The organism is uncultured Paenalcaligenes sp., assembly GCF_947630565.1.
GTDB lineage: Bacteria > Pseudomonadota > Gammaproteobacteria > Burkholderiales > Burkholderiaceae_B > Paenalcaligenes > Paenalcaligenes faecalis.
Genome location: NZ_CANRIC010000014.1, coordinates 1 through 43,290, shown reverse-complemented (window position 1 = coordinate 43,290; position 43,290 = coordinate 1). Strand labels below are relative to the sequence as shown.

The 43,290-nt window shown below is 49.4% G+C and carries 39 protein-coding genes; 17 read left to right on the top strand and 22 right to left on the bottom strand.

The window, feature by feature from the left end; genetic code table 11:
* From Q0Z62_RS04660 to Q0Z62_RS04650, 3 genes are all read left to right on the top strand, one after another.
* A partial coding sequence (locus tag Q0Z62_RS04660; RefSeq protein WP_298051435.1) for an ATP-binding protein occupies positions 1-705 on the top strand: 705 nt, incomplete at its 5' end.
* Positions 695-1,690, top strand: a complete 996-nt coding sequence (locus Q0Z62_RS04655; protein ID WP_298051432.1) for a Nudix family hydrolase — start codon at positions 695-697, stop codon at positions 1,688-1,690. The genes Q0Z62_RS04660 and Q0Z62_RS04655, both read left to right, overlap by 11 nt.
* The gene (locus tag Q0Z62_RS04650; RefSeq protein ID WP_298051429.1) at positions 1,683-2,423 is read left to right on the top strand and encodes a methyltransferase domain-containing protein; all 741 of its coding nucleotides are present in this window, start codon (positions 1,683-1,685) and stop codon (positions 2,421-2,423) included. Before Q0Z62_RS04655 ends, Q0Z62_RS04650 begins: the two co-directional genes overlap by 8 nt.
* Before the next feature lie 11 nt (positions 2,424-2,434).
* Here the strand turns inward: Q0Z62_RS04650 and Q0Z62_RS04645 are convergent, their stop codons facing one another.
* From Q0Z62_RS04645 to Q0Z62_RS04615, 7 genes are read right to left on the bottom strand one after another with little or no spacing between them, the layout of a single operon-like run.
* Positions 2,435-3,820: an efflux transporter outer membrane subunit gene (locus Q0Z62_RS04645; RefSeq protein ID WP_298051426.1), complete on the bottom strand. Its 1,386-nt coding sequence runs from the start codon at positions 3,818-3,820 to the stop codon at positions 2,435-2,437.
* Positions 3,817-6,912, bottom strand: coding sequence for an efflux RND transporter permease subunit (locus Q0Z62_RS04640; protein ID WP_298051423.1), 3,096 nt, complete (start codon positions 6,910-6,912; stop codon positions 3,817-3,819). Before Q0Z62_RS04640 ends, Q0Z62_RS04645 begins: the two co-directional genes overlap by 4 nt.
* On the bottom strand, positions 6,909-10,001 hold the full coding sequence (locus Q0Z62_RS04635) for a multidrug efflux RND transporter permease subunit (protein WP_298051419.1): 3,093 nt from the start codon (positions 9,999-10,001) through the stop codon (positions 6,909-6,911). The genes Q0Z62_RS04640 and Q0Z62_RS04635 overlap by 4 nt, the downstream gene beginning before the upstream one ends.
* A 12-nt stretch (positions 10,002-10,013) precedes the next feature.
* The gene (locus tag Q0Z62_RS04630; protein ID WP_298051416.1) at positions 10,014-11,213 is read right to left on the bottom strand and encodes an efflux RND transporter periplasmic adaptor subunit; all 1,200 of its coding nucleotides are present in this window, start codon (positions 11,211-11,213) and stop codon (positions 10,014-10,016) included.
* A 26-nt stretch (positions 11,214-11,239) separates the two neighbouring features.
* Complete coding sequence (gene zapD, locus Q0Z62_RS04625; protein WP_298051413.1) at positions 11,240-11,995, bottom strand: cell division protein ZapD; 756 nt, start codon at positions 11,993-11,995, stop codon at positions 11,240-11,242.
* A 55-nt stretch (positions 11,996-12,050) separates the two neighbouring features.
* Positions 12,051-12,650 (bottom strand): dephospho-CoA kinase, encoded by a 600-nt coding sequence (coaE, locus tag Q0Z62_RS04620; RefSeq protein WP_269901191.1) that lies wholly within the window; start codon positions 12,648-12,650, stop codon positions 12,051-12,053.
* A gap of 6 nt (positions 12,651-12,656) precedes the next feature.
* Positions 12,657-13,337: an A24 family peptidase gene (locus Q0Z62_RS04615; protein WP_298051408.1), complete on the bottom strand. Its 681-nt coding sequence runs from the start codon at positions 13,335-13,337 to the stop codon at positions 12,657-12,659.
* Positions 13,338-13,409: 72 nt separating this feature from the next.
* Here Q0Z62_RS04615 and Q0Z62_RS04610 point away from each other — a divergent pair, with 72 nt between their 5' ends.
* The gene (locus Q0Z62_RS04610; protein WP_298051405.1) at positions 13,410-14,039 is read left to right on the top strand and encodes a hypothetical protein; all 630 of its coding nucleotides are present in this window, start codon (positions 13,410-13,412) and stop codon (positions 14,037-14,039) included.
* On the opposite strand, the gene Q0Z62_RS04605 is transcribed toward Q0Z62_RS04610, so the two are convergent.
* The 4 genes from Q0Z62_RS04605 to Q0Z62_RS04590 form a co-directional block, all read right to left on the bottom strand.
* On the bottom strand, positions 13,976-14,254 hold the full coding sequence (locus Q0Z62_RS04605; protein WP_298051401.1) for a LuxR C-terminal-related transcriptional regulator: 279 nt from the start codon (positions 14,252-14,254) through the stop codon (positions 13,976-13,978). The two genes, Q0Z62_RS04610 and Q0Z62_RS04605, sit on opposite strands and share 64 nt — an antisense overlap.
* A gap of 154 nt (positions 14,255-14,408) precedes the next feature.
* Positions 14,409-15,251 (bottom strand): pantoate--beta-alanine ligase, encoded by an 843-nt coding sequence (gene panC / locus Q0Z62_RS04600; protein WP_269901187.1) that lies wholly within the window; start codon positions 15,249-15,251, stop codon positions 14,409-14,411.
* Between the two features lie 21 nt (positions 15,252-15,272).
* Positions 15,273-16,124, bottom strand: coding sequence for a ScpA family protein (locus Q0Z62_RS04595; RefSeq protein ID WP_298051396.1), 852 nt, complete (start codon positions 16,122-16,124; stop codon positions 15,273-15,275).
* 40 nt (positions 16,125-16,164) lie between these two features.
* Positions 16,165-16,356, bottom strand: coding sequence for a DUF3460 family protein (locus Q0Z62_RS04590; RefSeq protein WP_269901185.1), 192 nt, complete (start codon positions 16,354-16,356; stop codon positions 16,165-16,167).
* Between the two features lie 69 nt (positions 16,357-16,425).
* Between Q0Z62_RS04590 and Q0Z62_RS04585 the strand changes: the two genes are divergently transcribed.
* Complete coding sequence (locus tag Q0Z62_RS04585) at positions 16,426-17,853, top strand: DHA2 family efflux MFS transporter permease subunit (protein ID WP_298051392.1); 1,428 nt, start codon at positions 16,426-16,428, stop codon at positions 17,851-17,853.
* 59 nt (positions 17,854-17,912) lie between these two features.
* Positions 17,913-18,248, top strand: coding sequence for a zinc ribbon domain-containing protein YjdM (locus Q0Z62_RS04580; RefSeq protein WP_269901183.1), 336 nt, complete (start codon positions 17,913-17,915; stop codon positions 18,246-18,248).
* 31 nt (positions 18,249-18,279) lie between these two features.
* Here Q0Z62_RS04580 and Q0Z62_RS04575 read toward each other — a convergent pair whose 3' ends face one another.
* On the bottom strand, positions 18,280-19,833 hold the full coding sequence (locus Q0Z62_RS04575) for a methyl-accepting chemotaxis protein (protein ID WP_298051387.1): 1,554 nt from the start codon (positions 19,831-19,833) through the stop codon (positions 18,280-18,282).
* A 288-nt stretch (positions 19,834-20,121) separates the two neighbouring features.
* On the opposite strand from Q0Z62_RS04575, the gene Q0Z62_RS04570 reads away from it, so the two are divergent.
* Positions 20,122-21,654: a methyl-accepting chemotaxis protein gene (locus Q0Z62_RS04570; protein ID WP_298051384.1), complete on the top strand. Its 1,533-nt coding sequence runs from the start codon at positions 20,122-20,124 to the stop codon at positions 21,652-21,654.
* 48 nt (positions 21,655-21,702) lie between these two features.
* On the opposite strand, the gene Q0Z62_RS04565 is transcribed toward Q0Z62_RS04570, so the two are convergent.
* The 4 genes from Q0Z62_RS04565 to gpmA all read right to left on the bottom strand — a co-directional run bounded on the left by Q0Z62_RS04565 (position 21,703) and on the right by gpmA (position 26,267).
* Positions 21,703-22,461: a molybdopterin-synthase adenylyltransferase MoeB gene (locus tag Q0Z62_RS04565; protein ID WP_298051381.1), complete on the bottom strand. Its 759-nt coding sequence runs from the start codon at positions 22,459-22,461 to the stop codon at positions 21,703-21,705.
* Positions 22,462-23,961 (bottom strand): S41 family peptidase, encoded by a 1,500-nt coding sequence (locus Q0Z62_RS04560; protein ID WP_269901178.1) that lies wholly within the window; start codon positions 23,959-23,961, stop codon positions 22,462-22,464.
* An 83-nt stretch (positions 23,962-24,044) separates the two neighbouring features.
* Positions 24,045-25,496: a peptidoglycan DD-metalloendopeptidase family protein gene (locus tag Q0Z62_RS04555; RefSeq protein ID WP_298051378.1), complete on the bottom strand. Its 1,452-nt coding sequence runs from the start codon at positions 25,494-25,496 to the stop codon at positions 24,045-24,047.
* Between the two features lie 24 nt (positions 25,497-25,520).
* Complete coding sequence (gene gpmA / locus Q0Z62_RS04550; RefSeq protein ID WP_269901176.1) at positions 25,521-26,267, bottom strand: 2,3-diphosphoglycerate-dependent phosphoglycerate mutase; 747 nt, start codon at positions 26,265-26,267, stop codon at positions 25,521-25,523.
* A gap of 102 nt (positions 26,268-26,369) precedes the next feature.
* On the opposite strand from gpmA, the gene Q0Z62_RS04545 reads away from it, so the two are divergent.
* Genes Q0Z62_RS04545 through Q0Z62_RS04525 form a run of 5 tightly spaced genes read left to right on the top strand, consistent with a single transcriptional unit; the run spans position 26,370 to position 29,654 of the window.
* Complete coding sequence (locus Q0Z62_RS04545) at positions 26,370-26,777, top strand: rhodanese-like domain-containing protein (RefSeq protein WP_298051375.1); 408 nt, start codon at positions 26,370-26,372, stop codon at positions 26,775-26,777.
* A gap of 23 nt (positions 26,778-26,800) precedes the next feature.
* A complete protein-coding gene (grxC, locus tag Q0Z62_RS04540; protein ID WP_269901174.1) occupies positions 26,801-27,058 on the top strand; it encodes a glutaredoxin 3 in 258 nt (85 codons plus the stop codon).
* A 41-nt stretch (positions 27,059-27,099) separates the two neighbouring features.
* Entirely contained in the window at positions 27,100-27,597 is a 498-nt protein-coding gene (secB, locus tag Q0Z62_RS04535; protein ID WP_298051440.1) for a protein-export chaperone SecB, read from the top strand.
* Positions 27,597-28,652, top strand: a complete 1,056-nt coding sequence (locus Q0Z62_RS04530; RefSeq protein WP_298051371.1) for an NAD(P)H-dependent glycerol-3-phosphate dehydrogenase — start codon at positions 27,597-27,599, stop codon at positions 28,650-28,652. The genes secB and Q0Z62_RS04530 overlap by 1 nt, the downstream gene beginning before the upstream one ends.
* A 9-nt stretch (positions 28,653-28,661) precedes the next feature.
* On the top strand, positions 28,662-29,654 hold the full coding sequence (locus Q0Z62_RS04525; protein ID WP_298051367.1) for a tripartite tricarboxylate transporter substrate binding protein: 993 nt from the start codon (positions 28,662-28,664) through the stop codon (positions 29,652-29,654).
* On the opposite strand, the gene Q0Z62_RS04520 is transcribed toward Q0Z62_RS04525, so the two are convergent.
* Both Q0Z62_RS04520 and Q0Z62_RS04515 read right to left on the bottom strand, forming a co-directional pair.
* A complete protein-coding gene (locus Q0Z62_RS04520) occupies positions 29,651-30,121 on the bottom strand; it encodes a tRNA (cytidine(34)-2'-O)-methyltransferase (RefSeq protein ID WP_298051364.1) in 471 nt (156 codons plus the stop codon). The genes Q0Z62_RS04525 and Q0Z62_RS04520 overlap by 4 nt on opposite strands.
* A gap of 8 nt (positions 30,122-30,129) precedes the next feature.
* Positions 30,130-30,900 carry a ComF family protein gene (locus Q0Z62_RS04515; protein ID WP_269901169.1) on the bottom strand — a complete coding sequence of 257 codons (771 nt, stop codon included), beginning with the start codon at positions 30,898-30,900 and terminating at the stop codon, positions 30,130-30,132.
* A gap of 46 nt (positions 30,901-30,946) precedes the next feature.
* Between Q0Z62_RS04515 and Q0Z62_RS04510 the strand changes: the two genes are divergently transcribed.
* Positions 30,947-31,834 carry a methyltransferase domain-containing protein gene (locus Q0Z62_RS04510; RefSeq protein WP_298051357.1) on the top strand — a complete coding sequence of 296 codons (888 nt, stop codon included), beginning with the start codon at positions 30,947-30,949 and terminating at the stop codon, positions 31,832-31,834.
* Here Q0Z62_RS04510 and Q0Z62_RS04505 read toward each other — a convergent pair.
* The 4 genes from Q0Z62_RS04505 to rsmB are packed head-to-tail and all read right to left on the bottom strand — an operon-like array spanning position 31,831 to position 36,772.
* Positions 31,831-32,499: a response regulator gene (locus Q0Z62_RS04505; protein ID WP_269901167.1), complete on the bottom strand. Its 669-nt coding sequence runs from the start codon at positions 32,497-32,499 to the stop codon at positions 31,831-31,833. The genes Q0Z62_RS04510 and Q0Z62_RS04505 overlap by 4 nt on opposite strands.
* Before the next feature lie 20 nt (positions 32,500-32,519).
* A complete protein-coding gene (locus Q0Z62_RS04500) occupies positions 32,520-34,811 on the bottom strand; it encodes an ATP-binding protein (RefSeq protein WP_298051437.1) in 2,292 nt (763 codons plus the stop codon).
* Positions 34,811-35,404 carry a DUF4390 domain-containing protein gene (locus Q0Z62_RS04495; RefSeq protein ID WP_298051349.1) on the bottom strand — a complete coding sequence of 198 codons (594 nt, stop codon included), beginning with the start codon at positions 35,402-35,404 and terminating at the stop codon, positions 34,811-34,813. The genes Q0Z62_RS04500 and Q0Z62_RS04495 overlap by 1 nt, the downstream gene beginning before the upstream one ends.
* A gap of 24 nt (positions 35,405-35,428) precedes the next feature.
* Positions 35,429-36,772: a 16S rRNA (cytosine(967)-C(5))-methyltransferase RsmB gene (gene rsmB / locus Q0Z62_RS04490; RefSeq protein WP_298051346.1), complete on the bottom strand. Its 1,344-nt coding sequence runs from the start codon at positions 36,770-36,772 to the stop codon at positions 35,429-35,431.
* Between the two features lie 116 nt (positions 36,773-36,888).
* Between rsmB and Q0Z62_RS04485 the strand changes: the two genes are divergently transcribed.
* From Q0Z62_RS04485 to Q0Z62_RS04470, 4 genes are all read left to right on the top strand, one after another.
* Positions 36,889-37,803 carry a LysR substrate-binding domain-containing protein gene (locus Q0Z62_RS04485; protein WP_298051342.1) on the top strand — a complete coding sequence of 305 codons (915 nt, stop codon included), beginning with the start codon at positions 36,889-36,891 and terminating at the stop codon, positions 37,801-37,803.
* 103 nt (positions 37,804-37,906) lie between these two features.
* Positions 37,907-39,157, top strand: a complete 1,251-nt coding sequence (locus tag Q0Z62_RS04480) for an aspartate aminotransferase family protein (protein ID WP_298051337.1) — start codon at positions 37,907-37,909, stop codon at positions 39,155-39,157.
* Positions 39,158-39,164: 7 nt separating this feature from the next.
* A complete protein-coding gene (locus Q0Z62_RS04475; RefSeq protein WP_298051332.1) occupies positions 39,165-42,266 on the top strand; it encodes an FAD-binding and (Fe-S)-binding domain-containing protein in 3,102 nt (1,033 codons plus the stop codon).
* A partial coding sequence (locus Q0Z62_RS04470) for a VOC family protein (protein ID WP_298051328.1) occupies positions 42,263-43,290 on the top strand: 1,028 nt, incomplete at its 3' end. The genes Q0Z62_RS04475 and Q0Z62_RS04470, both read left to right, overlap by 4 nt.

Genomic DNA, 43,290 nt, shown 5'->3' with positions numbered 1-43,290 from the left:
GCTACTATTAGCCCAGACGATCTGCAACATATTGAGCAGCAAAAAGAAACCATTACCCGTAATACCGCTAATTTTGTGGCTGGAAAACCCGCAAATAACGTGCTGATGACTGGGGCTAGAGGCACAGGAAAAAGCTCCTTAGTCAAAGCCATGCTCAATCAGTTTGCAGATCAAGGCTTACGTTTAATCGAAATAGACAAAAACGACATGGGTGACTTACCCGACATTATTGAGCTAATTTCGTCTCGTTCAGAGCGGTTTATTATCTTTAGTGATGATCTCTCTTTTGAGGATGGTGAAGGCGGATACAAAGCCCTGAAATCCGTTCTGGACGGCTCCATTGCCGCCCCCAGTGATAACGTCTTGATTTATGCCACCTCTAATCGCCGTCACTTGATGCCGGAATACGCAGCAGACAACTTAGCCACCACGACGCCTGCTACAGGTGAACTCCATTACGGCGAGGCCGTCGAAGAAAAAGTATCTCTGTCTGAGCGGTTTGGGATTTGGTTATCCTTTTATCAATTCAAACAAGATGACTACTTAAACATTGTGTATTACTGGCTACAACAGTTAGGTTGTCCTGCAGATCAAGTTGAAAATGCCAGACGGGAAGCCTTGCAGTGGGCGCTACATCGAGGCTCCAGATCAGGTCGAGTCGCACAACAATTTGCACGTGATTGGGCTGCCACTCATGTCGGATAAGCTCTACATAAGAGTCGCCGTAGGGGTCATCCTACGACCCGATGGTGCCGTATTACTTGGCAGTCGCCCAGCAGATAAACCGTGGCCTCATTGGTGGGAGTTACCCGGTGGAAAAATTGAAGCTGGTGAAAGCGTTGAGCAAGCCTTAATCCGTGAACTTAAAGAAGAAATTGCGATTGAGGCCACCACCGTATTACCGTGGGTACGATACCTTCATCATTACCCCCGCAGTACCGTTGAATTAAACTTCTGCAAAGTCACCGATTGGCAGGGTGATCCTACCCCACTGGAATCCCAGAAACTGGCTTGGTGTCCCCAACAGCAGCCCATTGATGTGGCGATAGGCCCCATTTTGCCTGCTACCTTTCCGGTATTGAACTGGTTAGCTCTGCCCTCTCGGTATCTGATTAGCTCAATTGGCGATGCAAACGGCGTAGAGATCTGGTTACAAAAACTACAGCAAGCCCTTATCAATGGGGTGCGCCTTGTGCAGTTTAGAGAACCTAGCTGGGCTATGCAGCACAACGCCGAATCCGATTTGCACAATGCCCTGCAAAAAACAACCGAATTGTGTCACCAATACGGCGCTAAGTGCCTAATCAATAGTGTGCATCCGTGGGACTGGGTAGGCGATACCGATGGCATGCATCTGCGCAGCCAAGATGCCGCGCAATTGGTAAAACAACACCAACCCGCCCCTATTGCGGAACATCAATTATTGGGCCTATCCGCTCACCATGCACAGGACTTGGCGCATGCCGCTACCTTAGCGAGTGACTTTGTCGTCATTGGGCATGTTTTAGATACCCCCTCGCACCCGGATGAGCCAGCGTTAGGCTGGTCAGGTTTTGCAAAGCTCGCCGCCCAAGCAGGCCGCCCGGTCTATGCCATTGGTGGTCAATCTGCTCACACCCTTCACACGGCCTATCGTTACGGCGCACATGGCATTGCCGGTATCCGCCAACTTGTAGAAAACCATGAGTAATCCAGCCCCTATAGACCCCGTTACCATCTCAGAGCACGAAGGCGTGCGCTATTTACATCTAGGCTCTCCTTGGGTACAAGGCGCAATGCGTCTAGATCAACCCGACCAGCTTGAGCTGCAATACATACAACAAATGATGATGTGGCAACTCTTTATGGATCAGCCCGATCACATCATGCAATTAGGTCTGGGGGCCGCCTCCCTGACTAAGTTTTGCTACCAGCACTACCCAGAGGCGCAAGTGACAGCCGTAGAGTTAAACCCAGATGTGATTCGTGCTTGCCACCATCTGTTTGAGTTACCACCCAATGATGCGCGACTCTGTGTTCTGGAAAAAGACGCCTTACAGCACCTGCAGCAGACCCAACCAAGCAGCGTAGATATTTTACAAGTGGATCTGTACAGTGCTGAAGCCGATAATCCCTCTATAGAATCTCTTGATTTTTATCAAGAATGCGCGCGTGTACTGCACGAAGATGGCTTATTAACCGTCAATATTTTGGGCAATGAGTATGTGCATGCACGCAACCTGAATCATCTGCAGCAATGCTTTGCCGCCGTAGCCTGGCTACCTGAGTCACACGATGGCAACATCGTCGCGATCGCCTTTAAAAACCCGCCATCGGTGGATTTTGATGAGCTATATGCTCGGGCCACCCAAATTACGATGGCCTACGGGTTGGCGGCCTCAGAGTGGGTAGAGGGCCTAGAACAATGGATGCAAGGCGATTAAGACACCACGGCTTACCAACGCCCACCTAAAGAACTAATCAATTTAGCGGCGCTAATAAACAGATCACTTTGTAGACTAAGCATGGCTCTTTCGGCTGATAAGGCGCTTGTCTCGACTTGTACTACAGATAGGTAGTCAATTAAGCCAGCATCATATTGATTACGAGTCAGCTGCAATGACTGGCGTGCAGCATCTAACGCCCGCTGCTGACTCGTTAGCTCGTTATGTAAACCATGCCATTGGACTAAATTATCCTCGACCTCGCGCAGCGCCTCTAGGGCCGTTTGTTTATACGCTGCGGCCTGAGCATCGTAAGTGGCAATGGCCTCATTTACACGGGCCGTGCGTGCGCCCCCATCAAACAGGGTCAAGGCCAACGCAGGCCCTAAAGACCAGAAACGGGCGGGGGCGCTAATCCAATCAGACCACGAACCACTGCGGTAGCCGCCTTGTGCTGATAAGGTTAAATTAGGCAACCAAGCCGTCTTTGCCACCCCAATTTGCGCATTCGCTGCCGCAACGCGGCGCTCTGCTGCAGCCACATCAGGACGACGTGCTAATAACTGAGCTGGCAAACCCGTTGGAACAGCCGGTAAAGCCCCCCACCCCTGATCCACCGTTAAATCAAAGGCCACCGGTGGTTGCCCCAATAGCACCGCCATCGCATTGCGCAATTGCCCCCATTGCCTATCCAAGGCCAAACGCTGAGTGCGGGCATTTTCGAGTTGCGATTGCGCTGAGGCCACATCCGCCGGAGAAACCATGCCCACGCCCAAACGGTCTTGATTCATGACCACACTGCGCTCATAGGCCACAATGGTCTGATCGTATAGATGCTGTGCTGCCCGCACCTGCTTAGCTTGAAAATAGCTCTGTACAAACGTGGTTTCTAAACTCAATCGGGTCGCAAGCAAATCAGCGGCGCTGGCGGCCACATTCGCATCGCTAGATTCAACACTACGGCGTACTCGCCCCCATACATCGACCTCCCAGCTGGCAGAGGCATTCAAATTATATTGATTGGTAGGGCTGCCTTGCCCTGAACCAGAACGTTGACCGGAAGCATTGGAACCGAGGGTGGGGAAAAATCCAGATTGGGCTTGGCCCAAGGCAGCTTGAGCTTGCCTGTAACGGGCTTCGGCTTGGGCTAAATTCGCATTCGCCTGATGCAACTGACCTATCCATTGATTCAGCTGTGGGTCATTGAATAATAACCACCACTGCCCCGCCCCTTGCTCATCCAGCGGCACTACAGGCAACCAAGCGGATTGATCTAAGGCCGTAGCAGCGGCAAAGTGATCACCTACATACACCTCTGTAGGTTCATAGTCTGGGCCAACCGCACACCCAGCGATTAGACCTAATCCACACAACCCTATCCATAGCTTTTGCATCATGCCGCCTTTACTGATCTCAATTTTTGTGCGATTTTTTCTAAATAGATATACACCACCGGCGTGGTGTAGAGCGTTAGGATTTGACTAAGAATTAGCCCCCCTACAATCGTTAAGCCTAAAGGTTGACGCATTTCTACCCCTGGCCCCGTTGCAATAATCAATGGCACCGCACCTAAAATCGCCGACACCGTTGTCATCATAATGGGTCTAAACCGAATCATACAGGCCTCAAACACCGCGTCTGCCGTGCTTAATCCATGATTACGCTGGGCATCTAGGGCATAGTCCACCATCATAATGGCATTTTTTTTCACAATACCAATCAGTAAAAACACCCCGATCAATGCAATCACAGAAAACTCTTGATCGACCAATAGCAACGCCAATAACGCACCTATACCGGCCGAGGGCAAAGTCGATAAAATGGTGAGTGGGTGCATATAGCTTTCATAGAGCATGCCCAACACAATGTACATCACAGCTAAGGCAGCCAGTATTAACCACGGTTGCTGGGCCAAGGCATTTTGCATCATTCGCGCCGACCCTTCATACCCAGCCTGAATTTGATGAGTAGGCAAACTAATCTGTGCCATCGCCGCATCAATGGCGGCGACGGCCTGATCTAATGACACCCCATCGGCTAAACCAAAAGACACACTTTCGGCAATGAATAAGCCCTGATGACTGACGCTAAGTGGTGCATTACCGTGCTCAAAATACGTAAAAGCTGCCAAAGGAACACGTCGCCCGTCACGCGTTACGACCTCTAGCCTACGTAATGAGTCAATATCCTGAGCAAACTGCGGGGCCACACCCATCACAATATAATATTGATTCAAACGCCCATACACCACCGAAACCTGTCGCTGACTAAAGGCATTATTTAAGGTAGAGGCAACTAGGGCCATATCAATGCCTAACGAGGTGGCTTTTTCTCGATCAATGCGCAGCTCTATACGGCTTCCTTTATCGTCCGCATCGGTATCCACATCAGTGAGTTCCGGCAAGGCCGCCATCGCACGCTGCACTTTGGGTTGCCATTCTTTTAGCAAGGCCAAATCGCTGGCTAATAAACTATAGCTATACGACCCAGATCGCCCTAGCCCGCCCCCGACAAAAATATCTTGTTGTGGGGTCAAAAACATACGGGCTCCCGGTTCTGATTGCAGCTTATTGCGCAATCGTGACACCACATCAAAGGCACTAACATCGCGTTCATCCATCGGCAGAAGCTCAACTAAAATCATGGATGAATTGCTGCCGCCTCGCCCGCCAGCAAACACAGCCACACTACGTACTGCTGGGTCAGCTAATAAAATCTGGCGAAAATGATCTAACTTAGGCTTAACGGCCTCAAAGGACATGCCTCTATCAGCCCTAAAAAAACCCATTAATTGACCCGTATCCTGCTGTGGAAACAGCCCTTTAGGCACAACCGTATACAAATAGCCATTTAACACAATGGTCGCCACCAAAGAGAGCAGCGTTAAAAACTTATAGCGCAAGGCAAAACGCAAGGTTGCGCTGTAGCCTGTCATGACCCCTTGGCCTAATCGCTGAAAACCCTGAGCCACTCTCCCGACGGCCTGATCGACCAATCGCGGTTGATGGCGAACACGCAATAACTTAGACGCCATCATCGGGGTCAAAATCAAAGAGATAAGCCAAGAGATCATCACCGCCACCGATAAAGTCACCGCAAACTCTTTAAACAACCCACCAACTAAGCCACCGACTAACCACATAGGAATAAACACGGCTACTAATGACAGGCTCATCGCCGTTACCGTAAAACCCACGTCCCGTACGCCTCGAGCCGCCGCACGCAACGGGCTGTAGCCACGCTCTATGTAGCGCATGATGCTCTCTAGCACCACAATCGCATCATCGACCACAAAGCCCGTAGCAACGATCAACGCCATGAGCGAAATGGTATTTAAGGTAAAACCAAATAAATGCATAAGGGCAAAGGTGCTGATTAATGACGCAGGAACGGCAACAGCCGGTATCAAGGCTGCACGCCAATCACGTAAAAACACCAACACCACTAGCACCACTAAGATCACAGCAATAAACAAGGTCTTTTGCGCCTCCTCCATGGAGGCGCGTATGCTGGGGGTGCGATCCTGAGCCACTTGCAAACGCACATCGGCAGGCATCATGGCCTCGAACAAAGGGATGCGCTCACGAATGGATTCCACCGTCTCAATGATGTTCGCATCGGCCTGTCGCCGAACAATAATCAGTACGCCGGGCTCGTCGTTGATATAGCCCATGTTATTTAAGTCTTCAACCGAATCCTCTACCAGCGCCACGTCGCGTAATCGAATAGGACTGTCGTTATCCCAACCAATAATTAAGGAAGATAGCTGTTCAGCCTGATTCATTTGCTTGCCAGAACTCAGCCACCATTGTTCGTCTGCATTTTCCACATAGCCGGTAGGACGTAACTGATTCTCAGTTGAAATCGCATTACGCACCGTATCTAGAGCCAAACCTGACACCGCTAAGGCCTCTGGGTTTAAGCTAATACGCACGGCAGGTAATGAGCCACCACCTACGCTGACCTCGCCCACGCCTTTTACCTGAGCCAGCTTTTGCGCCACGATGGTGGTCGCCAAATCAAACAGCTGCCCTTGGCTCGCAATAGGCGATGTCATCGCAAGCACCATAATGGGAGAGGACGAAGGGTTAACCTTATGGTACGAAGGCACACCACGCATTCCAGAAGGCAACATCGGTCGTGCCTGATTGATGGCGGCTTGTACGTCTCTCGCGGCCTCGTTAATATCGCGTTCTAATTCAAATAATAAGGTAATACGGGTCGAGCCCTCGGAGCTACGCGAGGTCATTTCACTTAAACCTGAGATCGCCCCTAAGGACTGTTCTAGGGGGGTTGCCACACTGGAGGCCATCGTCTCTGGACTTGCCCCCGGCAGACTTGCCGACACGGAAATCATCGGGAAATCCATCTGCGGCAAGGGGGCAACCGGTAGTTGCCACAAGGCTAATAGCCCCGTACAAACCATCGCCACACAAAGTAGCGTAGTGGCAACAGGGCGCATAATAAAGGCCGTTAGCCAACGCCTCATGCTGCCCTCTGTTTATGTTGCTGCCAGCGTTGTGACCAATGATCAAAAAATAAATAAATGACCGGCGTAGTGAACAGGGTTAACAACTGGCTGCACACTAGGCCACCCACCATCACCAGACCCAGCGGCTGACGCATTTCAGCCCCTGAGCCTGTCGCTAACATCAATGGCACAGCACTGAACAACGCCGCAAAAGTGGTCATTAAAATCGGTCTAAAACGCAATAACGCCGCCTGATGAATCGCATCACGCGCAGAGAGCTTGTCTTGGCGTTGAGCCACCAAGGCAAAATCAATCATCATGATGGCATTTTTCTTTACGATTCCGATCAGCAAAATAATACCAATAATGCCCACCATATCTAGCTCGCGCCCTGTCAACAATAAGGCGGCTAATGCACCAATCGTCGCCGAAGGCAGCGTAGATAAAATGGTGACCGGATGAATGTAGCTTTCGTAGAGAATCCCCAAAACGATGTACATCGTCACGACGGCAGCCAACAGCAACCATAAACTACTGGACAACGAGGACTCAAACGCCTGCGCTGCCCCTAAAAATCGTAGTTCAGTTGATTCCGGCAACCCTTCTGCGCTGGCACTGTGTTGAATCGCCAGCACCGCATCGGACAAGGAATAGCCTGACGCCACATTAAAGGACAGCTGGGTCGCAGGAAACTGATCTAAACGATCAATAGATAGCTCAATTTGCCCCATCTTTAAGGTAGCAATGGCTAATAGTGGGATCACTTGACCACTGCGGGTAGGAATATAGATAGAGCGTAAACTATCTGGAGATAAGCGGAACGCGGGCGCGACCTCTAGCACAACCCGATATTGAGCAGATTGTGTATAAATCGTAGAGATCAAACGCTGACCAAAGGCATCATAAAGCACATCATCAATCGTGGATTTGCTGACTCCTAAACGAGCCGCCGCATCCCGATCCACATCGACCATCACCTGTAGACCACGCTGCTGTAGGTCAGTGGCTACCTCGGCCAGTTCGGGTAACTGCTGCAAGGTTTCTAACCACGTGGGTACCCAATCATGCAATAACAACGGATCGGGGTCTGATAAGGCTAACTGATACGCAGTACGGCTGATTTGATCGTCTACCGTCAACTCTTGGACGGGTTGCAGATAAAGACGAAAATCTGGGTCTTGGCCAAAGTCTTGCGCAATATCGTCGATAATCTGCTGTGCGGTTTTGCTGCGTTCCTTATGGGGTAATAAGGCAATCTGCATGCGGCCCGTATTCAAGGTGGGATTACTGCCATCCACCCCAATAAATGACGTCACCGCCACCACATCTGGATGGGTCAATATTTTGTCGGCAGCCTGTGTTTGTAAGGTAGACATGGCACGAAACGACGCGGCCTGTGGCCCCTCTGTGATGGCCTGAATCATGCCTGTGTCTTGTTGTGGGAAAAACCCCTTTGGGACAGCCCAATAAAGACCTGCAGTCAGCACTAATGTGGCGACAGCAACCAAAAGGGTCAAAGTCTGACGGCCCAATACCCAGTCCAAGCCTTGTTCGTAGCGGGCAGTTAAGCGCTGCATGCCCCGATCTGCCATCTGAATAAATCGGCTTTGTTTTTCTGGCTCGGCATCAGGGGCGCGTAATAGTCGAGCGCACATCATGGGGGTGAGGCTCAGTGAAATAAACAATGACAAGCCAATCGCCACTGCCAAGGTAATAGCAAACTCTTGGAATAGACGCCCAATCACATCACTCATGAAAAGCAAGGGAATCAACACCGCTACCAGCGAAATCGTCAATGAAATCAAGGTAAAGGTAATTTGCTGAGCGCCCTTTAGTGCCGCCTGCATAGGCTGCATCCCTTCTTCGATATAGCGGGCAATGTTTTCAATCATCACAATGGCATCATCGACCACAAAACCAGTTGCAATGGTAAGCGCCATCAAGGTCAAATTGTTGATACTGAAGCCAAACATAAACATAATGGCAAACGTACCAGCGATGGATAAGGGAACCACCACGGAGGGAATGAACGTGGCTGTCCACGTGCGCAAAAATACAAAGGTGACTAAAACCACCAACGCAATCGCCATCAGCATTTCGGTTTGCACCTGCTTCACTGAGTCTCGAATCGTTAAGGTACGATCTGTTGCCACGCTAATATCAATACCAGTTGGTAATGATCGTTGCAAACTATCAAGTTGGGCCTTGATGCTGTCGGCCACCTCGATGACGTTCGCGCCGGGCTGACGCTGCACATTCAATAAGATCGCCGGTTGACTACCTACCCATGCAGCCTGACGTAAATCCTCGGCATCTTGCACCACCGTCGCTATATCACCTAAGCGCAACGGGGCATCATTCACATACTGAATAATTAAGTTCTCGTAATCCTCTACCGATCGCAGTTGCTCATTAGCACTAATGGTCGTAGAACGCTGAGGGCCATCTAGATTCCCTTTAGGCTGGTTGACGTTTGCCCCCACAATCGCTTGTCGTACCGTTGCCATGGTTAGATTGCGTGCTGCGATGGCCTCTGGATTGACTTGAATACGAACGGCTGGGCGCTGCCCCCCCGCAATACTCACTAAACCCACCCCCGTCACCTGCGACAGTTTTTGGGCAACCCGTAAATCAATCAGATCTCTGACTTGGGGCAGCGGAATCGTCGGTGACGTAACAGCCAAACTAATGACGGGCTGGTCAGCCGGATTCACCTTGTTATAGAGGGGGGGCGATGGCAAATCAGAGGGCAGCATGTTTGACGCGGCATTAATTGCCGCCTGCACCTCTTGTTCAGCTATAGCCAACGATAAGCCTAAATCAAACTGCAAGGTGATTCTAGATGCGCCGCCAGAACTAGCGGAACTCATTTGCGCCAGACCAGGCATCTGCCCTAGCTGACGCTCTAGGGGCGAAGTCACTAACGACGCCATCACACTGGGGCTGGCCCCGGGGTATAAGGTCACCACTTGAATCGTGGGGTAATCCACCTGCGGCAAAGCAGCCACTGGCAACGCCTTATAACCCATAAGCCCTGCAATGAGCAGGGCTACCATTGCTAAGGTTGTCGCAACGGGTCGTAAAATAAATAACCGGGATATATTCACCGTATTGCCCCTTTAGGGTGTAATTGCGCCCTGACCGCGCACTCCTGATGGGTTATTTACGGCCTCTACAGCGCTTCCTTCTCGTAATCTATCGGTGCCTTCGGTAACGACCTTATCACCCAAATTTAAGCCTTCAGTAACTAAGCTTTGCTCATCAGCCATTAGGCCAACGTGTATTTTTTGGATATGCACCTTTTGCTCTGCATCCATGACATAGACAAAATCCCCAATCGACCCGGTTTGGACGGCTGAACTTGGAATCACAGCCCCCTGATGTTGAGCTAACAATACATTCACGCTTACGAACTGATTGGGAAACAAACGATTATCTAAATTAGGGATAGAGGCTTTGATACGTACTGTGCCGGTATCCATATTGATTTGATTGTCTACTGCCAATAATGCCCCAGAACTAATTAACTTATTTTGTCTATCGCTGACATGCACCGTTAAGGTTTGCTCTAGCTCTAGACGTTCCATGAGTCGCTGCAAATCATTTTCGGGTAAAGAGAAGCTCACAGCAATAGGCTGAGTCTGAGTAATAACAACCAACCCATCCGTATTTGCCGCTGAAATTAAGTTACCTTCGTCTAAATTTCGTAACCCTAAACGACCATCAATAGGAGCTGTAATTTTGGTGTAGCTTAATTGTAATTTTGCGTCGTCTACCGCAGCCTTAGCACTGTCTACGGCCCCTTTCAACTGATCGACTAACGCCACCTGATTATCGACTTGTTGTTTGGCGATAGATTGCTGTTTGGCAAGCGTTTGAAAGCGGGCCAAATCACTTTGGGCTTGATTTAGCTGAGATAGGCTTTGTTTTAGCTGACCTTGAGCTTGATCTAATTTAGCCTGATAAGGACGCGGATCTACCTGAGCCAGCACATCGCCTGACTGCACAAACTGACCGTCTTTAAAGTAGATTTTTTGTAATTCGCCCTCTACGCGCGCGCGTACCGTAACCGTATTAAAGGCCTGTACAGTGCCCACTGAATACAGTCGTTCCTCGACGACCCCTTGCACCACGTCTGCGGTTTTTACTGGGGTCTTGACCGCGCCACGCGCGCCCATAGCAGGTCGTGTATTATTTGCGGCATTCGTTGCTGCATTAGATTGAGTCAACCAATACCAAACGCCAACCAAAACAAGAATAAATACAATCACCCACAACCAGCGTTTTTTTGCTGTATCTGAGGTTTGTGTTGCCGTCATGCTCAAGCTCTCCAGCTAAAGAAAAATTAGCCTATATTACAACGCGCTAACTGAAAAGGTATGTCGTGTTTAATCGGTGAGGACTTATGGTCCTCTACCTGCTTAGAAAAACGTACCAAAATAACATACTTATTAGCGCTCATCTCTGGAAACACACTGTATTTCTCATCCACCCACACACGCAGCATTTGAAAGGACTTGCCACCGAGCATTTCTTGATAAGAGCCATTTGGAGCCACCTGATTCACCACATCACCTGCGCCACGTAAAATACGCAAAATCAAATCTAAGGCATTTTTTAGCGGTATAAATGAAGCGCTCCAACGCTTGATATCGGCCTGACGTTGTTCGGCGGGCAATGCCTGCCAACCAAAAAATGACGGCATATCTACAGGAGACGATCCGCCCGGTACGGCTAAGCGCCCACGCACACTATTTAGCCACTCATTATCACGTAAACTCTGGGCAATACGGCCTGGTTCAGCCAAACCAGCGGCAGCCTGAGTGATTTCAGCCAGCATCTTGTCCAACATACTAGCGGAAACATGAGGATGTTCCCTGAGGGCTGCCAACGCGACACGCTGACGCTCTAGGTCTTGCAACACCATGCCCCGTAAATCAGTACGTTCAGTGACATCTAGTAAGTCAAATAGCGTTGCGATAGCCACCTGATGCAATTGCGGCTCGGAGCTATCCATAAAGAAAGCTAAACGGTTGAATAAATACTCAACACGCAGAAAAGTTCGTACTCGTTCGTTACATGGGTATTCGTACAAAATCACGCGACCAGAACCCTAATTAATCTAACACTGAATTTAACCAAGTCATCTCTAAAAATTAAGAGAGCTTGCACCATTGATTGTGTAATTGCTGCGCCTGTATCGTCAGTTGCTCTAGGGATGTATTTACATCATTCACAATAACATCATCAGCCACGGCAAGTCGTTGTTGGCGTGTGGCCTGAGCCTGCATAATACGTTGTATCTGCTCAGGCGTCAGCCCGTTGCGTTGCACAACGCGATTGATTTGTGTGGCCTCATCACAGTCCACCACACAGACCCGATCCACATAAGACGCCCAAGAGCCTGATTCGATGAGCAGCGGCACGACCACTACAACATAGCACCCTTGAGCTTGCTCTACCTGTCTAAATGTAAAGTCTCTAATCAAAGGGTGCAATATGTTTTGCAAATCTTGCCGCTGTAAGGGGTGCTTAAAAACCAGATCGCGCATTCGATCTCGATTCATTGCCCCCTGCTCAGTGATAAAAGCATCGCCAAAATGCTGGCGGATTGGCTCAATGGCAGCGCCAGCGGGCGCGGTCAACTGGTGTGCAATCACATCCGTATCTACAACCGTCGCCCCCCACTGCTGAAAGAGGTCTGCCACATACGATTTCCCTGAGCCAATGCCACCAGTTAATCCAATTTTTTGCATTTTTCGTTACACACGTAAAAGCGCAACCCAAGAGTAGGGCAGCAGCCAAACCAAAAAAGTTGCCGACACAATATAAGGCCCAAAAGCGCAATGCCCGCGAGGTCGCCAACAGCGCTGTTGTAGCGCCTCTGAAATCAGACACAACACACACGCCAGAAAAAACAAAAGCAATACGGGATACGGCCCTAACCATGTCGTAAGCGCAACTAACAATTTAACATCACCCAGACCAAACAAGGGCTGTTTTATCAATATTCCTGCCAATATATTGATGATACGCCCAGCCACATAGACCCCAGCCGCTGTCACCAAAAGCGTAGTAACAGACCCAGGCTGACCGATTACGGCCCACAACAGTCCGACCCACAATAAAAACTGCGTTAATACATCGGGTAATAAAAAGCACTGTTTATCAATACGGCCTAATAAAGCCAGAACGCCTACCCAAATCGTGCCTAATAGCAGATTGATCGCCGGAGCATTTTCGCACCACGGCTTATAGCTAACAACGAGCCACAAACCAAGTCCAAACAATAAGGCATAACTCAATAAGCGCCACAAAGAGATAGAGACTGACTGTTTATAGGCGTGAACAACAGACCACCACCATAAACGCTCATCGGCTAGTTGGCCTTGCTGTATTTGCTGAGCATAGAGAGGAACTACCTTTAAATAAAGATAACTCAAGAACGTTGTACTCAGTCCAAGATATAATCCAAATATATACATTGTTGTTGCCCTGACTAAAAGGACGAGTCTATGTTTGCAAAACGCGCTCTACGCCCGCTTTATCTTGCTACGGCATTAACCGCTGCTGTCATCGCGGCGGGCTGTTCACTTAAGCCGCAAGTACAAGAACCACAACGCGCCTCGTCGCTAAGCGACGCCCAAGAACAAGCCAGAGGAAGCCGTGATCGGGGACAAGCCAACTCACAATGGTCTTTTGGGTTAGGGAAAAATAAAACCGCCGAAAGCGCCCCTGAACAAACTGTGCCAGCAGGACAAATCCGAGAGCTATTAGAAGCCCGCACGTTTTTAGGCACAATCGCTTGTCCACCATCAGACTCAGCATGTATGCCTGTACGACTATTAGCCACCATGAGCCCAAATGGTGTGTGGCGTATGCGAGCCAGCGCAGCAAATACCAACGCAGAACCGGTAATTAGCCAAGGCTGTTGGCATCAGACTGGAACCAATCCGACTCGCATTATTTTACAAACTCAAAATGACACCGTATTAGCGGATTTAAGCTTTGTGCACGATCATCAATTGCGTGTGAATATTTTTAACTATGTAAAACCCACATTGGAAACGCACCTAAGCCGTCAACCAGAGGTTGACTCCGTGTCAGAACTAGAAAACCAAACGGGCCCCATCTGCCGCCCCTGACCCCTGTTTTTTTGGTGATGAGACAATAAATTAACGAGCTGTACGGCATTGCGCACACGCATCTTTTGAAAGACGTTGGCGCGATGCACCTCTATGGTTCGTTGAGATAAAATTAAATCGCCAGCAATGTTTTTGTTGGCTTTACCACTCAAGACCTGCCCCACCACTACGTTTTCCATTTGAGTTAACACACTGGTTAACACCGGAATTTGCATAAAGCCTCCTTGAGAATAATGTTACAAACTGCTACGTAACCTTTATTCTAAGGAGGCGTTATCAATTTACAACCCACTTAAATACCTAGCGTAAAAACCCTGATGGTTTGCTTTTATCGCATTACACAGGCATAAAAATAGGTGAATTTTTTAGTTATAATTCTAAGTTATCTATCAAGCGCGTCTGCCCTAAATGAGCAGCCCCTAAAGCCACCAAAGGCTCTCCAGCGGCTAATTCAGCGGCAGAAGGCAACAACAAATCGCTTTGACGACGCAAGGATAAATAGTCCACATCCCACCCTTGTTGCGTCAATCGCAGAGCAGCCTCTTGCTCAATGGCGCGCACATCGGTTTCCCCCGCTAAAACTCGCTCTCGTACTGCCTGCAAACAGGCATACAGTTGCGGGGCTTGGTTACGTTCGGCTTCCGTCAAATAGCGGTTACGCGATGACAAAGCTAACCCATCTGTTTCACGTACTGTCTCATGAGCAAGAATCTTTACAGGTAGCTGAAATTGTCTACACATTTTGCGTACAACCATCAACTGCTGGTAGTCCTTTTTTCCAAACACAGCGACTCTAGGCTGCACACAAGAAAATAACTTCATGACGACGGTGCTGACGCCATCAAAAAAACCAGGTCTAAACTCGCCCTCTAGGATATTGCCTAAATCATTGGGGGGCTGCATACGAAAACTTTGCGGCTCCGGATACATTTCCTTTTCGGACGGCGCAAATAGCACATACACATCACGTGCTTTTTCTAGCTTTTCTATATCTTGGGCTAATGTGCGTGGATATTCAGCAAAATCCTCTGTGGGCCCAAACTGCAATGGATTCACAAAGATACTGGCAACCACAGGGTCCCCGTGCTGGCGTGCCATTTTCATGAGTGACAAATGACCTTCGTGCAAATTCCCCATTGTGGGTACAAATGCGACCCGTAATTGACCTTGCAACTGATCTCGTAACTCTTGAATAGTATGAACAACTTTCACTCGGAACTCCGATGGAAAAAATTAAACTGCCGAGCTGATTGGCGCATAGGCCAACCGCAGATAAATCGGCGCATAAGGGTGTGACTGACTCAATTCAATCAACGCCTCTTTGACAAGCTCTAACATCGCCAAAAAATGCACTACCACCACCGCCACTGCATCTGACTCGGTCTGCTCTAACAAATTAGTAAATAACTGATTAAATTCTAAAAATTCAGTATCAGACAAACGCCGCAAAATTTGACTCATGTGATCACGTACCGATAGTTGCTCTCGTGTCACCAAATGAGATTGATGTAATTTAGCGCGCTTTAAAATGCTTTGCCATGCTTGTCGTAAATCCTCGGCGCACACATCAGGCAAAATTTGCTCGATATGTAAGTCAGCCTGAGCATGTGCAACCCAAAAATCACGTTCCAGCCGTGGTAATTGGTCTAGCTCTTGGGCGGCCTGCTTCATTTGCTCGTAAGCTAAAAGTCGCCGTACTAATTCTGCCCGAGGGTCTTCGACCTCTTCGCCGGTGTCTGCCTTTTTGACTGGCAATAACATACGCGATTTGATCTCAATCAGCAATGCCGCCATTAATAAATATTCACCAGCTAACTCTAGATTGGACTGTCGCAGCTGATCTACGTAAACCAAATACTGGGCCGTGACCTGCGCCATCGGAATATCCAGCACATCAAAGTTTTGTTTACGAATCAAATACAGCAATAAATCCAGCGGGCCTTCAAAACTATGCAGGATAATTTCTAAGGCCTGCGGCGGAATATATAAATCAGACGGTATAGCAAACAAAGGTTCGCCATATAGGCGTGCGTAGACCTCCTTGTCGTCCAAGGTATGGGTCTCTGTTACCTCTGTTATAGACAACGTAGTAGTCGCCCCAAAAAACGAATCAGTGAATCAGTACTTAATCGTTTTGATAGTACACATAAGGAGGCTGAGGAACGGCAGCAGTACGGTAGCCTTCTTGGAGTTCAGGATCAATGTGTTTATCCCATAAACGACCACGGCCCTCGCGCTGACCTGCTTCAGTTTCTGGATTTTGCTTTTTAAATTGATTCAGAAATTGAGTAATTTCAGATTCGTAATTCTTTGCCATAATAGGTGCTTAAAGGAAAAATTAGACATACACTACAGTGTACTGGAAATTAACAAGAAGACGAACAGTATGAGCACAAAAGAGGCCACTCCTTTATCACCGCGTGAACAACGCTCTATACGTATGATCCCCTATATTGTGGGGTGTGCGCTGTTTATGCAAATGTTGGACTCAACGGTGGTGGCAACGGCACTGCCCATGATTGCTGATTCGCTAGGTACTGACGTAATTCGCACTAATACCATTATCACCAGTTATTTACTTGCCGTAGCTGTTTTTGTGCCTATCAGTGGCTGGGCCGCAGATCGATTTGGTGCGCGTAAGGTCTTTATTACCGCCATTGTGCTCTTTACGTTAAGTTCTTTAGCATGTACAGCAGCTCAAACACTCAACCAACTCATCGCCGCGCGGATCATTCAAGGCACAGCGGGCGCCATGATGGTTCCAGTAGGTCGTATTATTTTGTTGCGGCGCGTTCCCAAAGACCAACTACTTAGCGCAATGGCGGTGTTAAGTTTGCCCGCCTTATTAGGCCCGATTATTGGGCCTCCTGTTGGTGGTTTTTTTGCGACTTACATGACCTGGCACTGGATCTTTCTCATCAATATCCCCGTAGGAATTTTAGGGGTTATGTTGGTACTGCGCTATATACGCGCAGATATTCCAGACAGCCGCCCCCCTTTAGATTGGCTAGGTTTTATTCTCAGTGCCATTGCACTTGCCTCTTTAGTGGTTAGCTTCGAGTCCATCGGCCACAGTGAACTCACACCAAAACAGCTGGGTATTCTATTTAGCACAGGGGTCATCACCGCGCTGTGGTACATCTGGCACGCCAAACAAGCCGCTTTCCCCATCATTGACCTATCCCTATTGCGGGTACGCAGTTTTGCCATCTCCGTTTTTGGGGGAAATTTATTTCGGTTTTCCTTAGGCTCTGTTCCTTTTATGCTGGCTATTTTATTACAGCTAGGTTTTGGTATGAGCGCCTTTGCAGCAGGCATGGTCACATTTACCAGTGCGATAGGGGCCATTGTAATTAAGCCGATTGCACCGCGTATTATTCGTCGCTTTGGCTATAGAAATGTGTTGATGTATAACGCCTTATTAACGGGATTATTTATCGCCCTATGTGGCTTTTTTCATGCCGATACGCCGCTGTGGTGGATGTCGCTAATCTTAGCCATCGGGGGGGTATTTAGGTCATTGCAATTTACGGCCGTTAATACCCTCACCTATGCCGATCTAGACAGCAACGCCATGAGTCGCGCTAGCTCGTTTGCAGCCATGGCCCAACAGCTTGGTATTAGCTTAGGTGTAGCCTGTGCTGCTATTACTCTTAATGTCAGCATGGCTTGGCGGCAAGGCACGAACGTCACCGCCGATGACCTATTTTGGGGCTTTATTGTGATTGGTGGTCTTACTGCCATTTCCTCCTTGTCATTTAAGCGTCTACCTTTAGAGGCCGGGTCTGCCCTACAACCCAGCAAAAAAGAGTAAAATGCCGTAAATTAACAGCAAATAACGGTTATTTGCCCAAAAAAGACTAAGGAAGACCCATGGAAAATATCCCAGCTTGCCCACAATGCACGATGGAACACACCTACCCTGACGGCGATAACTACGTATGCCCTGACTGCGCCCATGAATGGCCGATGCAGGCTACCGAAAGCACCGAAGACACAAATCAAGTCCGAGACAGTAATGGGAATGTATTAGTAGACGGTGATGACGTACTTTTAATTAAAGACCTAAAAGTAAAAGGCTCATCAACCAACCTGAAAAAAGGCACTAAAGTACGTGGTATTCGTATTATTGATGGCGATCACGATGTCGCCTGTCGTATCAACGGCACGTCTTATGAACTCAAATCCGAGTTTCTAAAAAAAGCCTAATCAATACGACAGGGTATGTAGCTGGTCTGTTTTAACCCAACAATCGTGGGGTAGAACGGTCAGCTAAACGAAAACGACCCACAACCTGGCGTAGTCTAGACGCCTGATCTGCCAAACTCTGGGCGGCGGCAGTGGCCTCTTGGACTAAGGCCGCATTCTGTTGGGTCGTATCATCTAATTGACTTACTGCCTGCCCAATCTGCCCAATGCCAATACTTTGCTCTTGGCTCGCATGGGTGATTTCGTCCATGATGACAGCCACCTCTTGGATAGACTGCACCACATTGCTAACCGAATCACCGGCGACCGAAATCTGATCATTACCCGTCGCTATGCGTTCCACCGAGGCATCAATCAGCGTTTTGATGTCTTGAGCTGCGGACGCAGAACGTTGCGCTAAAGACCGCACCTCTGAGGCCACCACAGCAAAGCCTCGGCCTTGCTCTCCGGCGCGGGCGGCTTCTACGGCGGCATTCAAAGCCAAGATATTGGTTTGGAAAGCAATACTATCAATCACCCCAATAATATCCACAATGCGCTCAGAACTATCTCGGATTTCATTCATGGTGCTCACGGCATTAGAGACTGCCTGACCACTTTGGACTGCCATCGTGGAAGCCTGCCCCGCCAAACGGTTTGCCTGTTCAGCATTATCGGCATTCAGTCGAACTGTGCTGGTGATTTCCTCCATCGCCGCTGCGGTTTGCTCTAGGCCAGCAGCCTGTGCCTCGGTACGTGAAGACAAATCAACGTTACCTAAGCTGATCTCTGAGGCTGCGGTTTCAATGGCTTCGGCAGCCTCTTGGATTTCTTGAGTCATTACCGCTAAGCTAGCTTGCATTTGCGCCATCGAATACATCAAACTTTGATTATCACCCGCAGCTAACGGCACTGGCTGTGAAAAATCGCCCTGTGCAATGGCATGGGCAACCTGAGCTGCCTCGGCAGGATCACCCCCTAATTGACGCAAAATACCGCGCCCCAACAAGACCATCAGCACAATACCAATTGCCGTACCAATTAAACCAATAATGCCACTAATCCATGCCATACGGCCTAAGAATGAAGACAACTCTTTTTCGGCTGTCTCCATTTTGCTGCGACGCTGTTCAATGGATTTGGTAATCATGAGACGTATCTCACGCCATACGGGGGTTTCCTCTTTGACGATTTTATCCACCGCCCATTGCATCTCATCGACTCTGGCAACGATTTGCTCGTGAATTTGTTTCTGCTGACCACGTAAATCAAGCAAACGACTGACCATCAACAAGGTGTCTGGCTCGTGCGGCGCAAGCTCTCGCAAACGTAACGCGGCTTTTTCGATGGTTTCACCGGCAGATTTCAAGTTTTTATGGGCATCCTGATTTTTAGGATTCATCACGATATTACGGATAGCCTGAGCCGTTTGTAGCCCTTGAGAGTAAATCAAGTTCTCCTGATGAAATATGGCCTGATCCACATGCAAAAACTGCTCGGTTCGCTGCTGCGCACGCTGCAATCCAAATAAAGAAAAAAGCAAAGCGATGATCAATGCCACCAATGCTATCCCTGAGCTTAAACTCAGTTTATGACTAAATTTCATGTGTAACTCCAATGCCATCTTAGATTACGTATGCCCATGTAGAGCTACGCCAACAGACTTACTCTGTCTTTTTTTAATTTCAATTACTAACAATACAAGATTTTATGAAGCTGTGATTTGATATTTGCTAGATCAAGTGAAATAAAAACACAAAATTCAAGACGTTTTAAATAAAAATCCTTTAAACCTCAAAAACCCTATAATGAACAATGTAAAAAAAAGTAAATTTAAAAGAAAATTGGCCTTGTCTTACATGTCATATCGTTTGTTCTCATAAAGGATACTAGGATGAAACTACGGCATACTATTATTGCTACCACCTGTATTACCATCACCTTATTCGCGTTCGCCTTAGCCTCGGCGTTGTTCGGTATGCAAAGCTCAAAGAACCGCTTTCAGCGTTTTCTAGAGGTAGATCAAGCCTTACTGCATCAAGAATCAACGATGTACTCTCAAGGCCTACAAATGGGGCAAGCCTTGCGCAATATAGCCCTGAATCGTACCGATGATGTAGCACGCACAAACCTAGAGCGAGCCGCTCAAGTCTTTAATAATGCGCTTGAGCAAGCCCAGCTTCTCGCCACCGAAGACCCACAAACCCAACAACGTCTTACCGCTATTTCCAGCCTGAAAGACCAACTCTATAAAGAACAGGCCTATGTGTTAGAACGCGCGCATACCCCAGTATGGGCGGCTGAAGCCATCAGAACCAAAGAAACCCCCATCTGGCGAGAGCTGCGCACCCTACTTGTGGAGTCCATTGCAGAACGTCAAGAAAATGTCACCAAAATCAAAGAAGACATCACGCAATTTAGCCAAAAAATTCTTATTATCACCCTCATCATCAGTCTACTTGGCGCCGCTATCATTACCATTATCATGAGCTGGTTGACACGGCACCTACTACGTCTCATTGGGGGTGAGCCAGAAGCAGCCATCACTGTGGCTAATGCCATCACAGAGGGTGATTTCACGCAGGCCATCCCATTGGTCGACACTGACAAACACAGTTTGATGTACAGCATGCAAAAAATGCAATATGGCCTAACAGCCATGACGCGTCGCATTCAAAAGGCGGCTGAATCCATTGATATTTCGGCCCAAGAAATCAGCCTTGGTAATGGCAACCTCTCTGAGCGTACTTCGTCTCAGGCTGCCAACCTAGAACAAACCGCAGCCGCAATGGAAGAACTCACCAGCACAGTACGGTTAAATGCTGATAATGCAGCCGAAGCCAACCGCCTAGCCGCACAAGCCTCTGATATGGCAAGTCGCAGCGGTCAGGCGGTGTCTGATGCCGTGAGCACCATGAATGAAATCCGAGATAGCTCTGAGCGTATTGTGGATATTATCGGGGTGATTGATAGCATTGCTTTTCAAACCAATATTTTGGCGTTGAATGCCGCCGTAGAGGCTGCCCGCGCCGGAGAGCAAGGCCGAGGCTTTGCTGTGGTGGCCTCAGAGGTACGGTCTTTAGCGCAACGCTCTGCGTCTGCAGCTCAAGACGTCAAAACGCTGATTGATGCTTCCGTAGAGCGTATTGCTGTTGGTAATGAGCAAATCACCATCGCAGGTAGCTCTGTAGATACGGTTGTGTCTTCGATTAAAGATGTGGCTGGCATCATGGACGAAATCACCAATGCAAGCAGAGAACAAAGCGTAGGCATTGGTGAAATTGGCATGGCGGTCACGCAAATGGATGATACAACGCAACAAAATGCGTCCTTAGTCCAAGAGGCCATGGCAGCCACGTCTAGTTTAAGTGAGCAAGCTACCCGTCTGAAAAGCATGGCAGCAGAATTTCGGTTACCCGCTAACTGAGCGAATTAAAAAAAGGGCGCAACGCCCTTTTTTTAATTCTTATCACCTTTAGCCACATACGGCACAAGCAGGATCTTTCCTAAACCGTACCGTATGCCACTGCATCGTCAACGCATCCACACTAAGCAATCTGCCCACCAATGGTTCACCAAACCCGCCCAGCACCTTTAATGCCTCGGCAGCCTGAATACAGCCAACCATACCAACCAAAGGCCCTAGCACCCCTGTAGTGGCACACCGTAATTCTTGAACGTCATCGGCCTCTGGGAATAAACAGTGATAGCAAGGTGCAGCAGAATCACGCAAGTCATACACGCTAATCTGACCGGAAAAACGAATTCCTGCCCCTGACACAACCGGTACACGATGAGCGACCGCCGCACGATTGATCGCATGTCGAGTGGCAAAGTTATCAGTGCAATCTAAGATCAAATCATGCTGTGGCACTAAACGATGCAAATCCGCATCATCTAAACGATCCGTAATGGGTTCGATTTGAATCAAGGGATTAAGTGCCTGCAAAGACTGTTGACCTGACAGCGCCTTATTCATGCCAACCCGTTGCGAATCATGCAAAATTTGACGCTGTAAATTGGAAAGATCTACCTCGTCATTATCGACTAAAGTGATGTGTCCTACTCCGGCTGCCGCCAAATAAAAAGCAGCAGGAGAGCCAAGCCCCCCTGCCCCCACGATTAAAACGCGGGCGGCAGAGATACGTTCCTGCGCCTCTACACCGAACTCGTCCAGTAAAATATGACGCGCATAGCGCATGAGCTGGTCATCGTCTAAAGATAAATGGCTCATTTAGTTAACGGGTTTAAGACCATCAGGCGTAATGCGGTAACGCTCTACACCGTCCGAGGAGTTAGTTGGGGTCACTGGAGTTTTTTTTTCAGCATCTGCCTCTGGGGGGGTGTCGCCGTCCTTATCGGTAGTCTCGGTGCTTTGCACTAGAGTTGGGTCCGTTTTTTTAACAGGGCGACCCTCGATATGGTTAATGGCCTGCATCAGCTGGAAGTCATCTGCGCCACCAAATTCGAACATTTTTGGCTCTTTCACGTAGTTGTCTTCGTTATTGAAGGCCGCCTCGTCCTCTACGCCCGCATTATTTAAATGACGTTGTAGATCGGATTCGCGGGGAATACGGAATAGATTGCCTTGGGCAGTGTCATCCACGTACACATCTGGCTCTACGCCTGTGACCTGAATGGATTTACCGCTTGGGGTGTAATAAAGCGCCGTCGTGAGCTTAATCCCAGAATCTGGCCCCAAAGGTAATACACTTTGTACTGAGCCTTTACCAAAGCTACGTGTGCCCATAATGGTGGCACGACCGTGATCCTGTAAGGCTCCGGCTACAATCTCAGACGCGGAGGCTGAACCCGCATTGATCAACACCACCACCGGAATCTCTTTAAGCCAATTAAGCTGATCGGCGCTGGCGCGATCACTATCACGCAACACCTGAGTTAACGGTTTAACGTAGTATTCTCGGTTTGAGGAAGGAATACGACCTTTGGTGGATACCACCAAATTGCCGCTTTCGAGAAATGCGGAAGACACACCAATGGCACTGTCTAATAAGCCACCGGGATCATTACGTAAATCCAATACCAAGCCACGAGGACGTTGATTATTGCTTAGCGTTTTGATCTGGCTAATTAAGTCGGTCGCAGTACGTTCTTGGAACTGGGAAATACGCACATAGATAATATCGTTATCTAGTTGTTTGCCACGGATACTTTTTACCTTAATGTGATCACGCACAATCGTGATATCAAACGGTTTTTGATCGCCACGTTGGATACTGAGCTTAATCGACGTTTTGGGCTCGCCACGCATCATTTTAACGGCATCATTTAACGGCATATCTTTGGTTGATTTACCGTCAATGCTAACGATCACATCGCCCGCTAAAATACCGGCTTTAGCCGCTGGGGTATCCTCGATGGGAGAAATCACAGTAGGGAAGCCGTTTTCATGGCCAATTTCAATCCCCAAGCCGCCAAAACCACCTTGGGTCATGGATTCCATGTCTTTAAATGCGTCAGCATCTAAATAAGTAGAGTGTGGATCAAGATCACTAAATAGACCTTTGATCGCCTCGTTAATTAGGGCGCTGTCCTCTAGGGGCTCTACGTAACTGCTTTTAATTGCCGAAAACACATTAGCAAATTGTTGCAGTTCGCGTAAAGGTAACGGTTCGCCTCGTTGGGCGACGGCATTAATTGCCAAACTGGCAAGAACACCACCCACACCACCTAATAAAATTAACCCAATACGGTTTAGCCTACGAGTGCTCATGCACAGTCCTATTTATTTAATTAAACCAACGCTAATCAATGTGATCTTACAATGCCTTAGCCGCATTATAGGCATTTAGTGATTTAGTTGCCTAGCCAAAGCTGAGGATTAACTGGCTGACCATTCTGTCTAATTTCAAAATAAACACCTGGTTCAATCTGTCCTCCGGTAGCACCGACTCGCGCTACTGCCTCTCCGGCCTGCACCACATCACCCACCTGTTTTAACATGCTTTGATTATGCCCATAAATACTCAAAAAGCCTGCGCCATGATCAATAATTAACAAATTACCAAAGCCTGACATCCAGTTTGAAAACACCACCCGTCCCGCCGAAATAGCCTTAACGGGCGTACCTGCTGCGGTGCGTAAAATGATGCCGCGCCACGGCCCACCCTCTGGGCGCTCTGTACCAAAGCGCCCTTGGATCTCACCACGCACGGGGGGCTGCAAGCCTCTTTTTAGCCCCTTAAAGCCACCTGCTGGCTCTACCGCAGCAACTGGCGCTGAGGTAGCGGCTGCAGGCGGCGCTGGAGTGGGTTCTGGGGCAGGTTCTGCAGGCTGTGCAGGGGTATGAGCTAATGCGTATAAACGGGCTTCCTCAGCCTTACGTTCATCGTCGGCTCTGGCTTGCTCTAATCGTTGTTGGGCAGCCTGTTGCTCTTGTTGTCTAGCTAAAGCCAACTGTCTGGCTTGCTCGGCTTTACGTTGTTGTTCCTCTGCAGCAAGACGGGCTTGCTCGGCACGACGACGAGCCTCCTCGGCTTTACGGCGCTCCTCGGCTTGACGGCGTAATTCAGCCTGACGGGCAATTTCTTGCTCAAGTCCTGTAATCAATTGACCTAAACGCACATCATTATTCGCAAGGTTTTTGGCTTGCTGTTGCTGCTCTTTTAATTGCGATTCCACCGTTAACAATACCGTTTCACGCTCTGATTGTTGTTTTTGCAGCTGTTGTTTTTGTGCTTCGGTGTCTTTGGCTAGTTTCTGTAATTCAGCCTGATTTGCTTTCTCAGCAGCATGTAATTGTTCTAGGCGCAATACACCTTGTTGCAAAGCACGTACCTGATCGGCCTGTGCTTGGGCTATATAGGCCAAATAGCCTAAATCCCGTTGTATTTCTTGGGGATCATTGCCTGACAACAATGCCGTCCACGGTGATAAGCCACTGGCATACTGAGCCCGCAGTTGCTCCGCTAACTGTTGCTGACCTTGCTCTTGTTTTTTTTGCTGCTCGGCAATTTGCTTTTGTAATTCACCGACCTGAGCCTGCACCCGTTGCTGACGCTGCTGTAAGGCGTTTAGTTCGCGGTCTGTTTCTGAAATACGTGACTCCACATCACGCAATGCACTGGCGGCATCTTTTTTATCTGACTGGGTGGACTCAATCGTTTTTTGTAGCTGGCTGATGCGCTGTTGCAGCTCTGCTCGCTGTTTACGCGCATCGGCCTGCTGCGCACTCAGGTTTTGATTTGCCCAAACCGAGCCTTGACCCAAAGCCAACCCTACAACCAAAACCCAAGTACGTATTTTCATAATGCCTCTTAATCTAAATACGTTCTATTTAGACTTAGCTTGATTAGCCACTTCGGCCATTTGCGCTTTAATGGCGTCCTCATCACCTAAAAAGTAGTGACGAATCGGCTTTAGATTCTCGTCTAGCTCGTACACCAACGGTTGCCCTGTTGGTAAATTCAAATGGACAATATCCTCTTCGGAAATATTATCCAAATGTTTAATCAAAGCACGCAAGCTATTGCCATGCGCGGTGACTAACACATTACGACCAGAGCGAATTGCCGGTGCAATAGAATCATTCCAGAAAGGCACTACACGCGCTACGGTTTGTTCCAAACACTCTGTGGCGGGCAGTTGATCTGCCGTTAGGTTGGCATAACGCGGGTCATTTTTAGGGTGACGTGGATCGTCTTCGGCCACTGGGTCTGGCCCAATCGCATAGGCGCGACGCCATACCAAAACCTGCTCATCACCGTATTTTTCAGCGGTTTCTGCCTTGTTGAGGCCCTGAAGTGCGCCATAATGACGCTCATTTAAGCGCCAAGTCTTGCCAACGGGGATATGCACGCTATCCATCGTATCCAAAACAATCCATAATGTACGGATTGCGCGTTTTAGTACAGAACTAAACGCAATATCAAACTTAAAACCGTTTTCTTTTAGCAGTTCACCTGCTTGTTTGGCTTGATCACGACCATCTTCGGTTAGGTCAACGTCAGTCCAGCCGGTAAAACGGTTTTCTAAGTTCCACTGGCTTTCGCCGTGGCGCATCAATACAAGTTTATACATGGTAAAAATAGCCTTTAGGTTGCAAAATTTTTGTCCATTATAATTAGTCGAATTTGCCCATTTAACACTTTTATTTAAACTAAGTTTTACACAGGACTCATCGTGGACTTTTTAACCGATACAAATAATCTACTGGTTCTAGTCGTGGCTGTTATCTCTGGCATGATGTTAATGTTTCCAGGCCTATCAAAACGGGGCGCTAACACCATCAATGCCAACACAGCAGTACAACAAATTAACCAGCGTCAGGCGATTTTAATCGATATACGCAAGGCCGAGAGCTATAAAGCGAGCCATATTCCACAAGCGCGTAATATCCCCGCTGAAGAACTCACAGCAAAAACAGAAAAAATCGCCAAAGACAAACCTATTATCGTGGTCTGCGACACCGGACGCAATGCACAACGCAGCGTTGCCGAGTTACGTAAACAAGGTTTTACCGATGTTGCTGTCCTTGAGGGTGGTATTACAGCATGGGCCCAAGCCGGCCTACCAACTAAAAAATCTTAATCCATTTATAGAAGGTATTGTTTATGGCCAAAGTAACAATGTATAGCACAACCGTGTGCCCTTTTTGTACACGCGCTGAAATGCTACTTAAACAACGCGGCGTCACAGAAATTGAAAAAATTTTTATTGATCGAGATCCTGCCCAGCGTGACATCATGATGGAGCGTACACAACGTCGTACCGTTCCTCAGATTTACATTGATGACAAGCATATTGGTGGTTATGACGATTTAGCTGCCTTAGATCAAGCGGGTGGTCTAGTACCACTACTTTCTGCCTAATTTGGCTTTTATCCCTTTTACTTTCCTAAACTCAGGAGGCCATCATGGCTGAAAATCAAGAAAACCAACCCGTCGGTACTGAAGAACAGGCCGCACCCGTCTTTAACTTGCAACGCAGCTACGTCAAAGACCTATCCCTAGAAATGCCGAATGCTCCACAGATTTTCCTAGAGCAAGAAGGCCCAACCGTTGCCGTTGATATTAATGTTGGCGCACAACGTCTAGCTGAAACGGTCTTTGAATCCACCGTAACCGCCACCGTTACCACCCGTATCGAAGACAAAGTGCTGTACTTGGTTGAAGCCACCCAAGCCGGTATTTTTGAAATTGCTAACGTACCGAACGAGCAACTAGATGCCCTAATTGGTATTGTATGTCCTACCATGCTGTACCCGTACCTACGCGCCGTAATTGCTGATGCCATCAACCGCACCACATTACCTGCACTACACCTAAGCGAAGTGAACTTCCAAGCCATGTACGAGCAACGCGTTGCCGAACAAATGGCAGGTGCCAACGGCGAGCAACAGGTTCAATAATGCCCCAAGCCCTATCTACTGTCCCCGTTTTAGTACTCGGCGCAGGCAGCTGGGGCACCGCATTAGCGGCGCTGGCCTGCCAACGTGCTTCTACCCTCGTTTGGGCCAGAAATGCAGACAGCGCCGCAGAAATCAATACCGCACATCAACTGCAACACTATTTGCCTCAGGTTGATCTCCCTAATGCATTAACCGCAACACACGATTTTGCTGCTGCTATGCAGCACGTATTAGGTGATGATTCCGGCCCAGGATTGATTATCCTTGGCGTACCGCTTGCGGGGCTCACTGACATGTGCGCACAAATCACCGCACATTTACCAAAAAATCGAAAGCATCCACTGCATATTTTGCGGACGTGTAAAGGCTTTGAGCCAACCACCACACAATTACCGCATCAATTAACCGATCAACACTTACCCCGTTACGACTGGCTGCACACCGGCACATTGTCTGGGCCTTCTTTTGCCCTAGAGGTCGCCCAAGGTCTGCCCGTCGCACTAACCGTAGCCAGTCACAGCAAAGCGCTGGCTCAATGTACCGTTGATGTGCTGCATGGTCAAAGCGCTCGCATTTATAGCAGCACCGATATTATGGGTGTTGAGATTGGTGGCGCATTAAAAAACATCATTGCCATCGCCTGTGGCGCATCGGACGGCTTGCATTTAGGGACGAACGCCCGAGCCGCACTAATCACCAGAGGCTTAGCCGAAATCCAACGTATTGGCATGGCGCTAGGTGGTGATGCCGCAACCTTTTCAGGGCTGACCGGCTTAGGTGACTTAGTCCTAACAACTACCGGCGATTTATCCCGCAATCGACAAGTTGGTCTGGCTATAGCCAAAGGCATCCCCTTGGATCAAATTTTAGCCTCAGGTCTCACTGCCGAAGGAGTACGCTGTGCTCAGGCAGCCCTAACCCTTGCCGAACATCATCAGATTGACGCGCCCATTACCCAAGCCGTCTGTGATGTCTTATTTCATGACTTACCCCCTCTAGAGGCCGTGCAACAACTATTACGTCGTGTTGCACGCTTAGAAAACTCAACGTATTAAGAGAGAACAATGCGTATTACTTCTTTTCCAAAACGTCTAGCCGTCGCCTTAGGCGGTACATTGGCTGCCGTCGCCCTCAGCACTTCAGCTCTTGCGGCTGACTGGCCCACTAAAACCATTCAAATGGTGGTTCCTTTTCCTGCGGGCTCATCGCCAGACATTTTGGCTCGCACTCTGGCAGAGCCGATGTCAAAAGAATTAGGTCAAACCATCATTGTCGAAAACAAACCGGGTGCAGGCGGCAACATTGGAACACGCTATGTCTCAAAGGCTAAACCCGATGGCTACACCATGTTATTGACCATCAATGGCCCCATGGTGACTGCCCCCACCCTGTATAAATCGTTAGGTTATGACCCGTTAGTGGACTTACAACCCATTTCCTTGGTGGGTACAAGCCCCAACGTCTTGATTGTGCCAGCTAATTCTCCTGCTACGACCTTACAAGAATTCATCGAATTAGCAAAAAAAGAAAAAGGGGGACTTAACTACGGTTCTGTTGGCCCAGGTAGTGCGTCTCATTTAAGTATGGCAATGCTAGAAAACCAAGCCGGTATAGAGCTTGCCCATATCCCTTATAGTGGTTTTCCACAAATTATTTCAGCCGTAATTGCTGGTGATATTCAAGGGGCTTTTATGGTACCAGGCATTGCCATGCCACAGGTTAGCTCAGGTAAAGTACGTGCTTTAGCAGTGACTAGCCTCGAAGAAAGCGAATTAGTCCCTGGCATGCCTGCCGTAGCAAGTAACGCTGGCTTTGAAGACTTTGAGGCCATTTCTTGGGATGCCCTGTTCGTACCCGCAGGCACACCGGCTGAAATCGTCGCTAAATTAAATGACCTCACTAAAGAGGTCTTAGCCCGCCCAGAAATCCAAGAGCGAATCCGCGCCCTTTACTTCACCCCTGAGTTCTCTACCCCTGAAGGCATGACAGAACGCATCAAGGATGAAAAAGTTCAGTGGGATAAAGTCATCGAACGATTACAATTATCGCTAGACTAAACCCCACCCACGTAATCGCACTGACGCCATGCCTCAAAGACGGTGATGGCGACGGCGTTGGATAGATTTAGGCTGCGCTGCTCTGGGAGCATGGGCAGACGCAGCCGTTGTTTAGGCTCGAATAAGGCCACCTGATCGACGGTTAAACCGGCGGTTTCGCAGCCGAACACAAACACATCCCCGTCCTGAAATACATGACCACCTATAAGCGTAGAGCTTTTAGTGGTCATCGCAAAACAACGATCAGCGGCAGCGCCTATCTGTGCTAACGCGGTTGGTAAATCAGGGTGAATCTGGACACGAGCCCACTCGTGATAATCCAAACCCGCGCGCTTTAATTTGCTGTCCTCTAGTTTAAAACCCAGCGGTTCGACCAAATGCAAATGCGCCCCCGTATTCGCCGCTAAGCGAATCACATTACCGGTATTGGGGGGGATTTCAGGGGAAACTAAAACAATATGAAACATAAAAAGAACTACATTATCCACGGCACTCGTGCCAAAGCTACGCCATATACCTGCTGTACGCCCTGCTGCAAAGCGCACTGAGCCGCGCCATGCAGCGTGCTGCCTGTGGTGAATACATCATCAACGAGCAAAAGCGTTGAGGGAATATCCGCAGACTGCCATACAAAAGCGTGCTGGGCATAGTGCCTACGTTGTTGTTGGGTGCGGTGTTTTTGAGCGTTACTCTCTTTGTGATCCTGAAAACCAAAGACGCCATACGCCAAGGTCAACCCCAAAGGCCGAGCTACATACCGAGCTAACTCGGCAGCCGGATTAAAGCCCCTTTTATTTAACGCATGTTGACGTGAAGGAATATATGCCACTACGGTGTCTGGGGGCAATGCCCAACCATCACGTAAAATCGACAACAACATCATACGAGCCAATACCGGAGCCAGTCGTAATTGATGGCGCTCTTTAAAGCGCCAGATCAAACTATCCAAAGGCATCATATAGTCAAAGGCTACTGCCAACTGCTGTAAGGCAAAGGGGGCATCTAGACACGACTGGCACTCAGAGACTTCGCGCGCCACACCACCTAATTGCGCTACTTTACACCTTTGGCAACGCCAACGCACCTGTTTATAACGATAATGCCAATCATCAGTACAGCCCACGCACAACCCGCCACCCTGAGTGCGCCCATTACACAATACACAGGCCGTGGGTATCTGAGTACGTAGTGCATCTAACCAAAGTAACGGATGCCAGCGTTCGCTTGAGAATAGGAAATCAGCCATAATATGCCTTTAGGTATTTGCTTGTTAACCAAAGGTGGACCTCTACATGCCGCAATCGCGCCCCATCAACCCCGATCACGTTCGTCTGCAATTTAACCGTCGCGCTCCGTTGGATGCGGCACAATTTTTATACGGTGAAATTGCTCAGCGCATGCTGTCCAGACTGTCCTATATGACCCTACAGCCCGCCCAAATACTGGATGCTGGCTGCGGTGCAGGTCACGCCATCGACCCATTACGGGCCAGATATGTGGATATGGATTATGTGGGTGTAGATCACAGTCCCGCCTTACTTGCTGTGGCAGAGCAGCGCCACTCGCATCAGCCTAGTCTATGGCAAAGATTGCGAAAAACCACGCAAAAAACCCCGATATTCGTAGAAGCCGACATGGCTAAAACGAGCCTAGCTGCCCAATCCTTTGATTTAATTTGGTCGAATTTAGCCCTGCATTGGCACCCTGAGCCACATGCGGTCATCGAAGAATGGCGCCGCCTTTTACGCCCCGATAAATTATTATTATTTTCGACATTTGGGCCTGCGACCTTAATTGAATTACGCAACGCCCTACACGCCGCAGGTATCCGTACCGCGACGATGGAGTTTGTCGATATGCATGATTATGGGGATTTATTATTGCAGCATGGCTTCAGTGACCCCGTCATGGATCAGGAAATCATTACCCTGACCTATAAATCGGCTGAAAGTCTATTAGCTGATGTACGAGCTTTAGGCGGCAACCCGCACCCCGCCCGACGGGTCATTGGACGCGCTGACTATTTAAAACTAATCCAAGCACTGGAGAGTCAACGACACATGGACGGCACGATTCATTTAAGCATAGAGGTGGCCTACGGCCATGCTTGGCGTACCGCCATACAAAAACAGGGTAATGAAATCCATATCCCTATTTCGAGTATCAAACGCAAAAACTAAGACTGCTGACGGCGACGCGCAGACGCATCAATACCCAGTTGTTTTAGCTTGCGATACAAGTGCGTGCGCTCTAGACCGGTGCGTTCAGATACCCGTGTCATGCTGTAGTTTTCGCGGGCTAGATGGTATTCAAAGTAAATACGTTCAAATTCATCACGCGCCTCGCGCAGCGGTAGCTCTAGGGATATAGAGCCTAAATAGGACTCATCCTGAGGCTGCGTTGGCACCACCGGCGCAGCCATTGCGGGCGTAGCTGGATTTGTGCGTGCCGCATTTTGCACCACGTTTTTTGGAACTGCCACGGTACGCTCAAGACCGGTTGCAACGGCCTCAAGTAATTTTTGCATGGCAATCGGTTTTTCGAGAAAGTCCACCGCCCCAATGCGTGTGGCTTCCATGGCGGTATCTACCGTAGCGTGCCCGCTCATCATAATTACAGGCATGTCTAACAGACCTTGGGCAGCCCACTCTTTGAGTAGGCTTACACCATCGGTGTCAGGCATCCAGATGTCAAGCAGGACTAATTCAGGACGCCCGCGTAAACGCGCCTCGCGTGCCTGAGCAGCATTTTCTGCCACCTCTACGGAGTGACCCTCGTCGTATAGAATTTCCGACAAGAGTTCACGGATACCGATTTCGTCATCAACTACCAGAATTCTGGCCATAACCCGTCCCTACGTTCTTTTTAGGCATTATCACTGCCCTCGGATTTATTATGCAGTGTTTGCGTCGTATTGGCTAGGCGCGTAAACAAAATTGATATACGCGCGCCCCCTTCTTGGCGGTTTGCTATATCAATTTTACCGCCATGCTCTTCGATTATTTTCTTAACTATAGCAAGACCTAAACCGGTCCCTGTTGATTTGGTTGTGATGTATGGCTCAAACACCCGAGCCAAAATCGCCTCATCAAAGCCAGCCCCGTTATCGGATACGACTAATCGTACCGCAGACTGAGCATTTTTGTTATCTGCCTGAGTTAAGCTGGTGCGTACTACTATACAGGGATTCTGCTGCGTCTCGTTCTGTTCTAAGGCATCCGTCGCGTTACTAAGCAAATTATGGATAATCTGACGTAACTGCGTAGGATCACCCTCAACCATAGGTAGACCATCATACAGGCTGATTTGTAACTGCACACGCTGATTTTCAGCAGATGTTTGGGTTATCGGGTCCCACCCATATAAACTGAGTACCTCTGTGATTAGCGCATTCACATCCACGGCTTGCATCTGGGCAGGTGGGGTACGGGCATATTCACGGAAATCCTCGACCATTTGTTTTAATGAGGCGACCTGATTCACAATTGTATTCGTCGCACGGGTCAGCATACCCGCGTCTCGCTCGTCTAGTTTATCAACTAATTTTAACGCAAGACGCTCTGCTGACAACTGGATAGGCGTTAAGGGGTTTTTAATCTCGTGCGCCAAACGACGCGCGACCTCGCCCCAAGCGACTAATCGGTTCGCTGAAATCACATCACTAATGTCATCAAAGACGACCAAATAGCCATTGCGCTGACCATCAACAAACAAAGACGTACCCCGCGCTAATAACGTAATCGTCGTTGGTTCTACATCGTGTGAAGTAGAAATTTGTGTCTCAAACTGCTGTTGCCAATGCTCGCGTTCGGACTCGACCGCCACATGAGAAGCAAATGCATCACGTATATGATGGTCAAAATCCATGACGGCATCATTAAGGTTTAATCGCTGACCTAATAGTTCGGCTAAATTTACCTGCAAGATACGCTGCGCACCCTCGTTAAAACGTGTCAGTCTAAAGCCCTCGTCAAACACCAGCACACCGGACGAAAGATGGCTTAGAACGGACTCTAAATACACATTCGAGCGCTCAAGCTGGCGACGGTTGTTTTCTACCATACGACGCGCCTCTGCCAGCTGTCTAGTCATCGCATTAAAAGAACGGGTTAGCTGGCCTACCTCGTCATTGGCGGGAGGCTCAGGCAACGCCCGGTAATCACCCACCCCTACAGCCTGCGTCCCACCAGCTAGCGTTAACAACGGACGCACTAAACGCCGCGACAAAGCAATCGCTGCTGCGACAGCAGCAAACACAGCCAGCACTAAGGCTAAGGTCAAGGTCAGGCTGTAGAGCTTGCGTAGGCCGACTCGGGATAAGGCCAGCTCTTGGTAGTCACTGTACCCTTGTTGGACTTGACTGGCATGGCGCGCTAGTTTTTCGGGAACAGGTTGAATCACCTGCACCCACCGTTTATCTGGGTTAATCCCATACTGTGCTAATGAGTTTTCATTGCCTTTTAGCGGCAACACCACCCGTAACCGTAACCCCATTTCATTGGCGCTGAATTCGTCTACCTCTGCGGCGGCGTACTCATTGCCCACGCGCAGTTGATTGATGACCTGCTGCGGCGGCATATCGGGCATCAACACCGCATAATTTGACGAAGAAAAAGCCAGCAAACGCCCTGATGCCGTAAAGACCATGGCATCACTGACCCCCGAGCCTTCGCGTAATGTACTGAGGATTAAGGCCACATCGCCCTGACTGTCTTCGATATTAGTGGCTAGCTCTTTGGTACGTTTTTTTAAATCATCGAGCTGTTGATCTAAGGCGGCACGGCCTAAATTTAGACCGGACTCTAGGGCCGTATCCACACGCACATTAAACCAAGACTCGATGGACTTAGACAAAAACTGCACCGATAACAGATAAATCAATGCACCGGGAATAATGCCGATCAGCGTAAAAGACCACGCAAAACGCGCCGTCATTCTGGCACCAAACTGGCGACGGCGTATTTGTCGCCACAGACGCAGCATTAAGATCAGCACCCATGAAATTAACGCCAACGCCAACACCATGTTTAACACCAGCAGCAAGTCATAGTGCTGTGCAAAACGAGACGCATTCGCGGTTGACCAAACCAATAGGGCTAATAGCGCAACCGCACTGATGGCGGCTACGAATAAGGCCAGACGTAGCGCCCAGCGCACTAAGGTTGGAGCTCGTCGGCGTAAAAGGTGAAGTTTTTCCATGGAGTAGCCAAAGACCAAGAGCGCCCATTTAGCGCATCGACCTGTAGAGGACGAGTTAAGAGTGAGGTATCTAAACGCAGCCGGATACGCCCTTGATAGTGTTGAGACGGATCTAAATCAATGGCATAGGCCACGGCCCAATTACGGATATGACGCATGGGGTATAACGCATCTGATAAGGAGGATTCAGGCCATAATAAATCACCCGCCCCGACTCGCCATTGGCGGGTCAAGGCGTTGTAAACCACTCGCCATGTCTGACTTTCTTTGACCTCTGTTTTATCAAACCACCACCAACGGCTGCGCCTGATTTCCACATCTGCTGTAAAATGAAGTGGTACGCCCTTTAGGGCTGCCTCTCGCATCTCGTCGGATAACTCAAACGAAATATCCGCATTGATATAGAGCTTTCCATCTGCAATGGTCGGCGTAACCGCCGTGACCTTTTCAGACAAGTCTGGCTCGGTGGCATCGGCCCAAATAAGACCGGACGCACTGCCATAAAAAAGCAGTGACAAACAAAACCATCTTAGTATGCGTAGCCAGCTCATGAGTTACCTACGTATCGTTAAGCGTTAACTGCGCTTTTGTAACAGCGCATAATAGAAACCATCCCCTCCGGCTTGATCGGGTGTGTCTAAGGCGGGTAAAACCTGACGCGGTGAACTAGGCAGTAAAACCGCATCGGTTTGACGAGCCATAAAGCGATCAATTTGGGCTTGGCCTTCGGCGGGGAAAATCGAACAGGTGACATACAATAAATGCCCACCCGGTTTAACCACCGACCACAGTTTTTGTAGAATTTCGGCTTGTAACGCCGCCGTCTTTAGCACATCGGTATCGCGGCGTAACCAGCGTATATCTGGGTGACGACGTACAATCCCCGATGCGGTACACGGCACGTCAGCCAATACCGCGTCAAAAAGCTCGCCATCCCACCAAGCATCCAGATTTTGGGCAAAAGCGGCTTTTACCTGTACCTGATCATTGTTTAAACCTAAACGTTCTAGGTTTTCGGTCACACGCTGCAAACGAAGCGCATCTGAATCCAACGCCACCAGCTGCACATCGGCACGCTCTAGTAAGTGGGCCGTTTTACCACCCGGTGCGGCACAAGCGTCTAAGACACGCATCCCATCGGTAACAGGCAAGAGGCGGCCTGCAATTTGTGCAGAGGCGTCTTGTACCGACCACCAACCTAAATCAAAGGCCGGTATCTGATGAACCGGCCTGGCTTGCGCCAATACCACCGTATCATGTCCGGGCGACCACGCCGTAATATCGGCCTGTTCCAACAAGGCTAACATACGCGGAACCGAGCAACGACGCTGATTAACACGTAGCGTCAACGGAGCCGGAATATTGGCAACCGTTAAGATATTTTCCCAATCATGGGGGTAGGATTTTTGTATGGCTTTAATCCACCACATCGGATGATTCCAACGGGCTGTTGGTTTTTGTAAAGCACGCTCAATGAGTTCAGCCCGTTCACGAATAAAACGACGTAATACGGCGTTTAATAACGGTTTAAACTGACGCATATCAGGCTGCGACTGAGCCGCCTCTACGGCCTGATCCACAATCGTATGTACCGAATACACAGGGGCGTCGGGCCGATCCGCGAATGCGTCTTTATCTGCCTGAAACTGCACCGCCACATCAACTAACAATAATGACTGCAACAGCAACGCATCAAATAGAGCATCTTTGGGCTGACGAGGTACGACTAAACGACGTAGCTCTTGGGCGAGCCCTAAATGACGCAAACTATAAAAGCTGTGGGCTTGGGCGGCGGCGCGCACCGCTGGTGGGGTATGAGCAAGGCATTCGGTTAGCGATGCCCCATTTAATACATCATGAATATGATGAGCCGAGGCAAGCAAAACCTGAGCTAAAGCGGGCTGGTTGGCGGTAGACATGAGAACAGATGAGAACGAAAAGAGAGCCAACTTGGCAAAAACTGCAACACTACTAACTTTAGCATTATTTAGCCTATTGGTACGACCTTATAGAACAGAGAAATGGGAAACCCAACATGATTAGCCGTCACCAAACCCCGTCTATTACGGCCCTGCAATGCTTTGAAGCGGCTGCCAGACACCTTAGCTTTACCCTAGCCGCCCAAGAACTACACCTGACCCAAAGTGCGGTCAGCAAGCAAATCGCCCAGCTAGAGGCCAGCCTGCATACACAGCTATTTAGCCGTATCCGTAAACGCTTAACCCTTAGCCCAGCCGGAGCGCGCTATTTAGTCCATACCCACCGTATCTTAGAATCCATTGAACAAGCCTCTTTGGAAATGCTCAGCCATGACATCGAAACAGAAACCTTAACCATTGCGGCACACCCGAGTTTTGGGGCGTATTGGCTAATCCCTTATCTAAGTGGATTTTATCAATCGCACCCGCACATAGAACTGCTATTTGTGGATTTATTACAACCGCAAGAACGTATCCATACCCAGTGTGATGTGGCCTTTTTATTTGGCCAAGGCAACTGGGAGGGCGTCAACGCCTTAAAGCTATTTGATGAGGGCATGATTGCCGTTTGTTTACCCGACCTACAGCCCGAATTACAGGCTACCTCTACCCCACACCCCAAAGCCACCACCTTAATCCAATGTGGCTCCAGACCCAGTGCGTGGCATCAATACTTTTTAGAACAGAACTTAGACCCCACGTACAGCTACCACGGCCCACGTTTTGCTACCTGGTCTGCCTGTATCCAAGCCGCATTAAGTGGTTATGGCGTGGCCTTAGTGCCGCATTTTTTAGCCGCCCCTGCGCTGGCTGAGGGCAAATTAGTTCGCCCTTGGGACTATGAGCTAGCCAGCCAAGGCTCTTATTACCTGACCTATGCCGAACACGAAGCCAATGAGCCTGCTCTGCGTCAGTTTATTCATTGGATCAAAGCGAACCCCTGTATCAAACCCGCAGATCATTCCATTTAGGAATGATCTTATCCATTTATTTCGTTTGCCAGAGAGGGGAAATTTTGGTGTGATCTTAGCCTGACGGCTTTGGTTGAAGCCGAATAAAAACACAGGAGACAGCATGACCATCAGCACGCAAATTAGCCCCGCATTATCAATCGTCCACCCGATCACCTTAGACCACGGTAAAAATGCCCGTGTCTGGGATACGGCTGGTCGAGAGTACATTGATTTTATTTGCGGCATCGGCGTGTTGAACGTGGGCCACTGTCACCCTCAGGTCGTGGAAGCCATCATTCAACAAGCCCAAAAGATGACGCATTACGCCTTTAATGCCGTACCGCATCAGCCCTACAGCCAGTTGATGGACGCCTTGGCGCAGTTTATCCCTACCCAAACACCCCTAATGGGTATGCTGACCAATAGCGGGGCTGAAGCCACCGAAAACGCCTTAAAAGTGGCACGTTTTAACACAAAGCGATCTGCCGTCATCGCCTTTGATGGTGCTTTCCACGGTCGCACACTGGCCGCACTAAATTTAAATGGTAAAGTCGCCCCCTATAAAACCGGTTTAGGGGCTTTACCCGGCCCCGTTTTTCATATCCCTTTTCCTAGCCCCGATAACGGCGTCAGCGCCCAAACAGCTATTGCCGCCTTACAGCGTTTAGGCCAAATCGAAATTGGCTTTGATGAGGTCGCCGCTATTATTGTGGAACCCGTACAGGGCGACGGCGGATTCCAAGCCCTAGACCCCACCTTTGCCACCTACCTACGCCAGTTTTGCGACCAGCATGGCATTGTGTTGATTCTGGATGAAATCCAATCCGGCTTTGGGCGCACAGGAAAACGCTTTGCGTTTGAGCATTTAGGCATTGAACCTGATATTCTATTATTAGGTAAAAGCATCGCCGGGGGGATGCCCTTGGGGGCCATGATGGCCAAAGCCCACCTCTTTGACAGCATGCCCAAAGGCAGCTTAGGTGGCACGTATTCAGGCAACCCCGTGGCGTGTGCTGCTGCCTTACAAATTATTGAGTTACTCAGCGACGACGCCCGCCTAAATCAATGGGCCACTGACTACGAAAGCACCGTGCTACGTCATTACCAGCAATGGAAAGACCAAGGCATCGCCATCGTCGGTAAATTAACCGGTATTGGCGCCATGCGCGGCATCGAACTCTGCCACCCCGATGGTCGCCCCGGCACTGCTGAACTCAGCCACATACTCAATCAAGCCCGTGAACAGGGTCTGCTATTAATGCCTAGCGGCGCTAACCGTCATATCATTCGTCTATTAGCCCCGCTTACCATCGAAGCAGACACTCTCAATCAAGGGTTAGATATATTGGGGGCCTGCTTAGCCCATTGCTAAGGACACCATGAAACACATTGCCTTACTACCCGTACCTGCTACGCCCGAAGCCCGTTCTTATGCTGATTTTTTAGTAGAACTAAAAAAACAAGGCTTCAAAGGTGAAATCGAGTCTGATTACGCAAAACGCGTTGTCTTTGCGACGGATAACTCTGTCTATCAACGCCTGCCACAAGCCTCGATTTTCCCTCGTCACACCGAAGACTTGATCTGTGTGGCACAACTGGCAGCGCAAGACCGTTACCGCAGCGTCATATTAAGTCCACGCGGGGGCGGTACAGGTACGAATGGGCAATCATTAACTGACGGCATCATCGTTGATCTATCACGACACATGAATCAAATTTTGCATATTGACGCGCGGGAACGCACCGCCATTGTGCAAACCGGTGTCGTCAAAGATCAATTAAATGCGGCCCTCAAACCCTATGGCTTGTTTTTTGCGCCGGAACTGTCTACCTCGAATCGCGCAACCCTTGGCGGCATGATTAACACCGACGCCAGCGGTCAAGGCAGCTGTACCTATGGCAAAACCCGAGACCATGTACTAGGACTAAAAACCGTGCTGTTAGGCGGTCAGGTCTTAGACACCTTTGCTATCCACACACACGAACTACCGACCTTTAAAGCAGATAAAGACGTCGGGCAAATCTATAGCCTGATTGATGAATTGGTCACTACCCATGCCCAAGCCATCAAAGACACCTTTCCACCACTAAACCGTTGTTTAACTGGTTATGACCTACCTCATATCAAGGAAAATGACGAATTCAACCTAAATAACGTGTTATGTGGTTCAGAGGGGTCTTTGGGATTCATCACCGAGGCAAAATTAAATCTGCTACCGATCCCCACTGAGCAAATTTTAGTCAATGTGCGCTATGCCGACTTTCAGGCGGCCTTACGTGACGCTAAAACACTCATGGAGCTTAAACCGCTATCCATCGAAACCGTGGACTCAACGGTATTGGAATTAGCACAACAGGATATTGTCTGGCTCAGCGTAGCCAGCTATTTTCCTGAAAATAAAGACAACACACCCACCCGTGGCATTAATTTAGTGGAATTCGCTGGCAATGACATTGCCGCACTACAACAACAAGTTGATGCCTTTATCCGTCACTTAGACACAGACCAAAGCGTAGTTCGTCTGGGCTATACCCAAGCCATAGGCGCTAAACAGGTCAATACCGTCTACGGCATGCGAAAACGTGCTGTTGGTTTACTGGGAAATGTCCAAGGCGAGGTGCGACCCCAACCCTTTGTCGAAGACACGGCTGTCCCCCCAGAAAATCTCGCCGACTTTATTGTCGAGTTTAGGGCGGTATTAGATGCCGCCAACCTACGCTACGGCATGTTTGGTCACGTTGACGCGGGCGTACTCCATGTGCGCCCCGCCTTAGACATGAAAGACCCCGACCAAGCCGCGCAAATCCGCCCCATCACCGACAAGGTGGTCGAGCTAGTCCATAAATACGGCGGCGTCCTGTGGGGCGAACACGGCAAAGGCTTACGTTCTGGCTATGCACCGAAATTTTTTGGTGAACTCTACCCCGTGTTGCAACAGATCAAAGCGCTGTTTGATCCGCATAACCAGTTGAATCCGGGCAAAATTGCCACCCCCTCTACCCAGCCCAATGCCGCCCTATTAGCGGTGGACGAGGTGGACTTCCGTGGTGATTTTGACCGCCAGATCCAACCGTCGAACTGGCAACAGTTTGACTCTGCCGTGTACTGCAATGGCAATGGGGCCTGCTATAACTACGACCTAGACGACGCCATGTGTCCATCGTGGAAAGCCACCCGCGACCGCATGCACTCGCCCAAAGGACGCGCTTCGGCAGTGCGCGAATGGTTACGCCTCCAAAATAACCAGGGCGTTGACCTAAGCCAATACCACGCCCCCACGGGTGTATTCAACCAAGCCAAACAACTGGCGCAGAAAATACGATTTAGCTGGAACTCGCCACGTCACAAAAAACAAGACTACTCACATCAGGTCTACGAGGCCTTGGACGGCTGTTTATCCTGCAAATCGTGTGTAGGGCAATGCCCGATTAAAGTCAACGTACCTGACTTTAAAGCCAAGTTTTTACACCTCTACCACAGCCGCTACCTGCGTCCGCTCAAAGACTATGCGGTGGCGTCCTTAGAATACGCCCTGCCCTATGCCGCCAAAGCCCCAGCCGTCTATAACGGCCTGATGCAACAAAACTGGCTACAAAAAGCGCTAACGAACACGATTGGCCTGAGCGATATTCCGTTACTGCACGACACCAAATGGGATCAGCTATTGAACCGATATGGGGCGCAGCTGGCGACCGTTAACGCCTTGTCCAGCCTAACTGCCGAGCAAAAGCAAAACAGTGTGGTACTGGTACAAGACGCCTTTACCCGCTATTTTGAAACCCCCGTCTGGGAGGATTTCTTAGCCCTCTTGCATCAACTGCAAGTCCGTATCTTTATTGCGCCTTTTATGCCCAATGGCAAGCCATTACAAGTCCACGGCTTTTTAAATGCCTTTAAAAAACAAGCCCAGCGCCATGCCAAACTGTTAACGAGCTTTAGCGCACAAGGCGTCAAACTGGTGGGCATTGATCCCGCCATGACCTTGGTGTATAGACAGGAATACAAACAGGCCCTAGAGCCTGAAATGACCGCACCCACCGTCGCATTACCCCAAGAATGGCTGCACGACTGGCTTAGCGCCCAAGGCATCACCCCACACGCAGACAGCAATGACCCCGCAAAAACCTATCACCTGCTTGGGCATTGCACAGAAAAAACCACCGCACCACAGGCGGCGGCTTTATGGCGTGATGTGTTTGCCCTATTTGGGTTAAATCTGGTGAATCTTGCCAGCGGCTGTTGTGGCATGGCGGGAACTTACGGTCACGAAAGCCAGCACCGCGACACCTCTGCCACCATTTACAGCCAATCATGGCAGCCCATCGTGGCGCGCCACGGCTCCAGTGAACGACTGCTGGCGACGGGATACTCGTGCCGCAGCCAAGTTGAACGCTTTAGCCAACAAAAAATTCAACACCCCTTACACATCCTAAAACAACACAGTAGTCTGTTACGACCCGAGGAGACTTTGTCATCATGAGCAACACCCCTTTTGTTAGCCCCAGCCAGATCCGCGCCCAGTTCTCTGCCGCCATGTCCGCCATGTATAAAAATGAAGTTCCTCTGTATGGTGAACTCATGGATTTAGTGTCTGATGTGAACCAGCACTGCTTAGACAATGACGCGGCGTTGCATCAACACCTTGCCAACACCCAAGAGCTAGCGCGCTTAGACGAAGAACGTCATGGGGCAATTCGGGTAGGCACAGCGAATGAACTACACACCATTCGCCGTCTATTTGCCGTGATGGGGATGTTTCCGGTGGGTTACTACGATTTAGCCCCTGCCGGTGTGCCGGTGCATTCCACCGCCTTTAGAGCCCTGCACGAAGACGAACTAAAACAAAGCCCATTCCGTGTCTTTACCTCGTTATTGCGCCTAGAGCTGATTGATAACGAAGCCCTACGTGACGAAGCCGCCGCGATTTTAGCGCGCCGCCGCATCTTTACCGATGGCGCCTTAGCCCTCATTGAAAAACACGAACAACAAGGTGGATTAGACGCCGCCGATGCAGAGCAATTTGTACAAGAAGCCCTAGAAACATTCCGCTGGCACACCGACGCCACCGTCACCAGCGCGCAATACGATGCCCTACATGACCAGCACCGCTTGATTGCTGACGTGGTGGCCTTTAAAGGCCCTCATATTAACCACCTGACCCCGCGCACCTTAGACATTGATGCCGTCCAAGCGCAAATGCCCGCGCGTGGCATCAGCCCCAAAGCCGTGATCGAAGGCCCTCCGACCCGTAAACACCCGATTTTGCTACGCCAAACAAGCTTTAAAGCCTTAAATGAATCTGTGCGCTTTACTGACCAAGACGGCGCAGACTTAGGCAGCCACACCGCCCGCTTTGGTGAAATTGAACAGCGCGGCGCAGCCCTTACGGCTAAAGGTCGTGACCTGTATGACCAGCTATTGGCAGCCACACGCGACGAGATGGGCGGCGCCCCCACCGAATCCAATGCACAGCGCTACTACCAGACCCTAGAAAAGCATTTCAG

Coding starts and splice junctions, on each gene's coding strand:
- rsmB (WP_298051346.1), bottom strand. CDS start 36,772: ATGTCTACCGCCAACCAGCCCGCTTTAGCTCAGGTTTTGCTTGCCTCG.
- Q0Z62_RS04570 (WP_298051384.1), top strand. CDS start 20,122: ATGAAACTACGGCATACTATTATTGCTACCACCTGTATTACCATCACC.
- Q0Z62_RS04515 (WP_269901169.1), bottom strand. CDS start 30,900: ATGGCTGATTTCCTATTCTCAAGCGAACGCTGGCATCCGTTACTTTGG.
- Q0Z62_RS04585 (WP_298051392.1), top strand. CDS start 16,426: ATGAGCACAAAAGAGGCCACTCCTTTATCACCGCGTGAACAACGCTCT.
- Q0Z62_RS04530 (WP_298051371.1), top strand. CDS start 27,597: ATGCCCCAAGCCCTATCTACTGTCCCCGTTTTAGTACTCGGCGCAGGC.
- Q0Z62_RS04655 (WP_298051432.1), top strand. CDS start 695: ATGTCGGATAAGCTCTACATAAGAGTCGCCGTAGGGGTCATCCTACGA.
- Q0Z62_RS04650 (WP_298051429.1), top strand. CDS start 1,683: ATGAGTAATCCAGCCCCTATAGACCCCGTTACCATCTCAGAGCACGAA.
- Q0Z62_RS04610 (WP_298051405.1), top strand. CDS start 13,410: ATGTTTGCAAAACGCGCTCTACGCCCGCTTTATCTTGCTACGGCATTA.
- Q0Z62_RS04495 (WP_298051349.1), bottom strand. CDS start 35,404: ATGAGCTGGCTACGCATACTAAGATGGTTTTGTTTGTCACTGCTTTTT.
- Q0Z62_RS04575 (WP_298051387.1), bottom strand. CDS start 19,833: ATGAAATTTAGTCATAAACTGAGTTTAAGCTCAGGGATAGCATTGGTG.
- Q0Z62_RS04605 (WP_298051401.1), bottom strand. CDS start 14,254: ATGCAAATTCCGGTGTTAACCAGTGTGTTAACTCAAATGGAAAACGTA.
- Q0Z62_RS04640 (WP_298051423.1), bottom strand. CDS start 6,912: ATGAGGCGTTGGCTAACGGCCTTTATTATGCGCCCTGTTGCCACTACG.
- Q0Z62_RS04560 (WP_269901178.1), bottom strand. CDS start 23,961: ATGAGCACTCGTAGGCTAAACCGTATTGGGTTAATTTTATTAGGTGGT.
- Q0Z62_RS04565 (WP_298051381.1), bottom strand. CDS start 22,461: ATGAGCCATTTATCTTTAGACGATGACCAGCTCATGCGCTATGCGCGT.
- gpmA (WP_269901176.1), bottom strand. CDS start 26,267: ATGTATAAACTTGTATTGATGCGCCACGGCGAAAGCCAGTGGAACTTA.
- Q0Z62_RS04505 (WP_269901167.1), bottom strand. CDS start 32,499: ATGGCCAGAATTCTGGTAGTTGATGACGAAATCGGTATCCGTGAACTC.
- Q0Z62_RS04480 (WP_298051337.1), top strand. CDS start 37,907: ATGACCATCAGCACGCAAATTAGCCCCGCATTATCAATCGTCCACCCG.
- Q0Z62_RS04510 (WP_298051357.1), top strand. CDS start 30,947: ATGCCGCAATCGCGCCCCATCAACCCCGATCACGTTCGTCTGCAATTT.
- Q0Z62_RS04525 (WP_298051367.1), top strand. CDS start 28,662: ATGCGTATTACTTCTTTTCCAAAACGTCTAGCCGTCGCCTTAGGCGGT.
- Q0Z62_RS04590 (WP_269901185.1), bottom strand. CDS start 16,356: ATGGCAAAGAATTACGAATCTGAAATTACTCAATTTCTGAATCAATTT.
- Q0Z62_RS04520 (WP_298051364.1), bottom strand. CDS start 30,121: ATGTTTCATATTGTTTTAGTTTCCCCTGAAATCCCCCCCAATACCGGT.
- Q0Z62_RS04645 (WP_298051426.1), bottom strand. CDS start 3,820: ATGATGCAAAAGCTATGGATAGGGTTGTGTGGATTAGGTCTAATCGCT.
- Q0Z62_RS04630 (WP_298051416.1), bottom strand. CDS start 11,213: ATGACGGCAACACAAACCTCAGATACAGCAAAAAAACGCTGGTTGTGG.
- Q0Z62_RS04580 (WP_269901183.1), top strand. CDS start 17,913: ATGGAAAATATCCCAGCTTGCCCACAATGCACGATGGAACACACCTAC.
- grxC (WP_269901174.1), top strand. CDS start 26,801: ATGGCCAAAGTAACAATGTATAGCACAACCGTGTGCCCTTTTTGTACA.
- Q0Z62_RS04485 (WP_298051342.1), top strand. CDS start 36,889: ATGATTAGCCGTCACCAAACCCCGTCTATTACGGCCCTGCAATGCTTT.
- coaE (WP_269901191.1), bottom strand. CDS start 12,650: ATGCAAAAAATTGGATTAACTGGTGGCATTGGCTCAGGGAAATCGTAT.
- Q0Z62_RS04555 (WP_298051378.1), bottom strand. CDS start 25,496: ATGAAAATACGTACTTGGGTTTTGGTTGTAGGGTTGGCTTTGGGTCAA.
- Q0Z62_RS04475 (WP_298051332.1), top strand. CDS start 39,165: ATGAAACACATTGCCTTACTACCCGTACCTGCTACGCCCGAAGCCCGT.